Origin of the sequence: Halorubrum tibetense (assembly GCF_042661865.1) — an archaeon.
GTDB classification, from domain to species: Archaea; Halobacteriota; Halobacteria; order Halobacteriales; family Haloferacaceae; genus Halorubrum; species Halorubrum tibetense.
Window position 1 is genome coordinate 1 of sequence record NZ_JBHSWW010000002.1, and the last position, 54,277, is coordinate 54,277.

Annotated in this window: 46 protein-coding genes, 1 tRNA gene and 4 pseudogenes; 21 read left to right on the forward strand and 30 right to left on the reverse strand. The window is 56.2% G+C overall.

Annotated features, from left to right (window positions below; all coding sequences use genetic code 11):
* A partial coding sequence (locus tag ACFQEU_RS00340; protein ID WP_379778125.1) for a hypothetical protein occupies window positions 1–445 on the reverse strand: 445 nt, incomplete at its 3' end.
* A 148-nt stretch (window positions 446–593) separates the two neighbouring features.
* On the opposite strand from ACFQEU_RS00340, the gene ACFQEU_RS00345 reads away from it, so the two are divergent.
* Window positions 594–824 (forward strand): DUF433 domain-containing protein, encoded by a 231-nt coding sequence (locus tag ACFQEU_RS00345; RefSeq protein WP_209486548.1) that lies wholly within the window; start codon window positions 594–596, stop codon window positions 822–824.
* Window positions 821–1,147, forward strand: a complete 327-nt coding sequence (locus ACFQEU_RS00350) for a DUF5615 family PIN-like protein (protein WP_209486547.1) — start codon at window positions 821–823, stop codon at window positions 1,145–1,147. Before ACFQEU_RS00345 ends, ACFQEU_RS00350 begins: the two co-directional genes overlap by 4 nt.
* Window positions 1,148–1,190: 43 nt before the next feature.
* Here the strand turns inward: ACFQEU_RS00350 and ACFQEU_RS00355 are convergent.
* Window positions 1,191–2,012, reverse strand: a pseudogene (locus ACFQEU_RS00355) (IS5 family transposase).
* A gap of 278 nt (window positions 2,013–2,290) precedes the next feature.
* Window positions 2,291–2,617: a DUF8065 family protein gene (locus tag ACFQEU_RS00360; protein WP_209486546.1), complete on the reverse strand. Its 327-nt coding sequence runs from the start codon at window positions 2,615–2,617 to the stop codon at window positions 2,291–2,293.
* A 425-nt stretch (window positions 2,618–3,042) separates the two neighbouring features.
* Between ACFQEU_RS00360 and ACFQEU_RS00365 the strand changes: the two genes are divergently transcribed.
* Together ACFQEU_RS00365 and ACFQEU_RS00370 are read left to right on the forward strand one after the other, a co-directional pair.
* Window positions 3,043–3,666, forward strand: a complete 624-nt coding sequence (locus tag ACFQEU_RS00365) for a peptide-methionine (S)-S-oxide reductase MsrA (RefSeq protein WP_379778128.1) — start codon at window positions 3,043–3,045, stop codon at window positions 3,664–3,666.
* Between the two features lie 193 nt (window positions 3,667–3,859).
* Window positions 3,860–4,081, forward strand: a complete 222-nt coding sequence (locus tag ACFQEU_RS00370; RefSeq protein ID WP_209486542.1) for a hypothetical protein — start codon at window positions 3,860–3,862, stop codon at window positions 4,079–4,081.
* Here ACFQEU_RS00370 and ACFQEU_RS00375 read toward each other — a convergent pair.
* The 3 genes from ACFQEU_RS00375 to ACFQEU_RS00385 are packed head-to-tail and all read right to left on the reverse strand — an operon-like array spanning window position 4,078 to window position 7,221.
* Window positions 4,078–6,294: a type B DNA-directed DNA polymerase gene (locus tag ACFQEU_RS00375; RefSeq protein WP_379778199.1), complete on the reverse strand. Its 2,217-nt coding sequence runs from the start codon at window positions 6,292–6,294 to the stop codon at window positions 4,078–4,080. The genes ACFQEU_RS00370 and ACFQEU_RS00375 overlap by 4 nt on opposite strands.
* Entirely contained in the window at window positions 6,278–6,559 is a 282-nt protein-coding gene (locus ACFQEU_RS00380) for a DUF8156 family protein (protein ID WP_379778130.1), read from the reverse strand. The genes ACFQEU_RS00375 and ACFQEU_RS00380 overlap by 17 nt, the downstream gene beginning before the upstream one ends.
* On the reverse strand, window positions 6,559–7,221 hold the full coding sequence (locus ACFQEU_RS00385) for a P-loop NTPase family protein (protein ID WP_379778132.1): 663 nt from the start codon (window positions 7,219–7,221) through the stop codon (window positions 6,559–6,561). Before ACFQEU_RS00385 ends, ACFQEU_RS00380 begins: the two co-directional genes overlap by 1 nt.
* Before the next feature lie 193 nt (window positions 7,222–7,414).
* Between ACFQEU_RS00385 and ACFQEU_RS00390 the strand changes: the two are divergent.
* From ACFQEU_RS00390 to ACFQEU_RS00410, 5 genes and pseudogenes are all read left to right on the forward strand, one after another.
* A pseudogene (locus ACFQEU_RS00390) lies at window positions 7,415–7,684 on the forward strand (DUF8110 family protein).
* A 43-nt stretch (window positions 7,685–7,727) separates the two neighbouring features.
* A complete protein-coding gene (locus ACFQEU_RS00395; RefSeq protein ID WP_379778134.1) occupies window positions 7,728–8,636 on the forward strand; it encodes an ADP-ribosylglycohydrolase family protein in 909 nt (302 codons plus the stop codon).
* 102 nt (window positions 8,637–8,738) lie between these two features.
* On the forward strand, window positions 8,739–9,227 hold the full coding sequence (locus ACFQEU_RS00400; RefSeq protein WP_379778136.1) for a type II toxin-antitoxin system death-on-curing family toxin: 489 nt from the start codon (window positions 8,739–8,741) through the stop codon (window positions 9,225–9,227).
* Window positions 9,228–9,252: 25 nt separating this feature from the next.
* Window positions 9,253–9,393: a hypothetical protein gene (locus ACFQEU_RS00405; RefSeq protein WP_379778138.1), complete on the forward strand. Its 141-nt coding sequence runs from the start codon at window positions 9,253–9,255 to the stop codon at window positions 9,391–9,393.
* A gap of 301 nt (window positions 9,394–9,694) precedes the next feature.
* Window positions 9,695–11,020, forward strand: a complete 1,326-nt coding sequence (locus ACFQEU_RS00410) for a tyrosine-type recombinase/integrase (RefSeq protein WP_379778140.1) — start codon at window positions 9,695–9,697, stop codon at window positions 11,018–11,020.
* A 23-nt stretch (window positions 11,021–11,043) separates the two neighbouring features.
* Here the strand turns inward: ACFQEU_RS00410 and ACFQEU_RS00415 are convergent, their stop codons facing one another.
* From ACFQEU_RS00415 to ACFQEU_RS00465, 11 genes are all read right to left on the reverse strand, one after another.
* Complete coding sequence (locus tag ACFQEU_RS00415; protein WP_379778142.1) at window positions 11,044–12,171, reverse strand: tyrosine-type recombinase/integrase; 1,128 nt, start codon at window positions 12,169–12,171, stop codon at window positions 11,044–11,046.
* A gap of 581 nt (window positions 12,172–12,752) precedes the next feature.
* Window positions 12,753–13,190, reverse strand: coding sequence for a toxin-antitoxin system TumE family protein (locus tag ACFQEU_RS00420; RefSeq protein ID WP_379778144.1), 438 nt, complete (start codon window positions 13,188–13,190; stop codon window positions 12,753–12,755).
* Entirely contained in the window at window positions 13,183–13,758 is a 576-nt protein-coding gene (locus tag ACFQEU_RS00425; protein ID WP_379778146.1) for a DUF7342 family protein, read from the reverse strand. The genes ACFQEU_RS00420 and ACFQEU_RS00425 overlap by 8 nt, the downstream gene beginning before the upstream one ends.
* A gap of 187 nt (window positions 13,759–13,945) precedes the next feature.
* The gene (locus ACFQEU_RS00430) at window positions 13,946–14,293 is read right to left on the reverse strand and encodes a hypothetical protein (protein WP_209486054.1); all 348 of its coding nucleotides are present in this window, start codon (window positions 14,291–14,293) and stop codon (window positions 13,946–13,948) included.
* 121 nt (window positions 14,294–14,414) lie between these two features.
* Entirely contained in the window at window positions 14,415–14,867 is a 453-nt protein-coding gene (locus tag ACFQEU_RS00435; protein WP_379778148.1) for a helix-turn-helix domain-containing protein, read from the reverse strand.
* Between the two features lie 1,137 nt (window positions 14,868–16,004).
* Window positions 16,005–18,305 (reverse strand): Eco57I restriction-modification methylase domain-containing protein, encoded by a 2,301-nt coding sequence (locus ACFQEU_RS00440; RefSeq protein WP_379778150.1) that lies wholly within the window; start codon window positions 18,303–18,305, stop codon window positions 16,005–16,007.
* 479 nt (window positions 18,306–18,784) lie between these two features.
* Window positions 18,785–19,864, reverse strand: coding sequence for a M20 family metallopeptidase (locus ACFQEU_RS00445; RefSeq protein ID WP_379778152.1), 1,080 nt, complete (start codon window positions 19,862–19,864; stop codon window positions 18,785–18,787).
* Window positions 19,865–19,936: 72 nt separating this feature from the next.
* Window positions 19,937–20,125 carry a ribbon-helix-helix domain-containing protein gene (locus ACFQEU_RS00450; RefSeq protein ID WP_379778154.1) on the reverse strand — a complete coding sequence of 63 codons (189 nt, stop codon included), beginning with the start codon at window positions 20,123–20,125 and terminating at the stop codon, window positions 19,937–19,939.
* A 108-nt stretch (window positions 20,126–20,233) separates the two neighbouring features.
* Window positions 20,234–20,923, reverse strand: coding sequence for a 7-cyano-7-deazaguanine synthase QueC (gene queC / locus ACFQEU_RS00455; RefSeq protein ID WP_379778156.1), 690 nt, complete (start codon window positions 20,921–20,923; stop codon window positions 20,234–20,236).
* Window positions 20,924–21,017: 94 nt separating this feature from the next.
* Complete coding sequence (locus ACFQEU_RS00460) at window positions 21,018–21,794, reverse strand: 7-carboxy-7-deazaguanine synthase QueE (RefSeq protein ID WP_379778158.1); 777 nt, start codon at window positions 21,792–21,794, stop codon at window positions 21,018–21,020.
* On the reverse strand, window positions 21,794–22,255 hold the full coding sequence (locus ACFQEU_RS00465) for a 6-pyruvoyl trahydropterin synthase family protein (RefSeq protein WP_379778160.1): 462 nt from the start codon (window positions 22,253–22,255) through the stop codon (window positions 21,794–21,796). Before ACFQEU_RS00465 ends, ACFQEU_RS00460 begins: the two co-directional genes overlap by 1 nt.
* Before the next feature lie 189 nt (window positions 22,256–22,444).
* On the opposite strand from ACFQEU_RS00465, the gene ACFQEU_RS00470 reads away from it, so the two are divergent.
* Window positions 22,445–23,104 carry a queuosine precursor transporter gene (locus ACFQEU_RS00470; RefSeq protein WP_379778201.1) on the forward strand — a complete coding sequence of 220 codons (660 nt, stop codon included), beginning with the start codon at window positions 22,445–22,447 and terminating at the stop codon, window positions 23,102–23,104.
* Window positions 23,105–23,318: 214 nt separating this feature from the next.
* Here ACFQEU_RS00470 and ACFQEU_RS00475 read toward each other — a convergent pair whose 3' ends face one another.
* The 6 genes from ACFQEU_RS00475 to ACFQEU_RS00500 all read right to left on the reverse strand — a co-directional run bounded on the left by ACFQEU_RS00475 (window position 23,319) and on the right by ACFQEU_RS00500 (window position 34,091).
* The gene (locus ACFQEU_RS00475; RefSeq protein ID WP_379778162.1) at window positions 23,319–23,582 is read right to left on the reverse strand and encodes a hypothetical protein; all 264 of its coding nucleotides are present in this window, start codon (window positions 23,580–23,582) and stop codon (window positions 23,319–23,321) included.
* Window positions 23,583–23,939: 357 nt separating this feature from the next.
* Window positions 23,940–24,629 (reverse strand): hypothetical protein, encoded by a 690-nt coding sequence (locus ACFQEU_RS00480; protein ID WP_379778164.1) that lies wholly within the window; start codon window positions 24,627–24,629, stop codon window positions 23,940–23,942.
* Window positions 24,622–27,684, reverse strand: a complete 3,063-nt coding sequence (locus tag ACFQEU_RS00485) for a P-loop NTPase family protein (RefSeq protein WP_379778166.1) — start codon at window positions 27,682–27,684, stop codon at window positions 24,622–24,624. Before ACFQEU_RS00485 ends, ACFQEU_RS00480 begins: the two co-directional genes overlap by 8 nt.
* A gap of 1 nt (window position 27,685) precedes the next feature.
* Window positions 27,686–28,540: a hypothetical protein gene (locus tag ACFQEU_RS00490; protein ID WP_379778168.1), complete on the reverse strand. Its 855-nt coding sequence runs from the start codon at window positions 28,538–28,540 to the stop codon at window positions 27,686–27,688.
* Window positions 28,537–29,436 (reverse strand): hypothetical protein, encoded by a 900-nt coding sequence (locus tag ACFQEU_RS00495; protein ID WP_379778170.1) that lies wholly within the window; start codon window positions 29,434–29,436, stop codon window positions 28,537–28,539. The genes ACFQEU_RS00490 and ACFQEU_RS00495 overlap by 4 nt, the downstream gene beginning before the upstream one ends.
* Window positions 29,437–29,492: 56 nt before the next feature.
* A complete protein-coding gene (locus tag ACFQEU_RS00500) occupies window positions 29,493–34,091 on the reverse strand; it encodes a DEAD/DEAH box helicase (protein WP_379778172.1) in 4,599 nt (1,532 codons plus the stop codon).
* Between the two features lie 237 nt (window positions 34,092–34,328).
* On the opposite strand from ACFQEU_RS00500, the pseudogene ACFQEU_RS00505 reads away from it, so the two are divergent.
* From ACFQEU_RS00505 to ACFQEU_RS00515, 3 genes and pseudogenes are all read left to right on the forward strand, one after another.
* Window positions 34,329–34,739: pseudogene (locus ACFQEU_RS00505) on the forward strand (hypothetical protein); the annotation flags it as partial.
* A 114-nt stretch (window positions 34,740–34,853) separates the two neighbouring features.
* Window positions 34,854–38,480 (forward strand): helicase-related protein, encoded by a 3,627-nt coding sequence (locus ACFQEU_RS00510; RefSeq protein ID WP_379778203.1) that lies wholly within the window; start codon window positions 34,854–34,856, stop codon window positions 38,478–38,480.
* Window positions 38,470–38,898, forward strand: coding sequence for a phospholipase D-like domain-containing protein (locus ACFQEU_RS00515; protein ID WP_379778174.1), 429 nt, complete (start codon window positions 38,470–38,472; stop codon window positions 38,896–38,898). Before ACFQEU_RS00510 ends, ACFQEU_RS00515 begins: the two co-directional genes overlap by 11 nt.
* A gap of 187 nt (window positions 38,899–39,085) precedes the next feature.
* Here ACFQEU_RS00515 and ACFQEU_RS00520 read toward each other — a convergent pair whose 3' ends face one another.
* From ACFQEU_RS00520 to ACFQEU_RS00535, 4 genes are all read right to left on the reverse strand, one after another.
* On the reverse strand, window positions 39,086–39,316 hold the full coding sequence (locus ACFQEU_RS00520) for a hypothetical protein (protein ID WP_379778176.1): 231 nt from the start codon (window positions 39,314–39,316) through the stop codon (window positions 39,086–39,088).
* A 167-nt stretch (window positions 39,317–39,483) separates the two neighbouring features.
* Complete coding sequence (locus ACFQEU_RS00525; RefSeq protein WP_379778177.1) at window positions 39,484–40,572, reverse strand: outer membrane protein assembly factor BamB family protein; 1,089 nt, start codon at window positions 40,570–40,572, stop codon at window positions 39,484–39,486.
* 136 nt (window positions 40,573–40,708) lie between these two features.
* Window positions 40,709–41,173, reverse strand: a complete 465-nt coding sequence (locus tag ACFQEU_RS00530) for a hypothetical protein (RefSeq protein ID WP_379778179.1) — start codon at window positions 41,171–41,173, stop codon at window positions 40,709–40,711.
* Window positions 41,174–41,355: 182 nt separating this feature from the next.
* The gene (locus ACFQEU_RS00535) at window positions 41,356–42,075 is read right to left on the reverse strand and encodes a hypothetical protein (protein WP_379778181.1); all 720 of its coding nucleotides are present in this window, start codon (window positions 42,073–42,075) and stop codon (window positions 41,356–41,358) included.
* An 881-nt stretch (window positions 42,076–42,956) separates the two neighbouring features.
* Here ACFQEU_RS00535 and ACFQEU_RS00540 point away from each other — a divergent pair.
* The 8 genes and pseudogenes from ACFQEU_RS00540 to ACFQEU_RS00575 all read left to right on the forward strand — a co-directional run bounded on the left by ACFQEU_RS00540 (window position 42,957) and on the right by ACFQEU_RS00575 (window position 52,286).
* Window positions 42,957–43,187 carry a transcriptional regulator gene (locus ACFQEU_RS00540; protein ID WP_379778183.1) on the forward strand — a complete coding sequence of 77 codons (231 nt, stop codon included), beginning with the start codon at window positions 42,957–42,959 and terminating at the stop codon, window positions 43,185–43,187.
* A gap of 73 nt (window positions 43,188–43,260) precedes the next feature.
* Entirely contained in the window at window positions 43,261–43,719 is a 459-nt protein-coding gene (locus tag ACFQEU_RS00545) for a DUF6884 domain-containing protein (protein ID WP_379778185.1), read from the forward strand.
* Entirely contained in the window at window positions 43,719–44,963 is a 1,245-nt protein-coding gene (locus ACFQEU_RS00550; RefSeq protein WP_379778187.1) for a tRNA-guanine transglycosylase, read from the forward strand. Before ACFQEU_RS00545 ends, ACFQEU_RS00550 begins: the two co-directional genes overlap by 1 nt.
* Before the next feature lies 1 nt (window position 44,964).
* A complete protein-coding gene (locus tag ACFQEU_RS00555; RefSeq protein WP_379778189.1) occupies window positions 44,965–46,515 on the forward strand; it encodes an ATP-binding protein in 1,551 nt (516 codons plus the stop codon).
* 84 nt (window positions 46,516–46,599) lie between these two features.
* On the forward strand, window positions 46,600–48,624 hold the full coding sequence (locus ACFQEU_RS00560; RefSeq protein ID WP_379778191.1) for a tRNA-guanine transglycosylase: 2,025 nt from the start codon (window positions 46,600–46,602) through the stop codon (window positions 48,622–48,624).
* A 349-nt stretch (window positions 48,625–48,973) separates the two neighbouring features.
* Window positions 48,974–49,804: pseudogene (locus ACFQEU_RS00565) on the forward strand (IS5 family transposase).
* A gap of 191 nt (window positions 49,805–49,995) precedes the next feature.
* A complete protein-coding gene (locus ACFQEU_RS00570; protein WP_379778193.1) occupies window positions 49,996–50,433 on the forward strand; it encodes a hypothetical protein in 438 nt (145 codons plus the stop codon).
* Window positions 50,434–51,173: 740 nt separating this feature from the next.
* Complete coding sequence (locus ACFQEU_RS00575) at window positions 51,174–52,286, forward strand: tyrosine-type recombinase/integrase (protein ID WP_379778195.1); 1,113 nt, start codon at window positions 51,174–51,176, stop codon at window positions 52,284–52,286.
* Window positions 52,287–52,298: 12 nt separating this feature from the next.
* On the opposite strand, the gene ACFQEU_RS00580 is transcribed toward ACFQEU_RS00575, so the two are convergent.
* The 3 genes from ACFQEU_RS00580 to ACFQEU_RS00590 form a co-directional block, all read right to left on the reverse strand.
* A complete protein-coding gene (locus tag ACFQEU_RS00580) occupies window positions 52,299–53,399 on the reverse strand; it encodes a tyrosine-type recombinase/integrase (protein ID WP_379778197.1) in 1,101 nt (366 codons plus the stop codon).
* Window positions 53,400–53,594: 195 nt separating this feature from the next.
* A tRNA-Glu gene (locus tag ACFQEU_RS00585) sits at window positions 53,595–53,669 on the reverse strand.
* 171 nt (window positions 53,670–53,840) lie between these two features.
* Window positions 53,841–54,277, reverse strand: a 437-nt coding sequence (locus tag ACFQEU_RS00590; RefSeq protein WP_465261109.1) for a zinc-binding metallopeptidase family protein, incomplete at its 5' end; no start/stop codon positions are given.

The window sequence follows — 54,277 nt, forward strand, 5'->3', positions numbered from 1 at the left end:
ACTCAGACGAGAACTCTACCGCAAACCCGGACGAAAAGCGCTCAAACACGCCATCAAAGCAACTCTCTGAAATCAACAATGTGCTACACAAGAGCGTATTACCTAACGAGCTTTGAACTGTTTCTGCAGTTACACCTACTTGACAACCAGAATCTGTTTCATCGTTATCTGCAGAATTTACGCAGTCTCCATCACTAGATATAGGTGTATGATCATCGCTCTCTTGATACCATGAACCATCTGCATCTATCTCATCCATTGAAGCATCATGATTTAAACCAGAGTTACATTCTCTTGTACGTCCATAATCCGAATTAATTTCATTGTCCGGCCCAACCCACTGAGCTTCTTCATTATCACAACGGAATAGTTCTGCTTCACCAGGCTCATTTCCTGGATTAGTATTAACAACTTGAGGTACTTCTTGGCCATACCCATTGTTCATTACTGCATTTTGGCTCTGTTGAAATCCTATTCTTCAGATAGGTTCTCACCTGAAACAGCCGGTCACTGAAGAGTGCGTGTTGAGCGGAGCGAATCGGTGTGGCGGTCTCAACCACGTATTTCAAGTTAGTGTATAGTCAATCTGTGGTATGGGAATCGTCCGGGACTCCGAACACAGTGACGGTGCGCCGACAATCGAGGAGACGGGAATCCGTGTCAAAGATATCGCCTCGGCGTACGAACACAGCGGCTACGACCCCGACGAGATTACACAACTGTATCCTGATCTCAGTCTCAGTGATGTCCATCGGGCGCTCGCGTACTACTACGATCATATCGACGACTTCCGATCGGCGTCGTCTGAACCGGCATCCGTATGACACGGCCGCTATATTGTGACGAGAGTATATGGCTTCCTGTTGCTGACGGACTCAGCAGACGCGGGTGGACAGTTCACACTGCTCGAAATGAAGGCACCCTTGGTGATTCAGACCGCGAGCAGCTGAGATACGCGGTCGCAAACGACTGGCTTCTCCTGACGTTCGACGATGATTTCCTCTCACTCGCTGAAGGTCAAGAACTCGAACATCGAGGGCTGATCTACGTACAGCAGGCGGGACGGCAAATCGGCGATGTCGTGAAAGTCGTTGATGAGCACCTACAGAACCGATCCGAAGACGATCAGTCGATTCAGTACTTGTGATCTGTCAGCCCAAACTGTTCCATAGACCCTCTGTATTGACCGCTCAGAGTGATCGGTCGATATTGTGACTGAGACAGGCGATGGTGAGTTCACGGAACTGCTTCCACCAGCGTCTCGATCGGACGAACGTACCGTACTTCCGCTTGAGCGTTGAGTTACCCGTCGCTGATTGACTCCGTTGCCCGTAGAGATCTGTGTCCAAGCGCACATTCCATGCCCGGTGGAGTGGCGTGAACCCACGATGCTTAATCAATGGCCGAACCTCATGTTGTCGGGCAAGTCGCCTGGTTTTCTGGTCGTCGTAGCCCTTGTCACCGAGCAGAATCTCAATATCACCGGGATTGCGCTTGATCAACGATGGAGCGATCTGGCTATCGTGTTTTCGTGTCGTCGTCACGTGTAAATCAAGGATTGCGTTCACCTTCACACCGACCAGTAACGTCACCTTCAGCTGCTGAATCGTGAGTTCAGCGCGTTTCGTGTAGTGTTTCGAAGCGTGACTGCGGTCAAACCCTGATGCATCAACTCCAATAACGCCGCTCGTCGGAAGTAGCGTCGTTGAGAGAGTCAATATAACACGCTACACAGCCATATCAAGCCGGTTGAACGCCTTACAGAGCGTTGAAGGCGCAGGAAGTTCGGATAAGCCAAGGGTTCGACGGATGCGTGGCATCTCGATCAGTTCGTCAAGCAGACCACGATCGGTCATGTTCTTCCGCACTTTGAGACAGATCAGAACAGCGTGCTGAGGGAGTGTATAGCAGTGTTTAGAGAATTTCGAGGAGTATCGAGAAACCGCTCGGCGTGCCAGATGAATCGCCTTCTCAGTAAACCGGAGAATCTGCGACTTCGGGAGGGCCTTCATCTCGTGGAATTACAGGACGAACATGTAACTCTCTGAAGATTTCAACAGAGCCACTGGTATGTAATCTCAACCTCAACTCCATTCGATGACACCCGTTTTTAACTGGTGCTCATCTCCTTTGGCGTGTCTGAGCCGCTTTCTCTTGGTTGGGACACTCAACGGGTTGCTACCGCTGGCGAACGCTGTTCTTCTTGGCTACAAGCCGATCCCGGAGCAAACAGGAGCCGGCCATGCCCGCGATCAAGGAACTCGTATCAGCCAGTATCCGATAGCGAGCCTCATTCGCCATCGCTGCCCGTCAGGAATTCAGACGTGTCTCGTTCCATAGCCGACTCGAACGACTCTTTCTCTTCTTCCGTCCTATCGAGTTTCTCGCCGAGAAGGACACGGGCCACGTCCTCACCGATCTCACCACGACTGTATCGTTCGTACACGGTAATCTTGCCTTGTTCATCTAATGACTGTCGGAGCATTTCGACCAAGCCGACGCGGGCGAGTTCGCTCACGTTGACGCCACCGATGTGTATCTCATCGAGGAGTTCCGCGGCCTCTTTTTCGGCTCCGGCACGGAACTGAATCGTCTTGTCATAGCTTGATCCGCCCATACATTGACGTTCGACATGGAGAGGCGTATATGTTATGACGCGTACTTACTTGTCATTACAAGTGGCCAAGAACGTAGCACTACCAGACAGGTCACCCTCTCTCAAGGGGTGCGATATGAGTTAGGGCCCGTGTAGAACCAGTATGATCTACTGAAGTGAGCGAAAGCTAGTGAACTCGTCAGCATGCTTCCAGTAGGAGTTCGAACTGGTAGTCAGTAAGGACATCTTCGTGAGTATGTCGGATCGTGAGTGCTTGCCGATGCCGGTCAGCCCATTCAGTTCCGGGTTGCTTGTAATGAGACACTCGTAGTGGTTCTCATGCTGGGAGACCGACACGCAGTATTTACGACTGCGAGCCTGACTGGTGGTAGATGCGGTGGGATCTACGACCCGCGCTTCGGCGACTCTTTAGGCTGGTGACTCCAATGACGCTCACACAAACACAGATACGCGAGTACGATCGTCGTGCGATGGATAGTGCGGAGACTGCCACGGCGACGTTCGGGATCGGTTGTTTCTGGGGGCCTGATGCCCAGTTCGGTGCGATGGACGGCGTTGTTCGGACTCGCGTCGGGTACGCCGGCGGGACAAAACTCGATCCGACGTATCACGCGTTAGGCGACCACACGGAAGTGGTTCAACTCGATTTCGACCCTGACACGATACCGTATCGAGCCCTCTTGGAGCGGGTGTTCAACTCTCATAACCCACAGCACCAGACGAGAAAGACACAGTATCAAAATATTGTGCTCGCTGCGTCGGAGGATCAACGAGCAGTCCTTGATGAGCTTCTCACGACACGGGGACTCACTACCGATGGGATCGGGACACGTATCGAACAGCTCTCACGCTTCTACCCCGCTGAAGACTATCACCAGAAGTACAAGCTCCGGTCCGTCTCCTCGTTCATGGACACGTTTGAGGCGGCCGGATACGACGACGACGAGTTACGGGAATCGCCGATCGCTGCAAAGCTGAACGGGTACGCCGCCGGGCATGATGTTGGTATTGCTGAGGAGCTCCCGGTACCTGATCGGGGGACAGTATAGACTTCACGAATTGGGTGATGACGGACAGTATCGCCGATGAGGCCGGTTAAACAGAGGCTGCAGCTCTCTGATGGCGACGGGTTCGAGTTTGTTACTTTCTGGGGACTTCAACAGAGCCTCAGCAATACTTTACGAAAGACCAGCTCACGGCGATCCTTTATTGCTACCCGAGGGCTAGTTTAGATCAGAATCCATGGCACGGAATGACGCACGCACGAAAACGACGGAGGTTCATGCGCATGAATTAGATGGCGAAATGATTGTCGGGAGCTCTGATGGTGATTTACCGCTCGAAGGTTACGATGCCGTGCGTGAAGCCGCTGATGAACTTGAGGAGTATGACGACGAGGAACTCATTGCGACTGTCACGCACACGAGCACCGACGTGATTTCGGTGACCCTGGAAGAAGATTAGGAGTCAGTGCGTTCACTGTATGCGGTTAGTGTCTGATCCGTTGTGCCGGTGAGGTAGTCTCGAATCTCTCCCTCTCGCCACCCGATCGGTGCCAGGACGCTTTCGACAGCTCGTATAGCGGCGTTGGCGTACCAGTCAGTGTCGTATCGGGTGATGTCCTCGTACGATAGCCGTACTCGTTCGGTACCGTGTGCGTTGTTGTTGACGACGACGTACTGGATGGTCTGTCCGGGTGACAGCCCGGTCCCGTTCAGTGTGGCTCGCTTGAGTGCGGCAACGGTAAGCGTTTCGTGCGTGTAATCGGCGATGTGTTTTGACATGCGATTGTCGATGACGAGTCGCTCTGGATCAACATCGTCGTTGCGTAATGACGTGAGTGTACGGCGTAACACGTCACACACCGCTTCTGGTGATCGTGTTTTATCGAACACGCGAAGGGCTTCCGCCTGTACGTCTTCAACCCATGTGGGCGTTGAGCGTTGACGATCTTCGATCCCGCGGGTTTTGATCGCATCACCGAGCGTGGCCTCCGACACGGGTAACACCTCGTCACGTCGCTTTCCAAAATACCGTGTGAGTGCGCCAGACTCGCTGTTACGCATCGGGCAGAACGCAGCCCAGTCGAACGCGCATTCGTATTCAAGTTCGATACCCGTGTCGGTGCTGATCTCGGCGGTGACCGTTTCGAGATTGCGTTGTTCACGATCCTTGGCTGGTGTCACCCAGATCGAGTCGACGATGCCGTGGACGACTCGCCACCCGGCGTCTTCGAGTGCGGTTTTCGCATTGAGGAGAATGTCGCGGGCGAACGCGTTGATCGCTTCATGGCACTCGATCCGACCGAACTTCGCGTTTGAGAAGCCTTGGTACCCGAAGCAGGAGACGAGGATCCATTTGATCGCTGACGACGCTGAGTCGAGTCGGTCGCGTTCGGCGTCGTCGGTCGTTTCCTCGATCTGGTCTTTGATGCGGCTGCGCGCGTCGATGAGCGGGCCGAGCACCGTCGGGAGGTACCCGTCGGCCTCACAGATCGAGTATCCGAGACCGGGGACGTCGTTAGTGTCGCAGCACCCGCAACGAACGGTTTCCGGGGAAATATTTCGGGTTCGAATGATGTTCGGGTACAGCGACGCGAAGTCCAGTTCGTGGACGTTCTCGTGAACGCCGACTGCGGGGGCGAACGTGGTGCCGCCGCGGTCGGCGGCGTCCAGCGTGGCTGCGGATTTGAAGAGTTCCGGTCGCCAGGCTTGCCACGGGACGAGGACGTCACGGTCGCGGGCGGCACGGATCTGCATGGCGGTGAGCACGCGCCCGATCGACGCCCAGCTGAGTTCTTCGAGCGGGAGTCCGGCGCGGTTCACGAGATCGAGGCAGCCGGACAGCCCGGCTTCGTGGTAGAAGAACGTGTTCGACTCGTCGATCACGACGCGGCCGGGGATCGTGTACCGGGCCGGGGAGTGCCCGACTTGCCCGTAACTCGTGTACGTGGATTCCTCGGCGAGTTTCGTGTACCCGGGGGCGCGGCCGAGTTCGAAGTTCGGTACGTCGTGCGTGTCGGCGGCGTCGAACAGGACCGGGACGAGCTTCGCCGTGGACACGACGATGACGTCAGGGTCGCGTTCGCGGACGGCGCGGTCAACGGCGGTGACGGTGGCTTCGGGTGTGGGCCCGGCGGCGTCACCGTCGATCGTGAGGTGTGACAGGGCGTCGGGTCCTGCTTTGTGCGGTGGGATCGAGAGCGTGAGTGTACGGAGTGACCGGACGGACCGGTCTGGGCTCGCCGGTGTGGTGGTTTCGAGGCAGTACCGGAACTGCGGCGTCAGATCAACGTTGTAACACGTGTACTCGGCCGGGCCGTTGAACTGCTGGACGCGCTGTGCGATGCGTCGCACGGCGTCTACGCTGGCCGCGTCGATCCGGAGAAGCGGCCGCGGGTCCGTTCGAAACGTCTGCCGGTGGGCTTCACACTGTATGTCGACAACTGCGTCTTGCCCGGTGAGGAACGCTTGAAGCTCGGTGAGCGACTCCGACAGTCCGTCACGGTCCGGTGGTGTTGGGGTCGGGCCGCCGCGCCGCCCGTACAAGTCACGGACTGCGTCACCGACGAATAGCGTCGGCGTGTACTCGCCGTGGACCGTGCGGGTGACGCCGTCGTCTGTAAGTTCCCAGTGAGCGACGTCACCAGAGGAGTGGAAGTCAACGGTCAGCACAATCGGGACTGGTGGAGTCTTCGAGTTCGGTGATGCGGGCTTCGAGCTCGTCGATCCGGCGTTCCTGCTCGATGGCGATACTCACGAGCAGAGGGGCGAACCGGTCGTCGTGATTCAACATCCCGGCCGCGTCGGCGTGGGTGCGGGCGTAGACGAATAACTGGTCGAACCGCGGTTGATCGCGGCGGCGCAGCGTCCGGCGGTACGGCCCCCAGCGGTCCTCGATCGCGCGCAGCGTGTCGCGGTATGTCGGGGTGGTTCGCCCCATCAGACGCCCCCAGATGTCGCCTCTTCACCTACGACCGACGCGTCGTGCATCCGTGCTCGATGGGTGAGTACTTCCTGCCAGTACGCGAGCGTCGTCTGCACCCACCCGTCGCCAAGGTGATACACGAGCGTCTCGACGTCGCCGGCCGCGTCGGTGAATCGCGGCCCGAACTGCGTGTCCTCACACTGGAGATATGTCTGCGCTGCATTCACGAGCGGTCGCGTGAACTCGTCGGCACGCGATCGTGTCACGACGACCGGGACGTCATGAACACGCCCGACGCGTGCGAGCGCGGCGATCGCTCGGACCAACAGATCCTGCGCGCGAGTCGTCGGCACGTCGGTGTCTCGATACAACCGGTCGATCCCGGTCGCAACCACGACGCTCGGGGTCGTGACGTGGTCTCCGGTGAGCCGGTCAAGCAGTGACGTTTGTTGATACGCGGTGAACCCGCGAGCGACGTGTACCCGGTGAAGGTACCGCTTGTCGGGGGCGAGTTCACGAAGCCGTGTGGTCTGTGCCGTGCCGGCCGCGTCAACCCAGTACGCGTCGCCGTCCCCGGCGAACACGCGGTCAAGCAGTAACGACTGGACTGGGGTTACGCCGAGATCCGAACCCACGTCCACGAGCGTGAGTCCGGTATCCAGTTCCGGTAACTCCACGGGTGATTGTCGTTGAGATGTGTTCATACTCGTTACCTGCCGCGTGATATTCAAAGGGGTGAGCCATACACGCGGAGTGGAACTGGAAGTGGAACAGTGACAGCCAGAACAACTCGTTCGCCGAATCCCCTGACGCCTGACCCGCACCCATAGACCCACAGAACCACACAACACTACCACCACACGACTCCCAATGACTGAGACACTCGCCGACGAGTACCCGGAAGCTGCCCCGTACATTCAGAAAGCCGTTGACGAACACGGCGAAGACTGGGTGTTAGAGAACTACTACGAGCAACGCTATCCGCTCGGACAGGTGATGGCAATGCCGGAAAAATAGGACCTCCCGCTCTACGATGCGGACGAACACGATACGTTGACGGAAGCGGAACGAGTGGAGATGTATCAAGCGTGGGCCGCGTACCGGGAGACCCTCCGTACCGGATCGAAACCCGACGAGTGACGACCACCCTACACTTTTCTCGGACGTCATCGTTGTGTTGCGTATGAATCCGGATCGTGTCCGTGGAGTCATGCTCGGGTTGGCGTGTGGGGACGCGCTTGGCCGGCCGGTCGAATTTCAGTCCGCGTCCGATATCCAGCGTGAACACGGGGAGCTCAACGAGATGATCGGGCACGGGACGTGGAATCAGCCCGCCGGGACGATCACGGACGACACCGAGCAGGCGCTGTGTATCGCACGAAGTCTCGCCGAGCAACAAGAGTTCGATCCGGCGGACATTGCCGAGCGGTTCGTTGCGTGGTACGATAGTGGCCCGTTCGACATAGGGGGGATGACGAGGCGGTCGCTCAGCCGCCTCCAACGCGGCGATTCGTGGGACGAGGCAGGCCAGCAGGTCTGGGAGAGCAGTCCTGAAGGTCAGAACGCAGGGAATGGGAGTGTAATGCGGTGTCCACCGCTCACCATCCCGTACACGACGGACTGGGACCGACTCACCGAAGTGAGTCGGCAGTCTTCCCAGATCACGCACGCTGACCCGCGGTGTACCGAGGGCTGCGCGATTCTGAACCTCACGATAGCTGGCCTACTCGAAGACGCGGCCACGCCGTTACAGGATGCCCTCGACTACGTCAGTTCAGATGCGCCTGAGGAGCTCGTGACGGCGCTCGAACCACTCGCTCGTGGTGACTCACCCGGCACGCTGGAAACGTCAGGGTACGTCGTCCATTCGCTGCAGACGGCACTCCACGATGGCCTCGTCGCGGACAGTGCTGAGGAAGCGATCGTGACGGCGGTCAATCGCGGCGGAGATACCGATACGATTGGAGCGATTGCTGGCGCAGTCGCCGGTGCGCGGTTCGGAGCGTCACAGCTTCCGGACCGGTGGGTGTCCGCTGTCAGGGAAGCTGAGGAAATCGAGGAGTTGACAGACCGGCTCGTTGCGGGGATGTAGCTCTCTCTAGTTGGGGGAGTGGATTGATCAGGAAACACAGACGCATGCTCTGACCTAGTCGATAGTAAGGATTACACTGGGATAGCATCAACGTCTGGGTGAATGGCTGATTCGTTCTGGTATCCGTCAGTGAAGGATGTTCTCGCCATTCACGACGACATCGTCTCGGAGTATTCTGACACGCCGTCTGGCGTGCAGAACCGTGGTGATATCGAGTTCGTCCTGAATTACATCGAAGACGGTAGTTTTGGAGCCGCTCCGGAGACGATTCACGAGAAAGCATTTCATCTTCTTCGACTCCTCGTAGCAAATCATCCGTTCGTCGACGCGAACAAGCGTACAGCTCTCAACACGACGACCGTATTTTATTTTCTCAACGGATACCGGTTCGCGTACGATGACGAAATACGGTCGGTTCTCAAGCAGTTCGGCACCGACGAAACGTCAGTTGACGATACGGAGACTATCGAATATCTTCGTACTCACACCGAAGTCATTGACCTCGAAGGAGAGATCGAAGCGTGGCGCGAGGATCTTATCCAGTACGGTGTCGACGAACTGACCGGTGGCTCGTCGGACCCGAACGATTAACAGCGCTCAGAACGAGAACGTACATATGGCGACTGAGGAGGGTACAGAGCCTCGATCTCCGCTTGACGAAGTGATGGAAGATATCCGAGGCGAGCTTGTCCGGCAGGTTGCGGCAGCTGATAGGGATGCAAATCGGGAGATCTACGACGCGCTTGAGAACGAGTAACGCGTCTAGATTTCAGCGGTAGGGTTCTGTGGTGACTATTGTATCGAGATGAGCAGAAGTGGATCTGGACTCGATTTAGATTCTGTGTGTGCTGAGCGGTCCACGCGACAATGTTGAGTGAATGAACTCTCAATAACCCATTGTAACGCATCCATTGGCACGTATCATTCGCACCAAAATCACGATCATCGCGTATTTTGACAGAAACACGCTGTACCGGTCACGTAGCCCGTTCAGGATTTCCAAAAATTGCTGAGGGCTAGGGTTCTTAAGTAGCTGGATAATTCACTTGTTTGCTTCAATGACAGACAAGAACCGAAAATCGATTACGAACGAGCTTGCGGCGGCGCTCGGTGACGAAGCGAACGCCGTTGAGAATGAGCTCAATGCATTCCACAACTGGATGCGTACGAAGGGAAAGAACCCGGATCGACAGAAGCCGCTGTCCAACTCCATTTCGACCAATTACTATCGACGGATCGACCAGATATTCAGGTTCGTCATCGGCCGAATCGAACCTGCAGATGCGACGGTGATCACTCACGACCAAGCGGACCTGATCGTGAAGTGGTTAGACCAGAACGATATCTGCCAGCGGAACGGTGACCCGTACCAGGAGACCAGCAAGCGAAAGTTCTCGAACGCTCTCATCAAGTACTTCACGTGGCAGCACGACCAGCGAGGCGACGCCGAGCAGTGGCGGCCGCGGATCAGCTTCTCGGACGGCGAACACGAGAATGCGGACCGCCTGAATTTCGAAGAGCGGTGGAAAGTGCTGCAAGCCGCCAACGAGTACGGGTCGTTGCCGTCCTACTACGAGACGACCGAGACAGAGCGCGAGAAGATCAGCAGCCTCGTCGCGCAACGACTCGGCAAACCGAAGACCGAGGTGACGCGGAAGGACTGGGAGCGCGCCGACACCAGTACCAAGGTCGGGTCGCTCATTGCCGTGACCCTTGAGACGGGCATCATCCCGATTGAAGTCGGGCGGGCGCGAACCGACTGGTACAAGTCGAACCGGAACATTCTCAAGATCACAAAGGACGACGCGGGGAAAGATCGGCCAACGTCGGAACTCCCGCTCACGGACGCGACGGGAGATCTCCTGAGCGAATGGATCCAAGAGAGACGGCACTACGAGAAGTACGACGGTACGAACCACCTGTGGCTCAACCGCGAAGGGAACCCGTACAACTCGAAGAACCTGTGCTACCTGCTTCGACGACTCTGCGAGGAAGCCGGGATCGACCACGAAGACCGGAAGATCGTGTGGTACAGCCTCCGGCACAACCTCGGGCAGTCGATCGAGGAAACAGAAGACATCTCGCAGGCCCGCGATCAACTGCGTCACAAGTACATCGAGACGACGAAGCAGACCTACGGCGAATCCACCATCGAGAGTCGTCGGCATACACTTGAACAAATAACTGATGTCTCGCAGCGCGCTGCGGAGGATCCAGAATTCAACCCGTACGCGGATGACCCGGTACAGCCGGATCCAACCCCCCGTAATGAGTCGAGTCACTCGTCAGAACACGCTCACGGAGATCACATCGACGTGTTCATCGATGACACACAGGATGACCGGGTTGAAATCGCTCGGAAAATACTGTCTGAAGAACTTTGAGTATCGCAGGCGGTCGCTACCGATCACCCCATCCGATCTAACGCGTTCTGCCTGTCTTCGACGGGAGCTTGGTCGTATTTCATGGTCGTTTCGGGACTCTTGTGTCTGAGCTGCGCCTGCGCTGCGGCGAGGTCCTCCTCCCGAGTCATATACGTGCCAGTTGAGTGCCGTATCGAATACCAGCTCATCTGCCGGTTTCCGTAGGGGATCTCCGCCTGATCACAGAGACGACGAAGGACTTTCCGCAGTGCGGCCGACCCGTACGTGTTCCCACGGCGGGTCAACCAGATCGTGTCCGTGTCGTCGTATTTCGGATCGGTTTTGCGTTGTTCGAGCCACCTGTCGAGCGTCTCTGCGGTCCGGTCTTGGAGTCCGACAACCCAGTGGCCAGTGTTTTTCGATGACTGCTCTTTTGGAATGCGTAGGACGGCGTTTTCGATGTCAACCCAACTCGTCACGGCGCGTTCCACTTCGATCGGGCGGAGTCCAGCATCGAGACTTACGGTGACGAGACTCGGGATTTTCCACCCGTTGGCCTTCTCCCAGTCGGCTGGAACCACCGCCGATTTCGGTTTTTCGAATCGCTGAGCGAGATAGGCTTTCCACCGGTCGCGCTCTTCAGCGTTGAGGCTCCCATACGACGGAACACTCCCGTGTTCGAGTGCCGCCCTGCGGATCAGACCACGTTCTTCACGGGTCAGGTAGTCGCGCGGCGCGGTCGTCTTATGCCCGGTACTGAACGAGAGTTCCGGCTCCCACTCGTCAAGACCGTGTTCGTGCTCACGCCACTTGTACAGCATCTGGAGTGCTTTCCGACAGTTGTCTTTGTGAGCGTTGCTGTGTTCTTGCTTGGCGAGCCACAACAGGTACGTATCTGCGTGGTCGTGCGTGACGTTCGTCGTGTACCCACCTTCGTTATCCCATACCCACCGGTAGAACTGATCCATACGGTAGGCGCGATTACTGACGGTTGTCCGTGCGTACCCCTCAGCTTTCTTCGGGTCTTTACCGAACACGAGAAGCCATTCTAAACACTGTTCACGCTGGTTGCGGTAGTCGATCTGTTGCCGCTCGTTGAGCAGGTCAGCAACAGGTTCGGTGATGACTGTGACCCCTTCAAGAGGCGTCGTTGCCTCGTCGGCGTTCTTCATTGCCGGCCACCTCGCAGGGGACCCAGGTTCTTGCCCGTCGATTCCCCCCGATCGCAAGACGGCGTCGGGTTTAGTGTACTGAACTTCATTGCCCTCGCGCTCCTGCTAATCGCAGGACGGCAGCGGGGTGAGTTGGTCCATCGAACGTGATTGCCCGTAATCATAGGTTTGTTTCACTCTAGTTCACGGGCGAAAACTGCAAGACGGCGAAAGGAAAGAAGTGCTCCGGCTGGGATTCGAACCCAGGTCATTGCCGTGAGAGGCCTACATGCCCCGCCGGAATGACTCTGGAAACACTCTGTCAGATCGCCGCCGAAACGATGGTTTGACCTGCTACAGTACCCCTGTTTCTCGGCGTTGCTTATAAAATATCCAGCTGATTGTCTCCTCGGCAAGTCGGATTCAGAGGATTCAACTGACACACTAGATCTATTTTCAACAGTAGGCGGCTCTGTTGAAACCCTCTGCTTGACAACAGTGCCTAAAATCTCTAACACTCAGGATTCTCCTCCATTTACGCGGAGGAGGATGTCAACGCTGTGGATTGGTGCTACGAACCAGTTTTCTCCTTCGTCAGATAATCACTCGTCCCAGAAGGCTTCGATCCGGTCATCAAGATTGGTGAGGACGGTTGCGAGTACGTCACGCCAGTCTTTGGAATAGGCGGCATCCTCACCGGAAGTCGACGCATCTGGGGGCGGATGGAAGTGATCGCGGGTGTTATGATCATTCGGGTGCCGATCCCATCGGCATTCCCACGAGTTCCCGGTTTGGTATTGCTCCGAATAGTGGATGCTGAAGTCGTCGGTCTCGAACCAGCGGATCCGCAGGTACGCACGCGTGATCCCGCCTGGGAAGTATCCGAGGTCGTAGTTGGCGATGACAGCGTTCGGGGCATACGGCGGTTGCGTCTCGATGTTATCGAATCGATCGCTCTGGGCAAGGTGGGCAGCGATCCGGTCGAGGATTTCTGTATCGATGGGACCGCGACTGGGCGGGTCAGCCGTGTCCTCAGGCATCGACTGGACCGGGCTTGCTACCAGTGACTGGATTGTTTCGGCGTGCTGCGTCGAGGAGTGCGGCTCGTTGTTCGAGTGTCTCCCACTCGGAGAGCGCTTCCCATGCTGCTTCGGTGGACAGATTTTGCGCTTGGGTTGCGTCGACGAGTGAGACTTCGTCCGGGTGTTCTGCCTCGAACTGTGTTCTGTAGTCCTCGATCTGTTTGAGCGCATCACCGAGTGCGTTGACAATCTCCTGCTCGGAGTGTTCTTCGCGGATCCGGTCGATGCGTCGCCACTGAAAGTACGCGTCCTTGCGTTCGTACCGGACTGGACGGCCATCGTGCCGCTGAACCATCCCCATCTCGTCGAACCACTCCAAGTAATCCCGAGCTGTTTCGGTGTCACAGTCGGCGCGCTCAGCGATCGTCGATACCTTCGTCGGCGTGCGAAGCCCGACGACAATATCCAGAAGTCGCTCTCGGATCGGCCCGCGCTTGAGGAGCGAGTCGGGGGATTCCTGCTCGTTGAGAGCAGGCGGTGACTCCCCGCCGTCGTATGCGTCGTCGGGGATGTCTGTGAGGTCCATGTGTGAGAGGCTCCGTACGGTGGTCTACCGGTTGTAGCGATATATATCTATGGTGCGCTGAATTATTTCTGTTTTAGTCCTGCTGGTATTGATTCTGTACGGGTGCGTATACGTCGACGAAAGGGTCGCGTAGTGCGTTGAGGTGGTCGTGGATCGTCCCTGCTGTGGTGAGTGGAATGGCATGAGGTCATGAATCACTTCCCGACTCTCGCTGTTCGTGAAGATCTCGTAGGTAGGCGATCGCTGCGACACCAACGTCAATCCCCCAAGCATAGTCATCCTCACCGAAGGCAGCAGTACCCGCCATGCGATGAGTATAGCCGTCGACGAGGGTGAAACGGATACAGTTCACTACGTCGTCTTCCCCGAATTGCTCGACAGCGTCGCTGATATACTGGTCGAAATGACCATCTGGATGTTCGGTGGATCGCGGATCAGCGGCGCGTTCCAATGCCAGATCAATAACCGCATCGACTGACGGAGCCGATGGATCTCCCGTGTTTTCTCGAATCCGGTACCCCTCGTCGGAATACATATTGCCGCGTACGAATTCCAAATGCTAAAACCCCAACCAGTCCTTGGTCAGAGAGTAGGCACCATACTCGACACGTCAAACCTGAAGCGTGGCGCGCTACTGTAACACCACGCCTGCCGAGCTACTCGCCCGCAGACGCTGCTGGGAGCCGGTACAACTCCCGCCGCTTAGTGTCCTCCAAGATGCGCGTGACCGTGCGCGGCGAACACCCAATCCGATCCGCTGCCTGCCGCCGCGACAACCCGTCATCAGCGATGACTTCGAGGAGCGTCTCACGCACCTCACCGTAGTCGCCACTGGGGACGAGGTCACCGCCAACGACCTCACACCCGGTCGGGACGCGACCCGACCAGTCGCGCCGGAGGTAATCGGGCGGAGTTGCATCTTGGGTGTTGAGCGACGCGGTCGAGATTTCACCCAGCAGGGTAGTGACGGCGGCGGAGTCGATCGATTCACCAGGAGTGAGCACGACGTCAGACTGGAGGGCAGTCACGGCCGCCCCGGCGTCAAGGAGCGCATCGAGCCACGACGACAACGACGCGACAGTATCGCAGCAGGCGAGCCAGTCTGTCATCACGACCTTTTTTCGCCCGTTCAAATCTTGTACCTTCTGGAGCAACGTAGAGCGTATCTCATCGGGATTAGTCCCACACACGATCCAATATGGAGGATCTCGCAGTACCTGCGATCCAGTCGGAAGGAATTTTTTCACAACGCTGGTGTCTCCTGAGCCATCATAATCGACTCCAGCTAACTCAGTCGCACGTCCGAGCGCGTCGATGAGGGAGGCGGGGTCGTCGGTCCCCACAGCTATACAGTCCGTCCCGTCCGATCCCGAACCACCACTGCCACCGCAGAAGTTGTCAATCGTTACGTGATCAGCAGCCACCTCGTCTGGGTTTCTGGAGGGCATGTGTCATGTTATTGACTGTGGTAGCATAAGCTTTTGCGGGGGATTGCGGGGGGCGCAGAAACCCCCGCAAAACTCACATCCTACCCCCGCAGAAGGCCCCTGAAAAGGCTGCCGACGGGGCGCAGAAACCACCGCAAAAGGAGTCGGCCGCGGGTCGAGTCGGACGAGACAGTATCCCAAGCTGCTAAGCGACTATAAAGCTCGGGGGAGCAATCTGCGGGCGTAATCTGTCTCTCCCCGAGTTCTATTGTCCCCTCGAATTTCCGCAGATGTGTGTTACTATAGATTGGTGAGAGGGATTTACCCCGCGGGAGTGAGTGGGTGGCTGGGAAGGCGGATGATGGCTCATGCGCCGCTCGGCTTTTTATGTCTTCCTCTTGTCATAGGCATACTGGTGTTCACACCACGCCCGGGGCGACGCCGCCCGCGGGCGGCTGGGGAGGCGGGCAGGTCAGGACTCGTCCCCACCTCTCTTTAAGCCGACGCGGCAGCGCGGGGCAGACACGGGCGTTGCGCTCACACGCCGGGCAGGCTCAAGGAAGCTGGTGTGAACGTACACACCAACCCCAGTGGCAACGCTCGGCAGGCAAGCAGACCAACTGGACAATCGACCACGGGAACATCAAGAAACGAAGAAGCAACCAGCTGCCCTCAACGGGCGCGCCCCACCGACCACCACGGCGGGCGGCGCGTCGAGAAGGTGAGAACCAGGGGCTGGCGGTACAGAGAAATCGTTTCATACACAGCACGGGTCACAGCACTGGCGCGCACCGGGGTATTGAAATCGAGGCGGTTCTCTCAGACAACGTGACTAATGATGTGGCCGATCCGAGTGATCACATCAGTAATCTCATTTCCTTGGCGTGCTCTTTGCCGTAGTTCATCGAACGCGTTTGAGAGAATCGTAACGGTCTCATCAGGAAGGTCAGTTGGGTCTATGACTGGCACGCGTTCGAGGTTACGGGGTTCGATTTTTTCGAAGCCGCCGTCGAGGGTCCGTTGGTGTTGGCGGACCAACTCGTGGAAGACATCACTGTTGAGGTAGGCGAGTAGTGCTTTGAGTTCGCGGCTAGAGAGGGCGATGTCGTAGAAGCCGTAGCAAGCGTTCGTGTTGCGGACGGAAGCCTCGTTCAGCATAAATCTGAACCCGTCCCGACCTGCGCTTTGGACCAGTACCTCCGCCGGTGGCTTCCAACGGGGACGGTACCAGTACTGTCGTGTTTGGAGTGTTTTGATCTCGGCGAGGCCGTGTTCGGTGACTCCTTCATGGAGGTAGTTTATCAGGTCGGTGTTAGGTTCGTCGACGTCGACAGGAACGGTCGCGCAGTCGACGCGTGTTTGTTCGGCGAATTCGGTGACTGTGTCGGGGATGGCTTCGATCTCGTCCGGGTCTAATAACCAGACGTCCTTCCCGTCGGCCCGGGCAGCCTGCCAGTCGGTTTCTTTGTAGTCGTACCCATGGATGTGGCTTGGGCGGCGGACGATTTTCGTTAAGTGTCTTTCGCTGAGGCCGGTAGCTGCTACGTCCGGTTCACTGAGGCAGAAAAATTCGACGTTACCGGTCGTCGGTCCGCGGGAGACCGTAAGGAGATCGCCAAGCGGTGAAAGATCACTCTTGTCGATGTCGACGGGGTTGAATTGAGCTTCCCAGTTCTCACTCGGTTCGAGATTTTCTTGCTTGACGGTGGTGGCGAAACCCCAGTCACCGGCGCTCGTCTCGGCACCACTGATGAGGTTCCGAACGGGTTGCCAGTCACGGTCACCGGACGTGGTTTCGAGTTTGGACAGGTCGTCAACGCGGATGAACCGGACGTTGGTGTCTGGATCTGGGTCACTAGACGCTTCGAGGAACGTAATCAGGCCGGTAGTTGCTGGGCCGTCGAAGGCGCTGATCGTTTCTGGGTTGAGCTGGATCAGCGCTTTGATTTCGAATTCGTTGAGGAGGAACTGCTTGAGCGTGCGGCCGTAGGTAGTGGCGAGCCAAGCTTGAGGAGTGATCGTCGCCATTCGGCCCCCCTCTGTGAGGAACCGTCGAGAACGGTAGAGGAAGTACGCGTACAGTGGTGTTTTCGCGGGGATGTCGTAGCCGGTCTCTTGTTCTGCTATTCTACGGTACGAGTGTTTGTCAGGCGTCTCAAGCGTTTGGCTGTCGGTGTAGGGGGGGTTTGCGATGACGGCGTCAGCATCACGAGGGAGTTCATCGGATGGTAGGTGGAGGAAGTCGGTTGCGCGTGTATCGTGTGACTGCCCGGAGATGGTGAGCGCAGTCGCCCCCATTATTCGAGCAAGTGGGCTTCGATCAATCCCAACCGCATGGTCAGGGTCAGTTGTGAGCGACCAATCCGGGTGGTATGGTGTGGAAAGCGCGCCTGCCCCGATTCCCGGGTCGAGAACAGTTTCAGCCCCGCAACTCGCCCATGAACGCATGAGATCGCTGATCGCGGGGAGTGTTCGGTACTGGCCGAGTGAGCGCCGGTGAGGACTCGAAACGAGTGTTTCGTAGATGTGCGCGATCGTTTCCGCAGGCTGTGTGGTTGCGAGTAAGTCGTGGCGATGGACAGAGATATCGTCGGCGACATCTGCGTCTGCTCGCCCGACAATTTCATCGAGGACAGTTTTTGTGAACGCAGCGTCTCCGGTCTCTTCTCGTGCGCGCCGAAGTGCTGTTGGGATGTCGTCTGGGAGAGCTGGGAGTCTGCCTCGTTGGTGATAGTACTCGTAGAGCGTGGTTTTCAATAAGAGTTGGAACGCGGACTGTTTCCCGATTAGGTGACGAGTCTCGTCGTTGATCCGGTCGATGCCGTGTAGATCGAGCCAATGAGAGATCTGTTCGGGGAGTGGTTCAGCCATGAGGGTCCGCGCTGCTGGTTCGATCTTTTCAGCGGCGTTTTCGAGTGTCTCAGCGATTTGGTCCGTATCGATGGATTGCTCACGGAGTTCGTCCAGGCTAGAACGGTTGTTCGAGTGTTTCTCAGGGATTGGAGACCGTATCGGTGTTCCAGCAGCAGTGTCCTGAGTGGTTGGGTGTTCTGCGGTATCTCGTGTGGGAGGGTAGATGGTATCGTTCCTGCTTCCATGTTTGAGATTCATTTCGGGCATCGGAGTGTCCCGGCATCATGACCCGGTTAAATAAGAACCCTCGGCGTCTGGAGGGCGGGACAAGCGCATCGAGCCCAGTAGACACGAGGCGCGGACAGACAAGACGGGACGTCGATTCACAGCACGACTATATCGCGGTGTACCGCGGGGTCCGCTTCGACGGCTGTTCGATCGAAGAGGTTCTTCCTCGCGTCAGTACAACGAATCGTTTGGAATCGGTAGCGGGAACGCCGACAGCTCGTTCGGGCGTATCGCGTCGGGACGATCAATTCGGGGGTGATTGAATTCAGGGTTGAGATCGACCAGATGCGTCTAGGGATCGGCAGCAAATAAAATAGTATCAGTTGTGTCTCTGCTTTTCAGGAAATCGTTGTATCTCACATTCTCGACGCCTAGTGTTTTCTGACCTCTACACAATCTAGTATCTATGTGTCTTTCAACTTGTCTCGCTTCACTCCACAGAATGCTGTATAGCCGCACTAATTCAGTAACTTCTCGATGCTTTCCGTGACCGTGGTTGCGGCGGCCCCAACGTCTGAAACCCGGACGTACTCTCTGTCACTATGCGCGACCGGTCCGTCTGTATCGCTCAACTCGCCCGGCCCGAACACAACTGTCGGTGCATGCGGCGCAAAGTAGGACGCTTCCGTCGCCGCCCCGAACGCACGAACTTCCCCACCACTCATCTCCACCAGCGTCCGAACAAGCTCTGTATCCTGGTTCGCTAAGAACGCTTCCGGGTCCGGACTTTCCGGATACGCCGGTTCCACCGCAACCTCGTACCCGTCAGGAATCTCTCGTTGCAAGTACCGCCTCAGCGCGGCGAAAAACCCGTCACTGGTTTCTGGCGGCACACTTCGTCTGTCGAAACTCACTGTACATTCCGCCGGAATTTGATTCAACGGCCCGCCCCCATCGATCCGCGTCGGCGACAACACTGGCGCACCAAGCAGTTGGTGGTCATCCGGGCTACATTCTTCGTCAAATCGTGCTAACGCCTCAACCAGCGGTCCGACCGCGTTGATACTATTCTGCCCGCTCTCCGGGTCGCTTGCGTGCGCACTTTGCCCGATTAGCGTGACATGCCCGCCGAACGACCCACGAGCAGCAACACATACATCCAACCCAGTCGGTTCACCCACAATCACACCATCAGGTGAGAGTGTCTCCGCAAGGTGTTCCCCGCCAAACTGCGATGTCTCCTCATCCGGCGACACCGCCAGCGTCAGTTTCCCCCGATCTAGTGACGCCGCACAAAACGCATCTATGAAGGCAGCCATCGGTCCTTTCGCATCACAACTCCCCCGCCCCCGAACCACGTTACCATCCCGCTCGTACGGAATGTGCGGCGGCACCGTATCTAAATGCGTATTCAGTACCAAATGTGGGCCAGCAGACTCACCGCTGCGCGTCACAACAACACATCCAACCGTATCCACCTCGGGTTCGTATCCCGCGTCGGACAACGTATCCACCAGTAACGACCGCATCTCACCGACGTCCTGATGCGATGGCGTCGCAATCGCCTCTCGATGAAACCGTTCTAAATCTACCATCACGTTGTGTTCACACCTGTTGAGTCCACATTACGTGTTCAAGAATCGCTGATTCACGCAGCACATTGATTGCGATTAGTGAGATTCAGTTTCGTCCGTCTCAAGTCGTCCATGTCGTGCATCAATCTCATCGAGCATATCCAGCGTTTTGCGGATCGACGTGCGGATCGCATCGCTTCGATTGACGAACTTCCCCTCGTCACCAACATGCGCGTCGAGATCGTCGAGCAGTTCCTGTGGAATTTCCACGCTCACTTTCGGCATACGCTCGTATTCTCACAGGAATATCATTAGCGTGTCGCCCACTCACACCACGGGTAGCACCTCATTAGAAACCCGATGTTATTGTACACGTCGCGCTGTGGGCACTACTTAGGAGAACTGTGGGCGTTTAGCGTACGCAATCGGATCGCGTGACCCGGCATTCCGGAATGCTTCGAGCCGAAACGCACAGGCATCACACGTTCCGCACGCCGGCTCCTCGTCACGGTAACACGACCACGTGATATTGTACGGCACGTCGAGTTCCAACCCGCGCTCCGCAATCTCCGTTTTCGACCACTCGACGAACGGCGCTTTCAATTCAATCGTGGTCTCCGGTTTTGTCCCGACATCGATCACTTGCTGAAACGCCTCAAAGAGCGCCGGGCGACAGTCAGGATATCCGGAGAAGTCTTCTGAGTGCGCGCCGATGAATAGCGCCTCTGAGTCAGTCGCTTCTGCGTACGACGTTGCCATCGACAGCAGATTCGAATTCCGGAACGGGACGTATGATGTCGGGATCTCGTCGCTCTCTAAGTCCGCATCGGCCACGTCCATTTCTTCGTCCGTCAGGCTCGACGCCCCAATCTGTGCGAGATGCCCAGTTTCGATATGGAGGAAGTCAGCCGCGTCAACCTCCTCAGCAAGCGCTTTCGCGCACTCGTACTCTTTGTCTTCGGTGCGTTGCCCGTACGACGTGTGAAGCAGGTACGGCTCGTACCCGCGTTCCATCGCCTCGTACACTGCCGTCGCACTATCCATTCCACCTGACGCCAAAATCACCGCGCTTTCAGTACTCATGTTTGCTCAGTTACGTCGAATTGATTGCTGCTCTGTTGACCACGCCGTACTTGCGGAACCACACGATCTCGATTGGGCTGTCTCAGTACAATGCTCATGTTCCTGGGGCGTCATTCCACAGGTCTACGTGGAGTCGAGGGGTGTACCGATAGCCGTACTCCATCGCTAACTCGGCGACCTCGCTTCGCGTCCCATCAAGTTGCTCTCGCGTCATCCCCTCCGGCATCAACAACACGTCATCATCCGCCACTGTCGTCGCCGACGCTTCTCGTACCCGATCAACCAGGTCCGTGATCTCCGGGAGATCCGACTCGTCGGTCACGACAAACTTCAGCTGCGTCTCGTACTCGTCAACCATCCGGGAGAGCGCGTCCATGTCGATCCGATTCTGCTCGTGTTTCTCTTCCCACTCCCCGTCGCCTTTCGGGTCACGCTCCGGCGTTGGTGTGCTACTCGCCAGCTTCGGGCTGATACTCGCCAGGTCGATCGGTGCATCCCGGTAAATCGTCCCGTTCGTCTCCACCGTCGTATGATACCCCTCAGCAGCCAGTCGCTCTAAGAGCTCAACGGACTCCTCGTGAATCATCGGTTCCCCACCCGTGAGTACAACATGATTGGCCTGCTCGTGCGACCGAATTTCTTCGACAAGCGAATCGACATCGCGCCACGCCCCGGTCGGCTCCCACGACGTATGATACGAATCACAGAACCAACACCGCAGATTACACCCAGAGGTCCGCACAAACACCGAGGGCACGCCAGCAAGCGTTCCCTCACCCTGCAACGAGTAGAACACCTCGTTAATCGGGAGGCCCTCACCAGCCGCGTCAGCATCCGGTGTAGGCTCTTCGATGTCGCTAGCAACCGGCATCAGTACGACGCACAGAGCTCCCCAGTTTCACGCACTGACACCGACACGTCCGATACAGTGTCCGGGAACACATCGAGCATCCGTTCTTCAAGTAAGACACTCATCACCTCCGCTGTTGGTGGATGATCAAGAACGACGAGCGCGTCACCATCACCAGATTCCTCGAACGCGTCAACGAGCGGATCGCCCTCTTCGACAAGGAACATGTGATCCCACGCATCAATAATATCCGTCACAACACCTTTATCAACGACCCACCCCTCATCAGTGAGTTCCCCAGTCACTTCGACCGAGATCTCGTAGTTGTGCCCGTGCGGCCGCGAACACTTCCCATCATGATGTAAAATTCGATGCCCCGAGCTAATTCGGATAGGGTTATCTGCTCCAATCTGAAGTGTGCGTTGGCCTGTTTTCTCAAGCACATCCGCTTCAGATTTTTCAGTCGGTATACTCCGGGCCATATCTAGAGAATATTCGGAGAATATATAAAGATTGACTCTTGTTACTACATCGATGGAACGCCAGCACCATGCCCACTCACGGCCAACGCAAAACCACCGGAACACCAGCGGGTCAACAGTAGCCACCCAGAGCAATCCACTGCCATCCCTCACACACGTCTGTATAATCACGAGCGGTGGTGATCAGTGGTGAAAAGTGAGGATACTCGCGCGATCTTCACAGCCATCTTCGCCGGATCGGTCGTCCTCGCAAACATCCTCGCAGCCAAACTCACCTGGGTCGAACTCCCCGGCATCGGCGGCGTAGCAGTCCCCGCCGGCTTCGTCGCCTTCGGCCTCGCCTACCTCGCCTCAGACCTCCTCGTCGAATACCATGGCAAAGACTACGCCGCAACCGTCATCAATGGCACCGTCCTCACACTCGTCCTCGCATACGCACTCATCTTCCTCGCCATCTGGATGCCAACCGCCCCATTCTACGAAGGACAAGAAGCATTCGTTACAACGCTTGGCGACTCCGCATCCATCATCCTCGCCTCCGTCGTCGCCCTCGCACTCGCCCAACACCTCGACGTACGACTCTTCGCCAACCTCAAAGACCGCACCGGTGGTCGCTACCGGTGGCTCCGAAACTGCGGATCAACCGCCGTCAGCCAAGGCGCAGACACGGTCGTTTTTATTACGCTCGGCTTCGCCATCTTCCCCGCACTCGGCCTCGGTGGCGACCCTACGTGGGGGTGGGCGCTTGTGTCCATCGTCGCAGGACAGTACATTGTGAAACTGGTTGTAGCACTGATCGATACGCTCCCCTTCTACGCCGTCACAGAATTCGTCGAGCGACCCGCGTAGCTATAACCTAACCGGATATCTGAGCATTTGGTCTTGTTGAAGTCCCTTCTTCGGACAAGTTTTTACCTGAAACAGCCGATGGACGAGAGCTGCTTATGGACCGATGAAAATTCAAACAGCTCCAACAGATGTTCCAAGAATCATCAAACTATAGGGCACAAACAAGGTACCTCACAAATATGATTTAGAGCGCATTGTCAGCTCAATATGGATTTCAACCGCCTCCCCTATGTAGGCCAGTATCTTTGAGTCTTTCCGGGTCTGCAAAGGGGTTTTTACCTGATTTCCGTTCACCTCGCCCATCATTTTTGACCTCTTTCCCGATCGAGGCGGTGATACCAGACGATTCCCGGTTTTCCTGATTCTCAGTTTTTTCCTCCTTGTCGCAATTCTTTATATGATTCTCGTAATGCCGTTTGGTTGGCAACACTTCACCACAGTCATCACACTCATAATCTGTATCATCTTCAGGACACATGACGACATGTGTGTCTAATTTCGCTTGGTTCTCAAAGTTCTCCCCACAATGTTTACATTTGTGCTGACTCCGATCTCTCTTCGGACCTTGCTCCTCTTTGCCTTCCCCAGGTGGCCACTCACCATTGCATTCACTGCGATGGCTTTGGAACTTGGAGTCAGATTGGAATATCGTTTCGCAGTGTGGGCATATATTCATTATACTCAGACAACATGTGCGCACTAACTAATAATTTTACACGCCTTTGTTGAGATCCCTCGTTGTGACTGTCCTCAGTGTTTCTGTTGAATAGAGAGCGTGGACTGAGCGATTGAAGGTGTGATACTACCATCTGCTGAGGATTTCAACAAAACCTGCTCATCCTAACGTGATTGTAAGGTAATCCCCGAGGTCCGATTCGGCCAATTTCTCACGTTCTTCGGCGGAAAGCGAGGCGAGGTGAACGCTTTCGGATCCAAGTATCGACTCGACCACGTCTTCGATACCCTCGTCAGCGAGCGGTTCGATGATGGCGGACCTGGCGTCTTCGTATATACCTCTCATATCGATTCCGAACGAGCGACACTCTTCGAGTTGAGCTCCGAAATCAGAGGTTTCCTCGACGCTCACCGCCTCTCGCCAGTTCCATTCTGCTAAGAGAGAGTGTAATCCCTCAAGCGAATCGTGGTTATACACATCTATTCTCTCGTTGATTTTCACCATCGCGTTTACCTGGTTCTCGTACGAAACGAGCATCTTGTTCAAGGTCTGTTCAACGGCGCTCCGGGCCGATTTAGCTTTTTGTTCTAACTGATCGATTCCATCCTCCAGCGCATCGTATTCGTTTTCTCCGGCATGTCTCCGGGCTTCTCTCACCTTTTGAACCAACTCCGGATCTACCTCCACTTCTTGTTCAAACAACTCTTCCATAATCGCAGCTTGTAGTTTGATATCCCGGAGGTCATCGGCGACGTCTTCTAACCGTGATTCCAGGGATCGGCGTCGATACCGTTCCTGAACTCGCTTGAGATTGGCCGTGAGCGTTTGCTCCGTTGTTTCGTTACTCATAGTACTGGCTCACCTCTTGAAACGTCGGTGCGAAACGCTCTTGTCCGCTCTCGGAACTATCGGTCATCAGCTCGTCCAGATAGTCGGTCACCGAGTGGTTGTCCAATTTGAACTCCGCAAACCTTCGGTGAACTCGGTCTTGATCAGAGTGATCGAACGCTCCGATCAGACGGGCTCCTGCGACGACATCTTCTAGATCTTCCTGGCTGACCGCGTCTACGAATCCATCGAGCGTTTCTCTCAGTGCGCTTGGTATCTCGTCCCCATAGGACTGCACAAGTGTTCCGTGAATATCCTCGACTTCCGACATCGAGACGTTCTGTAACTGTGAAAGAACGCGCGCCTCATCGACGTCAACGCGACGGTTGACAACGTCGTCTTCCATCGTATTATGTAGCTTGTACATCCTGAGAGCAATCTCATAGAGTTTCGATTCATCAGCCGTGGAGAACCGAACACGGTTGTCGATGTTTTCAATGTAGGGTCTCCTGGCTAAGTTGGCCAGAACATCGTAGGGGGAATGGCGGTTCAGATGTCGTCTCACAGCAGGTACGTCGAGCGCGTTTTGCGTGACTCCTAGACGTGATCCGAGGATATTTTCCACATACTCCGCGGTTTCCATCGCGTCGGTGAATCGTCTTCGGGTGTCGTCTGGATAGATGGACAACGCCTGATTCAGGGTTTGGTCTATCTCGAAGTTTTCGGAGCTTCGATACCGTTCGTTCAGCGTCTCGGCCGTTATCTCTCTCCAAGGGTCGTCCAACACGACCAACCACGCGTAGGTCGCAACGACGAAATCATCGAACTCGAAGTTCCGTTTCTGTGCTGCCTTGCGATAGAGCACCTCGTCGCTGGAGACGAACTCGGCGACGAGTTTCGAGCGCCACTCTTCGGCGAGGCCGGCAAAGTGTGTCGCGTGCCCTTCCTGTCTCAGAAACTCTTTGGCACTGCGGGGTGAAGACTCCTCCACCTGTTGGATACCAAATCGGAACAGGTTCCGGAGTGTCGAGGCGCGGAATTCATCGAGGTCGAGCACGATCTGATACGGTTCCGGCGCGGCGCTGCTCTTACGATACACGAACGGTCGCCTCTTCCCGACGTAGTAATTGAGACCCGTGCCCGTCCAGAGGGTGTACCCGTCGGTGAGGAATTCCAGTAGCGACTTGATCCCCGATTCCATGTACTTCCGGACCTCTGCGTAATCGCCGCTTTCCGGTTCTTTGCGCCAGTCCTCAATCTGGCGTCGATGCTCGCCGTATATCTCTTCCACCACCGACACCGGCTCTCTTTCAGGTTCGTTGGGTCCATCGGAATCGTCGGAATCATCGCTCTCATCGGAATCGTCTTCCACCGGCTTCGTAACAGGGCGTGAGACGTCTCCCGCTGCGGGTACGTAGACGGACATTTCATCGTACCAAACGCCATCGGAGGCGACTCCTTCAGTCTCCTCGCTTAACTTCGGTATTCCCTCCATGTCGAACGCTTCGGCGAACGCCCTCGGTGCCCGGTAGTACTCCCGCCCATCGCGTTCAACTTCTTGGCCATACCACTGAGCGAACCGCGCGAGCGTCTCGCTGCGTTCGAGAACATCGTCCGCAACGAGTGTATCCGGAGAGTTAACTTCGTTCCGGAGGGCCTGAGCATCGGACGGTACGGACGTCGGCCCGTATGTGAACTCTTCGAGGATGTCACTCACGATGGTCACAATCGACCTTGGACGACGGTCATCCTCGTTCAGCCCCGGATTGTAGAGTCGTTCGATGAACGTCTCGTTGAACGGAAAGAAGTCGCGGAAATCGTTCGAGCACACCCTGCATTCACCACAGACAGATCCCTCAGGCGGATCGATCAGTTCCTTCTTGTCCCCCTTTGAGTTCCGGTATCGAATACTGTCGTCTCGGGATTTCGGATATGCCAAGTATGGACGGACGAAGTCCGCGACGCTGTCCTCCGTGAGAAACTCCACCTGCTTCGATCCGGGCCTGTTGGTCTGATAGAACTTGAAACGGTCCTGAGACGTCTGTCGCTTGAGTTCGCGGGTGTAGTCGGTCGTGCCCGCGATGATGAAGTCCCAGTTGTCCTTATCGTTGTCTCGCTCCATGTAATTCCGCAGCTTCTCGGCCTGGACGGCCGCGATGGAGAAGTCCTCGAAAACACAGACCGGCCGCGTATCGAACGCCTGGCCGACCTGCTTCAACAGGCTGTTCAGTGGGGGAGAGTCGTAGTTGTCGAGGAGTGCGGACCAGAACTTGTCGTTCAAGAGCTCGTACGGTTCCTTCTCTGGGTCGGGCTCAGCCTCCGCGAAGACCTCAAGATGTTCTTCGTGACCGCTCGTATAGTCCTGTTTCGTGACGAACCGGAATCCCTCTCGCTCGTCCTCGACGTCACCGTCGTCTTGGTGTCGTCGCTCGACGAGTTCGTTTAATTTCTCAAGGATGAAGTCCTCGACTGCGTTCTTCTGTTCCTTGTCGAGTTCGATGAGGTCGTAGTCGGCTTCGAGCAGTTTCAGTCCGTTGCTGACGACGACGCCCGCCGCGATCTCCGGGTTCGATTCGAGTTCGCGCGCCAGCTCCTCCAAGTTCCCGGATACTTCCAGCGGCTCACCGATTTCGCGCTCGTAGAACTCTGGGACGGTCTCCGTGAGCATCGTCAGGAGGTCGGAGTCCTTGTCGACGCGGAGGACTGGACGGTCGTGATCGGTCCGTAGCGCGTGAGTGAGATACGCGCAGAGCTCGGATTTCCCGGTCCCGACGGGGCCCTCTATGACAACGGTGAAGTTGTTGAGAGCATCGGGATCGAACTCGTCGATGATGTCGTCCTCTTGGACGGGCCTCGGATCCGCGGAGTTCTCTCCGAAACTCTGCTCGAACACCGTGATTGGGTGGTGTGTGAACTCGAAGATATCGGGATATTCCCCGCTATCTTCCGCTCCGCTCGCACGCAGTGCCGCGACCCTACTGAACAACCGGTTGAATCGCGTCTTGTCGAGTACACCGAGGTGCGGACAGGATCCCACTTCTGAGTCGTCAATCTCCAAGTTGGATTCGGTGCTCACGTTACCTCACCTCGATACTGTTCGCGGCCTGGTCCATCGTTCTCGGTGTCGGCACGTTCGAGAGTCCGACTGCGCCCGCGTCGCCGGCCTCGACGAGTCTGATCGCGTTCGACCTGCTGAGGAACTCGAACGACCGTGCCAGAATCTCTGGTACGGATCCGTCGTCGGTCAATCCGATTCGAAGGTAATTCTCCCGCATCCACTCGAAGTATTCACGGATCTCGATACGGGGATGATCGCTATCCCCCGGTGCCGGGTCGCTCAGCTCTTTAGTCGCAAGACGCATCGTCGAATGCAGCAGCCATGGATCCGGTGAGGTCGCATAGTCAGTTCCTCGTATCTGTCTCACTAAACCGAGGAGGTCGGCCGTACGCGTCCAGTTCGTCAGCTTGTCCGTGTTCATGTCGTTGCGGTCTCCCTGTCGGTCATCTGGGTGGTAATCCAGCTCACGCTGAAAAGTGTCCATGTCGTCCGCAACGGCCTGATCCTTCCGATTGAAGAATTGAGTGTTCGATTCTACGAGGTACTCGAAATTCACGAGAAGGGCCGACTGTTTCCCCCAGTCGTCTGAAGCCGGCCGAGCCTCCTGAGAGAGGTTATGTAGGACCGATAACTGAAACGCCCTCTTTTGATCGATTCGGTCTTCCACGGGGAGGTCAATCGCGCGATACCGGTCGATTTTCTCGACGAGTCTCAACAATAGTAGTCCGGAGAGGGCGTTGGAGATCTGGTTTTCAGAGAGGCATGTGTCTTCTTCAATCTCCTCGACGGTCCCGTTGCCGCTCTGCACGGAACGGTACACGACCGGCAACGGTGTTGCGGTCTGAACCGCGTTGAGGATATAGCCCTCAGTCATCGTCCCACTTCATCTAACCAGCGGTACAGCCGGCGTTCCAGTGTATGCGACCGGGATTCGAGGCGTGATCTCGTCTCTCTCGCATCCGTCGCAGTCGTGTGATCGATTCTCGTGGCGTGCGCAAACACGTTCGAGTCTTCGAGTACCTGTTTATTCAACATTTCCGTGATCCGCCCCGCCGTTTTGTTGTCCCACTCAACCCGACGCCGTACCCACTTGGCGAACTCGCTCACCTCGTCCGCCGTGAGGGGCGACGAGCCGAAACTCTGGTCCCGGTTGAAGATCCGGCACAGCGCTTCATACAGTGGCAGGTACGGTGCCTCGTTCAAAACCTCGAAAAGCCCTTCGCTGCTGTTTACAGTCGATCCGCTGACTTGCTGATACAGGATCGCATTGTCTTGGAGGAACAGGTTTCGCGTGTCCGAGAGGGGCATCGTATAGCCAGCCTCCGTGTAATGCTCCTCAAAGGTGTCGTAAATCTCCTGATAGCTACGCGTGATCACGTTGTGTTGATCCCGTAAGGGCCGCTTCGCGCCTTGTATTTGGAACTTCCTCTGGTCTGCGCAGATTGCGAGGCGGCCGTCACCGGTCCGTGGGACGGTCCTCAGCATCGCTATCGAATCCGGGGTGTGCTCCTCGTAGTTCTGGTTAGTTATCACGCAGGTCGGTGCGTCAAGTGTGTCCATGTTCTCGATGTGAGTGTGAGAGTGCCCGAATAGTGTGTACGTGTCCGTTCCCGCCAGCTGGCTCCATGATTTGGGATAGGTGAATACTTCGTAACCGAGATACGACATGGCAGGCAGCGCTCGGAGCTGCCGGTGTGACCGGGTCGCAGAAGAGTCGTAAATAAAGACGTGGTCTTGTTGAAGCCAGTACCGCAGCGCGTCAAGACCCATGGTTCCCTCCAATCGTCACCTCATTAATATGTGCTGGTACAGGACCCATTATCAGCTCAGTCATCAACGAAGTCACGAACCAGCTGTTTGTCCAGTAGGTCGTTTTCTAGATAGAAGGCCGGCGTCCGCGGGAGAAGGAGACACTCCTCGCAGTACGAATAACAGTTTTCACACGCCAGCACCTCCTTGACTTCCGGGAGTATCTGAGATCGGAGAGTCTCTGCCACCTCCCAGGCGACGCCGTTTCCGCCCGAGCGACCGTCGACGACCGTCACAGTCAACGATTCGTCGTCGATACTCGACCTGACTTCGAAGTCGTCGAGTTCGACGTTGACCGATACCGCTATCGCCCGCTGTAGCGCCTGTTCGAGGCTCACCATCAACACGGCCCACGGTACGTCTTCGCCGGACAGGTCCAATCGTTCAGCGACTTCCGACTTGTCGAAGTCGAACTGGATTCCCGTCGATTGATACCGCCGACCGATCGGTGCGTACTCAGTGTCGTCACGGCCGAGAGACGCTTCTGAGCGACGGACATCCACCCCGCTACCGCTCGCGTGGCGGCGTTCGTACGCGTACACGAACTCCGTGAGGTTGAACGCGCCCTCCGTGATCTCCGCGGGTAGTTTGAAGACGGGTTCCGACTCGATGGTCGTGTCCGGAGTGGGAGTCAATTCCGTGTGTTTCGTCTGTAGGCCCCTCGTGTTCCAGTACTGTTCCCCTTTATACGCCGGTCGGCAGTGTACCGACGAGACCTCGTGGATCGGGGTCCCCGTCAACTCGCTCCCGCAGTGCGGACAGTCCCCCAAATCTGTGGCGTAGCTCTGATAGGGCCATTCGCAGTCGTCGTCAGTACAGATCCGGAGTTCGGTGAGCCGCCGCCCCGCCCGAACGTCCTCAACCAAGTAATCCCGGCCACCCATCGAGAAGACGGCACCACGGCCGTTCTTTTGTCCCGGAAACATGTCGTAGAGACGTCCGGTACTCTCGAACCGAATACTCCTATCGTAACCCGTGAACGTCACGGGGAACTGATGGCCGAAGTCGCGGTAATTTGCGAGGTAACCCAGCTGTCTGAGCCACGCGTCGAGTCGGCCGTACTCTTCCGTGAGGTCCTCCACCGTAACCGAATCCCCGTCTGTGTTCCGAAGCGGTTCGAAGACCTCGTCCACGCGGTGAGAGAGGCTTACCGTCCCCTCCGAGTGGAAGACGTCGTCGAACACTCTGACACCGTCTTCACCGAAGACGTCCCTGATGTGGTCCCGCAGTACCGATTCCCTGTCTCCGGTGATCACCGATTCGAGTTCCGCCAGTTGTCCCTTGACCCTGTCGACGAATTCGTCGACATCGATATCGTCGTTCTGGACGCTGTAGGTCCGCTCGTAGACGTTCGAACTGTGGGGGTTCCGTGCCATGTGCCCCATGACCTCCGTCACTACGTGGCCGGCGACCAGCTGTTCGAACTCGTAGGCGGGAGGCACGCGGACCGGTTGGAATTCGCTGAAGAACCGAGTGAGGTCTTGGTAGAAGTGGTTATCGACCGGGTGTCGGCCGCGGATCGCCGTGAGCACGAGCGACGAACTCCCTCGTGACCGGCCGGTTCGACCGCTGCGCTGTACGTAGTTCGTCAGCGTGGGAGGCATTCCGACTTGAGCGACCGTGTCCAGCGTCCCGATGTCGACGCCGAGCTCCATAGTCGGAGTGGAACTGACGACGTTGATCTCGGGGTCGTCCTTCCGGAACCCTTCCTCGATGATCCCGCGGACCGTCGCCGGGATGTTCCCCTTGTGTATACCGACAGTGACGAAGTCGATTTCGTCGCTTCGAAGCGGGCGTGTGATATCGTGTGCCCAGTGATCGAGTGCCCAAGGACTCTCGTCATCGACCTCGGCGTATCCGTCTCCTTCGTAGTCGCCGTCTTCGACTTCGTACCTTCGGAACGTCTCCAGGTCGTCACCGCATTCGAAACAGGTGTCTCCCGGACCCTCCCCCTCCAAAGCCGGGAACGCTGCGTGACAGTTCGTACAGAACGCGACGTGTGTCAGCAGCCGAAGGTCCGTCCTGTCTTGTTTATGCCGTCGGACGAACACACCGGACCGAACGGAGAAATCGTTCGGCAGCGCGTCGGAGGAAGATATCTCTTCTCGCTGTGCGTTGATGTAGTCGATGGCGGCTCGCCGGTCTTCGTCCGAACCTGCACCGTTTTCGATTTCGAGCTGGAGTGACTCGTAGTCCTTTTCGTGAATGACGCCCGCGTCGAGAAACTCGAAGAGAAATTCGTCGACGATACCACTGATTTCCCGAGTGCAGTGCGGGAGTTTGTTCCGGACCTTCTGGTGTACCTTCTCCCGGGGAAGCGCTCCGATCTCGACTCCGCTCTTTGTGAAGCCGACTGACTCCGACGAGGCAAGTACCTCCCAGAGCGTGTGACCGACGAGCAGTTCAAACGCATCGCCCGCCGACTCGTATAGTACGTCTGAAGTCACCAGCGTGCTATCGAACAGGTAGCGACAGTTGTAGAGGTCGGCTTTTTTGCTCACATCGTCCTGTAGCTGTTCGATCATGTTGTACGCAGACCCGGTCGAGGAGAGGGATCGGTCGAAAAAGGGCTCCCAGTACTCCTCTCGGAGCCGTTTCGACACCGATCTGTATGCCCCTAATCGCCCTCCAACCCCGCCTCGCCGCTTCAAGAAGTCGACGTACAGGGTGGCAGCCATGAGTCCGTACTCCGTCTGCTGGATCTGCTTTGCGACGCTCTCAGCCGACGAGTGGGAGTCCGAGAAGACGAGGACCTTCTCCGAGGGGGCGACCCGGCACATTTCGGACAACATGAATGAAAGCAGGGTGCTAGTCGGCACCTCGACGTCGGTGACGCTGACAGTGTCGTCACAACCGGGACACCGCTCGACCGGTCCGGCCCCGCCGAAAGGAACGAGCTCTGCCGCGGTCTCGGAGTCCTCGGAATCGGGTTCTTCGCCCTCGTCCTGACGGACAAGGAACGGATGGTCGCAGGTCTCACAGAAACGGAGTTCCTCGATCCGTGATCCACACTCCTTACAGACGTCTGTGCGGGAGAGAGAACGACACGAGGGACAGTGATACACCTTCAGCGGCGGCTTGAGGAACGAGTGGTACTTCTCGGTGACGACGCCGGCCAACCGGCCGAATCCCAAGACAGTGGCGATGTACTCCTCGGGGTCTCCTGTCGTCCGCCCGTCGAGGAAATTCACGAGATCGTCGTAGTGTTTGAACTCGACGTTACCCATCGTGTCCGAGTCGAACCAGTCGGCGACTTCGATAACCTCCGGAACGTGTTCTACTACGAACTCGTACCAGTCGGTCTCAAGCCCCGCGTCGCCCAAGACCGACTCATGGAGATCGGCTCTCGTTTCCTCGTCACTGAGTAGCTCACCAGGTCGGCTGTGTGACGAATTCATTAGCCCTTCTCCCACGGCGTCTTCCAGCGCGGATGTCAGCCATAGCTCATCGCTGGAGAGGGTCAACGGATCTTCCTGTGAGATCAATCCGACCTCCCGTGCCGTGGCTAAGGCGGACCGAAGCTCCGGATGGGCGTTTCTTAGCTCGGACGCCGAGGGTGATTCCACATGGACATACAGGAGCGTGTCCAGGAGCTCCTCCAGCGTCGTTGGAGTCAAGCGGTCGAATTCACCGCCTTCCGCCGCCGGTCGCTCCCGGGCCGTGAAGTCGATAACGTTGATATCGTCTTCGGGTTCGCCAGTGAGCGTGGACGCGAGCTCGCCGGGGTTCCTGATCGTCGCCGAGACGAGGGAGACCTGTGGGTCTGACGGCCCGTAGAAGTGGGAAAGACGGTCAACGAGGAGGCGAACTGCCGCGCCCTTGATACCGCGCCAGACGTGAGCCTCGTCGAACACGATGTGTTTGACCGGATGGTCTCCGACTCCATCTCCGAACACCCCGCGCACCTCCTCGCTTCGGTTCACGAAGGCATGATCGATCGCCTCGGGATTTGTCAGCAGGATATCCGCACCATCCTCAACTCGGTCCCGCGTGACCTTCACCCACGGATAGCGCCGGCCGTCGGCCTCAACGACACCGTCTGCCCCGATTGTCAGCTTTCGTCCCGTCTGTGGGCATTCTAGGCCTCTGACGTAGGAGCCCGGCTCGATTTCCCGCTCTCTGTCGCCTACCGTTCTCGCCGTGTCACCGTCCCATATTCCGACCGTGACGCGGTCCGAGTGGTCCTTCGAACGATTGATGACGTGGAGATACCGGAGGAGTCGGTTGAGTTGATCCACGGCGAGGGTCTTCATCGGGTAGACGACAATCGCCTTCGTTCCTTGACGATCCCCTTGAATACAGTCATTGAGAACGGGAAGCAGGAACGCTTCCGTTTTCCCAGCCGCCGTCGGAACGGTGAGGATGTTGGCGTTAGAGTCCCGATCGATGGCTTCGATCATTTCAGACTGATGTCGGTAGAGATGTCCCGTTTCGTCGCCGCCGAACAACTCCTCGACGACAGCCTCGACGACTTCGTCAGCGTAGCTGTATCCTTCCAAGAGTTCTGTCGCCGGAACCTCCGCAGGAGCGGGTGGATCGACGAACTCGACGTACGGTCCCTTCGTCTCGATCAGATCGTTCCGAAGAAACCCGTCCGCGTCGTCGACTCCGTCCATACGGGTTACCTTGGTGAGGCTCCGATTCCACCAAGTGATCTCCGACGCGCGATCGAGGGCCGAAGAGAGAGTGTCCTGAGGGGTTTGCATCGCGGGTTACGTCAAGATCTGTCGACGTGTACATAAACCTGTAGTCCGATTCCTGACGGACACCGATAGACTGCGGCGGGGGAAGATACTTACACCTGACCGATCCAATCAGACTCAGACACTCGATAAGTGGGACGGACTATCGGAATGAAATTTTATGATCGCAACTCAAACCCGGACCGAATCGACGACGAAGTTGAGCCCCTGATCAGCGCTCTCCTTCGGAACAAACAGCTCTTCGGCGAAGACGCGTCCGGTTCCCCGCACGTCACCGAGTCGCTGAAGTACAAGTCGGAGCCACAGAAGCGACGGCAGACCAGCGAATACGCTGGGGGAAACGAATTCGTCGAGGACATCAAGCAGATATTCGGGTTCGAACCACTGGATTTCCAGGTCAAATCCTGGGAGCTGATCGACGAACTCTCCTCGCGCCGCCAGCGACAGAATCACTCTCAGGCCGCGATTCTCTCCGCACCGACCGGATTCGGAAAGACGGAGGCTTTCCTTGGCCCGATTTACCAAATGCAGCAGGAGAGTCGCTCGGGCACGACAATCATCGTTTACCCGCGCCGCGCGCTGCTTCAGAACCAGTTCGAGCGGATACTCGAACACCTCCACCAGATCAGAGACGGCGGACGTTCCCCCCTTTCTGTTGGGCTGTACATGGGAGATATGCCGTACGGAATCGACGAAGTTCGAAGCAAGGGTAGCTTCTTCGAGGAGGAGAACGGCCGTCCCCGTTTCAAGCTCGCAAATTGCTGGTGTAGCACCGACGACGAGACTCACTCGTTCGAGTACTTCGGCACGTCCCGTGACTACCGGATCCGGTGTGAAAACGATCCGGATCACGAGTTCGACCTCGGTGAGATAGTTCTCCACCGCGAGGAGATCAAGGACCACACGCCGGACATCCTCTTGACTACGCTCGAATCGCTCGAACTCTTCGCCCTGAAACCGAATTACAACATCATCGACGACGCGGACACAATAGTCTTCGACGAGGTTCACCTCTACACCGGACTACGCGGGGCTCACGCCGCTCAGATTGTCGATAACATCGATCGAATCACAGACCAGAACCTTCTGTACCTCGGTGCCAGTGCGACGATTGACAACCCGGAGCGGTTCGGAAAGAAGCTGTTCGACGTCGGGCCGAACTTAGAAACCGTCGACGTCCCCGAATCGGATATAAACCGGAACCACGACGACAGGGAACACTACCACTTCCTGATCTCGTCCGAAGACGGACCGGGCGCTTCCTCGATGATGATCCAGCAGCTCATGATGTTGGGGCACGGAATGCTGGAACGTGGCAACTGGCGCGGGAAGGTCCTCTCGTTCATCGACAGCACCAGTCAGATCAATCAGAAGGCGGCACAGTTCGATAACGCCGATTCGACTCGCCGACTCTGGCAATACCATCGCTCCGGTGACGGATTCGAAAACTGGGACAACCTCTCCGAGTCGATGGGATACGACTTCGTCGACGAACCGCTGGAACTGATGAGAGTCTTCGCCGACAGGGGTTTCGATGTCGACGAGGCCGCCGCCAGCGACCTCCTCTTTTCCACGTCGTTCCTGGAGGTTGGAATCGACGTCGGCGAGATATCGATGGTGACCCAGTATCGGACCCCTCAGGACCTCTCGTCGTTCACCCAACGGATCGGGCGTGCCGCCAGGGAGGAAGGGATGGACTCGCACATCTTCGTGTTCCTCTCTAGCCTAACCGGCGACGCGAATATGTTCTACAGAGCTGATCGGTTCCTGGAATCGAGTCTTCGAACACCCCTCAAGCCCGACAACGAAGTTGTCGAATGGATACACGAACAGCTGTACTCGTACTACGCGGTCGTCAGCGACATCCGGGACGGAGGAATGATGGATCTCCGCGAGACGCACACCGAGTTCTTCGACCGGTTGATACGGCAGGAACTCGGCTTCGAAGAGTTCCACCGGTTCCTCGATAACCCGGATAGCTTCCTCGACGACTACGTGGAACTCTCTGACGCTCCCAGGATGCCGTTAATCGCGGAAGGACCCGTCTCTCAGTTGGAGTCCGCGTTGACCGACCGAGAAGACGCCTTAGACGAGGAGCTGTCCGAACTCGGCGAACTCGTCGACATCGACGGAGATACGATCGTCAGAGGTGGTGACGCGTTCGAACAGTACATCGGGGAGATTGAATCGCGGATCCTCACCGCGATATCGGACTACCGTGACACGCTGACTGAAGTCGAAGAGGGGTTCGAGTCCGCCGAGATCACGACGCCGACTTCGAGGATCGAAGAGGTCAGGGATGAACTGGAGGACGTCCGATCGACGATCGAACACGGGGAGTGGTCCACTGACGAAGAGCGCGTGGCGGGATACAACCAGTTACTCGCGTCGCTCGCCGGAACCGGCGGGCAGCTGATGGGTCTTCGCGGTCAGGTTTCCCCACACGTGGACGGTGAAGTGTCGGGAGTCGGTCTGAGCGAAATCGAGGACCTACAGAAGGCGATGGACCTCCTGAGCGGTGTGGCGGGGGACGAACGCCTCGAACGTATTCGGACTGAGCTCAAGCAGATCTACTACCTCCAGCAGACCCTATCGAAATTCAAAGAATACGCCGACCTGGATTCGGACCCAGATTCCAGATACAAGACACCGTGGCTCAGCCTCTGGTACGTCAAGGATCTGTTCCGCGCCGCGTACTACTTCGCTCGGTTCCTGAGCGTTACGGACGACGATCCCCGCGAGAAGGTCTGGTACGTTCCGGAGAACTACTTCGATAGCAGCGGGCAGTACTTCACTGTGTTCTACGGTGGAGACGATCATAGCGGCTCCGAGGAGTCGGTGGACGGGATCGTTTCCTCTCACGCGCCCTACAACGCTGAGTATCAGGGTACGCCCGGGTTCCTTCAAGTCTTCATGCCCAGGACGAAGATTCCAGAGGGAGAGGACTTGGACGGCGAAGACCCGCCGCGTGTCGTTTTCGACTACGAGAAGACGGAGGGATTGGAAGTCGACAAACAGGATCGGATGTGGATCCCCGAGTCCATTCAGCTTCGTACCGTTCCCGACCTCACCGATGACTCGGCACAAAACATCGTCCGGTACTGCCCAGACTGTCTGCAGATCATGGACGATAGGGAGAGCTGTCTGTATCACGGAAACAGCGATGTGGGCAAGATCCACGGTAGTGCCCGCGTAAAGACCGTCACGAGGGAGCGAGAGGTAGACGAAGCCGTCGGCGAACTCAGTCTGTGCGACGTGGTGGGAGACGTGACCCTGGAAGGCGTCTCGCTTTCGATCACGCCGGCGAAGTGGAGCGGATCGGACATCGGTTTCACGTGGGCGGACGAGCCGCGGAAGAAGCGCGAGATAGAGAGCCCGGACCCGCCGCTCGGGTTCACGCTCGACACTAGGGGGCTCGTCTTCGACATCTCCGGGTTCGTCAAGTCGCTCGGGGACGACATCCGAGAGGAGGTGTCTCGGTACAAGGACTTGGAAGAGGTAGACCTCGAATACATCGCCCATCACACGGCGGCGCACTATCTCATGCAAATCGTCTCAGACGTGAGCGGCGTCAACACGACGATGCTCTTCTACGGGATGGACCCGTCGACACGGGAGGTGTTCATCTTCGAGCGAACCGAAGGCGGACAGGGGATAGTGGACTTGGTCTTCGACGAGGTCACCACGGATCCAGGATCGGTCTTGGAGGCGATGAACCGTACGGGCTACAACTCGCAGGTGATCAACGAGCGACTTTGGGCCGACGCCGACGTGATCGATTCGCTCCCGACCGACAGCCAGCTAACCGAAGACCGGGCGCGCGAAATCGTCGAAGAGTTCGGTGAAGACATCCCCTACGGTAGTGTTCGGGACCGAGTCGCCGAGGAGTTCATCTCCACTGCTGACCGTGCCGCTCAGCTCAGAGGGAACGTCGAAACAACTGATCTCGAAGACGCGTACCATCTCAAGAACGCTATCGCAAAGGCCCAGATCGAGGGGACCGACAGCTTCCCCGAACAGGAGATCCGCACGTCGGGTGTCGAAGCGAGTGATGCCGCGCTCCAGACCGCGAAATCGCTGTTCTACTCGCCAGATATTGACGGATGCGTCGAGAATCTCCACCTGAGCGGTTGTATCTCTGGTCACGAACAAAGCGACTCGCTGAGTTACGTTGTGCTCGAAGAGCTTAGAGACTTCCTGCTCACGGAGGTTAATGAATCCGACGCGACAGAACACATGTTCGACACCGAACGACTCCCGGCCGCCACAATAGATGACACGCACATTTTCCTTGACTTCTGACGGGCTCAGCACCTACATCGGGTACGCCCTCTACAGTAGCGATGAGGTCGCGCTCGTCTCGCCTTGGATAAGCGACATCACCGTCAAACTCCCCGTGAACGATGAGTTCGACGACCGCCGGATGCTCCTGTCTGAGGCCATCCGAAAGCTGGAGGGAGACACGCGTGTAACCGTGTTGATTAGGTCTGGAGAAGAGCACAATAACTACATTCGGGGCGAGTTGTCCGAGACTGTCCAAGTGCATTCCATCCACGACCTTCACGCGAAGTGCGTTGTCGCTCCCGAACACGTCTACACGGGTTCAGCGAACATCACTCGCGGGGGGCTACACATCAACCGAGAACTCTGTCAAATCAATGAAAACCCTTACGACTCCGTCTCGGGATATCTCCGCGAGGAGTTGGAGCTATACTACTGAGTTGCACGGCTCTGTTGAAGCCCTATTCTTCAGACATATTATCGTCTGAAACAGCTGTTCCCTGAAGAGTGCTTATTGAACGCTGCTAGATCTGCCGATTCTGATCCGCTTTCTAAGAACCGTGCAAGATGGAGTCCGCGTATCTCGAACAGCTAAATAGCTTGAAAGTGGTATTATTTGGACACACTCATCGACGAATACGATATTCGTTAGATACGCTCTCGTCTTCGTGTCTAATTACTTCATACTCAATATCATCAAACTCTATCACACCGAATGTAAGTTGCATCCCCAATTTGGAGCTATCATCAATACCGGCGGTTTCAGCTATCTCCCCGGCACGAACCGGATTCTTCCCTTCTTGAACTAACTCTTTACAGGCCAATTCGACCTCCTGTGCATATTCATCATTGATCATAATGTCTTGTCGTATTTATTGTTTTAATAGTATTTATTTTTTCCAACACCCCTGTATTGACCGCAGAGGATTTAACCAATTCAGCAGGAGGTTTCGATAGCCGTGTGAGATATAGCGGGGTATCCACACGGACAGTTACTCAAGTTTTGTCTGTTAATTCATAATTTTCAGAAATCAATTGTATATGCATGGAGTGATCGATTGTCATCTGGTATTAATATATGATCAGAGGCCACGGCGTGGCCGACGTTAGTAGGTAGTTCTGCATCTAATAACTCCGATACCTCTCCTGAATCTCGGTCCACATGTACAACACCACCTAATGATGCGGCAACGATTAATTCACCATTCGCGTATTGGTTAGGAAGATTACCTCTGCCTGCCGGACGTTCCGTTGTCGTCCACAAATCCTCATCAATTGAATAGTCGTATAGATGAAGTCCATTCCCATCTTGATAATACAGATCTCCATCAATTACTGAAACTTCTGCTCTCCCATCTGTTGATATCTGCCTTTCAACGTCCCCAGTTTCAATATCTAATAGATGAATTCTTTCATCATCAGCAGAGAAGACAGCAAAGTCATCAAGAATATTTAAACTCTCGGAACTGATATCGCCAGGAGGCTGATGGTTCCACTGCTCTCCACCATCTGCCTGATCGACTGCATATATTTCAGTACTCCCGACACCAATTACGTAATTATTGTCTGCCACTGGTGGACTTCCATAAAAAGAAGCCTCATATTCCCATTCAATTTCCCCAGACTCTGGATCAATTGATTTTATCCCCCCGTAAGATGTGAATAGGCCGTTTTCAGTGAAGACGTGGGCTCTTCTTAGGTCATCCTGTTCCCAAATTATTGAGCCATCGGATTTATCCAATGCATACACGGAGCGACTACCACTGTCGTAAGTTGTGAACACATGATCATCGCCTACTGTAGGTGTGTATGTACTCACCGGGAGATCATCAAACTGAAAATTCCATAATTCATCACCTGATGAAAGGTCAATGCAATATATTCTGTTATCGTCACTATAAGCAAAAACAGAGTCACCATCACTCGCAGGTACCGAACTGATTGTATTTTCTGATTCAAACGTCCAACTTTCCACCAGCTCAATTGGTTGGTGTTCTTCCTCTTCCTCAGGACTTTCCTCTTCCTCTTCCTCAGACTCAGGATCTGAAGATGCACATCCTGCGAGACCAGCTAAACCGCCAACAGCGATTAAATAATTTCTTCGTTCTTTCATGGAATGAGGTTCGATTTTCATGTATTTAAAATATGCGCAATACCGTGCAATTGTCCTGATCAAGTCGGCCCATCTGTGAGATGGCGAGTCCCCTGTGACACATACGTGCGTTGTATTGACCGTGACCGGCAAAAATTCATCCGACAATGGATGCCAACTCCATGGTCATGGCGTCGGTCTTCTCTTTCCATCCAGGTGGTCTTTCTTCTCCGGATTTCGGAGGATCTATGCCAAATCCTATTGGGCAGTAATTCAGTTCGTCCAAAGACTCTGCTGCTACTCTACCGACGAACTCAGCGTTTTTGCGTTTTGAAGAGATACCTCCCGATACCAGATCGTAATGATGGGTGAATAGTTGCACTACGGTCACGTTTTTCATCGATTCAGAGTCGCTGAGGTGGCGAAATATCTTCGCCGTGTTGTCTGCCGGGTCCGCGCGCCGCCATTCCAGCTCGATCAGAACCGTGCTGTCAGCGCTTACTCCGGCTAGATCAACAGGAGTACCAGAGATTCCGTATTCAGATTTCCAATTGTAGGCGCTCTTCTCTCGTACGAGCCCGTTTTTCAGACGAGCAACCACGTCATCAGCGAATTCACCCATTGTGTAGGATCTGAGAGTCTTGAATCATCAATCCTGTTTCGATTCCATGTGTGGTTTCTGGTCTTTGACCCTCCCGAGTACTGAGTGTTCAGCACCGACGCCGTGTCAAGATTCATATCTTCTCCCAGATTTGGTTGTGGATTAGGTGGTACGGTAAGAGCGACATTCACGAAAGAGACTTCCTACCCAACAGGCCCAATACGCGTCACCTTTCCAGCTTCAACGAGCCGTTCAATCCCATCTACCGACGGAAACCCCCAGGGAGTACCTTCTGAGGCTTCCCCTACAGGAACGGAACGGAACAATTCACCATCACGACCGAGCACCTCTAACCGACACTGATACCCTCCCAAGTCGAATACACCGATCTCGAACCCCACTCCGTCAATGGTTTTGATTCCGGCTGAGCCAGAGCGGTAACCGAGTATCTCGTCGACACGGAACTCGTCCATGCTCTCGACAGCGAAGTCGAAGTTACGATACGTAATCGGGTCACCCAGGTCGAGCATACCTCCCGCCTCGTCGAACGATCCGAACGTGAACGGCCCGCGTAGCTCCTCGTCGAGGGCTCGACGCGCCTCAGCTCGCTGCTCACCGCGATTGATGTGGAAGACCCAGTGGATCACGAACCCGAGACGAAGCGCCTCCCTGGTCTTGGCTCTGTACTCCTGATCGGATCCGTCGACGAACTCGATCCATCGATTCACGGTCGGACTGAGGACGTGGACATCGGGGACTCTATCAGCGACCTTTTTCTCAAATCTATATTCCCCGTCGAACTCAGGGTCCTCCCGATGTTGTCGACGACGGTCGAACTCGGCCTTGGCCCACAAGTGCCGGTCTGATTCCATCCCTGCCGTCCGGTACTCGTTGATGTCCAGCGGGTACTTGTCAACATTCATCGCTCCGTACCTCGGCGTGATTTTGGGTCATCTCTCATGTATCGTGAATGATTGTCGTCAGTGACTTCAGCCGAACATGAGCCATATTTCAGCCCCTTTCGACGACCTGTGCTACCTCGCGCGAGTTCGGAGATTGCCTCTTGCGCTTTACTGGATTAATTCACGGTGCAATCGTCCCTATACGTATTTTCTGTTTCGGCGCTGTCTCCGAACTGACCACGTCGTTCGGCCGGTCCACGACGAGCGTACCTTGCGAACTCGACGCGACTACAACGCTACGACTCCCGCACCCGTGTGTGACTTCGGAGAGTGTGAAATACTCCGAGCAACGAGTCTTCGCGTATTGTCCGCACTCTGTATGTTTCCTGAAAAGGGAAGACACGGACGATGCCCCACCACGGACATCGTCCGCACATGCGATGGAACCTCCACTCCTACCACACCACTGACCGAGCGGCGGCGACAGTCCACCACGACCGTCACCGTATCTCGGGGGCGAGACCGCATCAAGCGGTACACGTTCCCGATGCCGACGTGGTGATGTAGGCAGCTCTCTACCGCTGGGGGTACGCCCACCCACCGTTCTGTTCACCCCCGTCCACCCAGTGTCCAATTGAGGACGATCATATCGTTCGTTTTGATTCATATTAGTTGGCATCGTACTCGACCTCGTCGATTTCTGTCTTTTTTATCATCGTTTGTCGTTCTCCGTCCAATCGTGGTTGGGTCGGTCAATGATTCGTTCTCGTATTTGAATTCTCGGCGGGTGTCTCTGCCCGCCACATCCATTAGTCAAGCATCTATTGGTATAAGCCTTTGGCTATTCGTCTAATGGATAGTGACCCAATAACGATTTGTGACATCCCTTCGGAACACACGACATGGCGAACAGAGAGCGTAACGAGGACGACGGAAAGTTTACTGAGGAGTATCCTCTGGAGGACTTCCTCGACGCTCTCGATGAACTCGGACCGTCTGGAACAACCGACGTTTCGGATTACGTCGGCTGTGACAGGCGTACGGCTTACTTGAAACTACAGGCCTTGGAGGACGACGGTGAAATAACCAGTCGAAAGGTGGGAAATGCTCTTCTCTGGGAGCTTGATGAGTAAATGTGCTTCTCGGGCCGGGCGTTAGCCCAGTCGGTGGGAAGTTTTTAGGTCTCCCGCGTAGGATAGACCTTCAATGCCAACTCTGCTGGTACAGTCCTGTTCGGCCACAAAGAACCAAGTGACGGAGCCGACACGAGCACTAGATGTCTACGACGGGTACTTTTTCAGAATACTCAAAAAAGCGATACGAGAGGAGTCGTTGAGACGCGACGTCGACATCTGTATTCTATCCGCGAAATACGGCCTCATCGACGCTGAGGAAGCCATAACTACGTATGATCGACGTATGACCACCGCGCGCGCTAAGGAGCTCCGTGAATCGGTAACAGACGAGATTCACAAACGTGTCGAGAAAGAAGGATATGGCCAGATCGTTCTGAACCTCGGGAAAGAGTACTTACGAGCAATAGGGAACCTATCCGAGCAGAACGATGTCGACGTGTCGACAATCGAAGGGAGGGGAATCGGGTCGAAGGGGAAAAAGCTGAAGCAGTTCGTGCGGTCGGACGCCGTCCCGACGGTGATAAGCTGATGTCGCGGACCGGATCACAGCGCTTCGACGACGGACAGTTCGAGATCACTGACGAGGCCGGAGACGCTCGAAGCGGCGTGATCCGGATCAACGGCACTCAGTTGGAAACCCCGAACTTGCTTCCAGTAGTGAACTTCTACGCCGGGGGCACTGATTCCAGCCTCTACGGCGGCGGCATCCACCGGACGATCAAGGAATTCATTAACGGAGACCAAGCGGTGAACGGCGGAGATTACGGCCAATACTTCGACGGAGTGATGACTTCGGTCGCCTCGCTGACCGACTACGGAATCTCCCGTGAGCGGTACGAGGACTACGTTGAGGCACCAATAAAGCAACGAGACGTCTTCGACTTCGACGGAACGCTGTTCGTCGATTCAGGGGGATTCAAATTTCTCGGCGATCGGAAGCTCGACGGGAGTGACTTCGAGGTGGAGGTTGATCAGGAAGCGATTTTCGACATCCAACGGAAGCTCGGCGGGGACTTAGTCGTCAACCTTGACCGCCCGATCTCTCCGGACGACTCCTACCAAGAACGCGTGGAGAAGGCCCGACTGACCGCAGAGAACGTCGCGGAGTTTCTCGACCTGACCGACGGAGGTCGGCACACGCGCTACCTGACCCTCCACGGGTACAATTACTCGATGCTCGACACGTTCCTCGAAGAGGTCGACTCAATCATCGGCCGAGATCGAGTCCACCGAGAGTTCGACGGAGTGGCGCTCGGCAGTCTGGTCCCACTCAAAGACAACAAGGGAAAACTCATCACTGCCGTCAGCGATTGTCGTGACGTGCTGAACGACTGGGGATTCGACGATCTCCCGCTTCACGTGCTGGGTATCTCGTCTAGTGCGATTCCCCTCCTCGCGGCCGTAGGTGCGGACACCTTCGACTCTTCGTCGTACATCCACTCGGCGATCAACGGCAAGTACTGTACGTCGTTATACAGTTCCGAGCCAGTCGATGACGCAAACTTCTCGCGCTGTGATTGCCCGGTGTGTAGCGATCCTGAGTTAGTACGCCGCATGGAGGGGGACGCAGAGTACCAGAAGGACAAGCTCGGTGCCGTGGCCATGCACAATCTGATCATCCAGAAGCGCGAGGTTGAGAAGATCAGAACGGCGATTCAGGAGCCTGGAACAGACGGCTTGATCAAGTACATCGAACAGTCTCTCGGCCGACAGCAGTCGATGCAACAGCACGCTCACCGTGTGGTGAACGAGTCACTCGGAGGATACTTTTAACATGACGACGACAAGAACGCCGAAAGTCAATGAAGTGAACGAGTTTCTGGAAATTGCGAGCGACTTCGAGGACCCGCTCGAAGTGATCCGGGAATCGCTATCGAACAGTTACGATGCGGGCGCGACTGAAGTCGAGATTACGATCCGAGACCGACCTATCGGCTCCGAAATCATCATCGATGACAACGGAGAGGGGATGGATCACCAGGACTTGGAGTCGTTCTTCGACCTTGGAAATTCCACGAAGCGGGGGAGAGACGACGGGTCCATCGGGTACAAGGGACACGGAACGAAAATCTTCTACAAGAGCGAACGAGTGCTGGTCAATACCGCCAAGGGTGGGACCAACCTCCGCGCGCAGATGGATCGGCCTTGGGAGAAACTCAACGACCGGACCATGCCTGAATACGAGGTGAGCGAGCGATCGGTCAAGGAAGGGAACTCAGGGACTCGGATCCAGATAACGGGATTTAAATCTGGACGTGGGTTCTCTCCGACGTCGCTCACTTACAACAAGATCGAGCACTACCTCAAATGGAAGACGCTCGCGGGCTCGACGGCGCACTTCTTCGTAGATGACTTCCACGAAATGGAGATCACCGTCCGGCTCGGTGACAAAATCGACGATACTAGGGACGAACTCGTCACGAACAACAAGCTGGAGTTCCCCCCAGAACAGCTCGAACCGGGCGATGGGAAGTTCCCCGAGTCGCGGATGTGCAAACACTACCCACCGCGTGAGTTCTCGGTGGAGATGGAGGAAGGCGGCGAGACGACGGTTCAAGTGGTCGGAATGGTCGGGGGAAAGGATGCTCGGAACGAGCTGCCGACGTACGGTAAGCACTCCGCGCAGTTCGGCGTTTGGCTGGCGAAGAACCATATCAAGGTCGAACGACTCAACGAGGCCATCTCCCACGACAACGAGTTCCTCCACTTCTTCTTCATCGCCAACTGTCTGGACATCGAACTATCTGCGAACCGCGAGAAGGTCCGGAACAAGTCGAGCCCGGTGTACCAAGCGATCGAGGAAGAGCTGAGTCACTATCTCTCGAAGGTCGCCTCGGATCCCTGGTTCAAAGATTACTTGGAGCAACGACGCAGGGCGAAGCTCAGCCGGAGAGCCGAATCACAGCGGTCATCCGTAGAGGAACGCGAAGAGCGGATTGGCGAACGAGAGCGGTTCTCCCCATCGAACGAGTTTGAAGTCGTCTTAGGTCTCGAACGGTCCAACCGTGAGGGAGCGAGCCCAGAGATCGTCGTCGAGGATTACGATCCCGAGTCGGAGGTAGATGCGCTCGTCAGGCAAGGAGACGCAATCTACGCGAGTTCCATCCATCACCGGCTCACCGACCACTTCAACGCGGACAAGCCGTTAGAGAGTGTCGACAAGATCGTCTGCTGGTCTTACGGCGATCGGGACCAGCTCAGTGAGCTCGAACGCCACGGATACCACGGTGGTGACGTTTCGTTTGATCTCGACACCGGCCGGCTCACCTACGAGAACGGTCATCAACAGAATATACACGTGGTTCGGGTCAGAGATCGGTTCTAGCTCGTCAACCCCCTGTGAACGATTCTGATACGGCCACGTAACGGCCGAGTTTATCACCACCCATCGCAAAAGCTGGAGCAGAGAATGGCATCGTTCGAGACCGGTTTTTCCGATGACGCCGGGAACGCTCGTCGCGGGACGATCCATACCTCCCGCGGCGACGTCGAGACTCCCGCGTTCTTCCCCGTTGTCAACTTCATCGGCGGCCCTACGGTGAGGTCGGGCGGTATCTGGAGCAGATTGCGGAACCATCTCTTCGGTGAACCGGAGTTCCAGGGAGCGATGTTCCAGGCGATGAGTTTCCTCGATTTCAATCTCACACCAGAGACCCTGGAATTCTGGCGTGAGCAGTCTCTTCACGAGCACTTCACTGATCACGAACCGGTCAAGCCACATCACGACCGTCCGGACGACTTCACTAAACCCCTGTTCGTCGACTCGGGTGGTTTCAAGCTCCTCAACTCCGACACATTCGGAGCTCTCCCAGAGGAGGGGGGAGACCAGAACAACTGGTCGATCTATACGAACCCGGAGAGCATCCTCGACCTTCAGCTCGATTACGGTGCCGACATCATCGCAACTCTCGACTACCCTATTCCACCGAACCTGAACGAGGAGGAGAAGACCCAGCGAATGGAGGACAGCATCGACAGTGCGATACGCTGTCTGGAACTGCTGGAGGACGAAGAGGATCCGCCGGCCGTGTACGTAGCCATCCACGGTCACGATTACGAGACGATCAACTGGTATGTCGGGACGTTTCTTGATCGAGCGGAACACCTCGACAAGTCCTTCGAAGGGTTCGCTATCGGATCGCTGGTTCCACTACGGACCAACGTTGAGATGCTCGTCGACATCGTTCAAGGGGCAAAAGACGCGATTCCAGAGGACAGGATTGACGACCTTGGGCTCCATTTATTCGGAATAAGCGGAAAATTCACCGCGCTACTGGCACTGCTCGGAGCGGACTCGTTCGATTCGTCTAGCTATGTCCGAGCCGCACAATTCCAGAAATTCATCAATCGGGAACTCGATGTCTCCGAGGACGCAATCGTCCGAGACCCGAACTCAGACGACCACGACTTAGGAGAGTTCGGTTTCGATATCGACAAACGCAATACACGGTGGGATGCAGACTGGTCGAAATTCACCGCCGATGAGCTACCCGATGACTGGGGATGTTGCTGTTCCGCCTGTGAGATTTTGCGCGATAAGGGCTTCGATGAGATGCGTTCAACGTTGTTCAACAGTGAATCGTACAAACAAGGAGATGATGAGGCCCCTATGAAAAGCGATTTTTACGCATTGATCGGGTACCACAATTTCCACGTCTATCAAGACGAGATGGACCACGTCCGGGAGCTAATCGAACGTGGCGACGGCGAACTCCTAGACTACGTCGCCCGGATGGCTCGAAACGGTGTGAGTGACATTGACAACGCTTTGAAGCGTGCCACAGTCCGGGACGATGATCTCGCCAGGGAGTTACAGGAACGAGGGTACAATCGACTGGTCGCGGAAAGAGAAGATCGGGATCAACAACGGCTCGACGTGGGGGTTCCCATCGATGGCAGAAAGATATCGCTCGAACACACACCAGACGACTTCAGCGTCCTCAAACGAGATGACTACGAGATCGGCGGTGAGCGTGTCCTGTTGTTCGTTCCTTGCAGTCAGACGAAGCCATACTCGAACTCTCGAACGCACCGTGCGGTCGCCGACGCTGTAGCGGAGTGGAATGACGATGTCCACAAAGTCACGGTATCGGGGATGTATGGTCCGGTCCCTCGTGAATTCGAGAGAGAATCCCCGGTCATGTCCTACGAATACGTCCTGACCGGTGTTGAGAAAGAGCGTCAGCAACTGGTAGTCGAACGCCTCGTCGACTATCTCGAACGGTACGGGTCCGAGTTCGACGCGATTGCTGGTTACGCGACCAGCAAGACGTATCGGCACGTCATCGAGCGAGCATTTGAGGAGTACGGGAAGGGCACGGTTCTCCCGCGTGACCCCGAGATGCGAGCACTGACTGAGCACTTCCGCGGCACAAACTTACAAGAGTTAACAGACTTCTTGGAACAGGAGCTGTCTTCAGTGTCACGTCAGTAGATTGTAATTCTGAGAACACGACGACTGAGTACTGTGTATTGCCGGTAACCTACCTCAAGATATCTTCCTCAGTAGAAGACAAGGGTGCAGTACTATACAAGCCACTGATGTGGGGACACCAGTCCGATTTTCACTCGGGACACCACACCCTCGTTGTGGCGCGTTGTATCCGCGCGCGAGCTACTACCGACAGAGGGATCTTGCAACGATTCGTTTGTAACTCGGCGACCAGAGTGAGATATCACAATCTGTGAATTCACTACGGTTTGAACGGCTGTGTTGAATCGCCATACAGCAGCGAGGTAGGCCGCTAAATCAAAGGAGTTGAAGCGGGAGGATGTGGTTGTCTATGACCCAAATCTCCCGCTTCATCGGGGAGGTTGTACCGGTTGCTCAAAGAGTTACTGGCGATGGAGGCGAATCCGCCGCCCCGGAAGGTGGCGGCGGATTCGCCGACTATGCACTCGTTTCCCTTCACTGTCTGCGGATTTACCTCGATTCATCGTACCGCATGACGATCGACCTGCTCAAAGAGATGCCACAAATAACCGGGGAGATCGGCCTCAACGCGGCCGATCTCCCCGCGCCGTCCACGTTGTGTAAGGCGTTCGACCGGATCAGCATGAGCATCTGTCGAGTGCTGCTGCGCCAGTCGGCGCAGCTGCACGAACTCTCTGAACACGCCGCGATCGATGCCACGTTCTACGACCGCTCACCAGCCAGCCGCCACTACTGCCAGCGAATCAGCTACCGCGTTCAGAAGCTGAAAGTCACGAAACTCGTCGATACAGCGTCTCAGGCTGTCCTTGACGTTCACTGCTCAACGAACCGAGAAGGAAGCGACGCAGACCTCGCTGAGCAGATCGCCCGCCGGAACGCGGGCGATCTGCGGTCTCTTGCAGCCGATAAAGGCTATGACAAGCAATCGCTTCGTGAAGGATTACGCGACCTCGGGATCAGACCGCTGATCAAGCACCGCATCTTCGCTCCGTACGACCACGCACACAACGCCAGAATCGACGATAACCGCTACAATCAGCGCTCTATGACCGAAACCGTGAACTCGGCTGTGAAGCGCTAGCTCGGCTTCGCCGTGCGAGCGCGGTCGTGGTTCCGTGAGTTCCGCGAAATCGCGCTGATGTGTGTCGTCTATAACATCAAGCGCTTCGTCAAACAGTGAATCTCTACGCCTTACAGCGATTCAACACAGCCGTTTGAACGGAATGAGGTCGTAAATCGCGGAACTGCCTGTGACAGTCGGGTTTTCAGCGTACCTTCTTCGACCGGGACCCGCCTGAAGCCAGAATTTTAAACGTGACTGCTGGTTGTGCCCGTTTGCTCACGCGAGGGTAGACCTCGCGGGCACGACTAATGAGCTCACAAGATGCGAACGAACAGATCGAGACTGTCGAACCGCGAAACGAACACCCGATCGATACGGACATCGTCTGTGCCGCTGCGGACGACTGTACCGTAGATCCGACCGTATTGAACCGCGTACTCGCCGCGTGTAGTCGCTTGTGGGACCCACATAGAGACAAGCTTCGACCCGTCCTCAATGCGTTCCACCGATACGACGAACACTTTGTGTTCATCGAAGCGACCCCTGATCCAGACTGCATCATCGTGGTCGGGACTAGCCTTACCCCGAGCCATGTCGTCCAACGTATCGATCTCGAAGCGATGCTCGAAACAGAGGCCGTTACGCCCGTCGGGATGGGGATAGCCGTGAAAGTCGCACACGCCATACAGGCGGAGCAACTCGTTGGATACGCACCAGAGAATGCTCTCGTGATCCAGGACTGCTAACGTGCTTCTTCGACGGAGAATTCTCGGATGGACGTCCGGATTCAGACAGAATACGGTATCCTCGCTGACTTTCAAACTACGAATTCTCCACTTTCAATCTGTTGAGAGCCATTAATATGGTTTGGGCTGGCTTGAGAGAATTGAGCATGGAAAATATCCGGTTTTTCCTACGGGAGTCGTCACTGACCGCGGTTTTGGATGTTTTGTAACGGTGCTGCCGACCATCTTGCTTGAGTCTCCATCGAGACAGCAACTGCCCGTTCCCACCGCTCTCGGAGGCTCACGAGTCGTCGTTCGCTGTGGACTCCTGTTTGGACCTATGTAGTCATATCGTCCAATACGGATAGACGAAATTGGCCGTATACTGGTGGTTCTGGAACTCTCATTACAAAAGATTCCAGCGATAGGCGACTATGGCGGCATTTCCGTTTGTGAATCTCTCAGCGCCACCGACCACAAAATTCGCAATAAAACTCATCTAGTGGCCGTAAAGCACGTTTAGTGGCTTTTATGGACGTTTCTTCGTTTCTTGTCTCGGCGGTCGCGCAGTCGCTCAGATCTCTCAGAAGGCAGAGTTTTATTTTAAATAGGGTCATATGCCGGTTCAGTTCGATCGATGAACAACCGAAGTCGTCCTGTAGAAACGTGGAGACGTGGGCCTAATGTATCCGTATCCTGTGCCCCGTCGGAAGAACAGCGCTTGCCGGCCCGAGCCATGGTCGCACCCACAGAGGTGAACGATGAGTAGCCGGGGGGACGACGAACAGCCGATCAAGTCAGCAGCGCAATACGAGCCGCTGAACAGTCGTCAACGAGAGATTTACAGCAGCATTCTCGCGGAGTTCGCAGAGTACCTGCGCGAAAAGGGTAAAAATCCGAAGAAAAAGAGGGGATACAGCGACGTTAACGAGCGTATCTCTCGTTTCCATCGCGTCGTTAAATGGGCCTGGAACAACGAAGAATTGACCACTGAATTCACGGCTGATCATGGGGATGCCGCCATTGAAGGCCTTGCTGACGACTCGCTATGCCAGCTGAAGGGTGAACCGTACAGCGAAGGTAGTAAGCGGAAGATCAGCAACGTGCTGGAAAACTGGTTTGAGTTCCGGGACGTTGAGTGGAGTCCCGAGATCAACTTTACTGACAACCGGGCGAAGAACAACGCTGACCCGTACCGGAAAGACGAGCTCCGACAACTCTGGGAAACGTCGCTCAGGTACAAGGAGATCCCGAAGTACAACAATCTCTCTCCTGAAGATCGTGACCGGTGGAAAGCACACATCGCACAGGAACTTGGGAAACCGAAAGAAGATGTGCGTCCTGCTGACTGGGATGCGATCAATAACGACTGGAAGGTGCCGTCGCTGATTCGGACGGCCCGGGAGGCAGGCTGGCGGCCGGACATCGTTGGGCGAATGGCGGTTGAGTGGTACGACCCTGACGCACAAACGATCTACATTCCCGAAGGTAAAGCGCCAAAGAACGACTCATCGTGGGATCAAGAATTATCGGCAGAGGGGGCTCTCGCGCTCGATAAGTGGCTCGAACAGCGTGCGAACCAAGAACTGTACGATGGGCGAAAAGAGATTTGGCTCACCCGCGAGGGGAATCCCTACAGCTCAGGGACACTTAATGATCTTCTTGACAACCTGATGGATGATGCAGGAATAAATCAGCGCGGCCGCAAATTAGTGTGGTACTCGTTCCGTCATAGCATCGGGACCTACGTGTACCATGAATACCACGACCTGCGGGTTGTCGCCGAGGCGCTCCGCCAGAACAGCACCGCGTCGGCGGACCGCTACGTCCATCCACTTCCAGAATTGAAGCAGGAAGTGGCAGATCTCATGTAGGGTATTTCCAGTCTACCCCATTTTGTCCAACGCGTCACGTCGGTCCTCGACCGGCGTCTGATCGTACTTCATTGTCGTCTCAGGCGATTTATGACGGAGTTGTGCTTGTGCCGCAGCCAAGTCCTCTTCTCTCGTCATGTACGTTCCAACTGAGTGTCGAATCGTATACCAACTCATTTGCCGGTTTTCAGTTTCGATATCGGCGACATCACACAGTCGGTGTAACAGTCCTCGAAGCGCCGACACGCCCCACGGGTTCTGTTCTCTCGTCAGCCAGATCGCATCAGTGTCGTCGTACTCAGGATACGCCTGCCGCTCTTCACACCAGTTCTGAAGAATGTCTGCGGTTCGGTCCCTGAGACCGACGATCCAGTGGTCGGTGTTCTTGGCACTGTCCTCTTTCGGGATCCTGAGCACACTGTTATCCGTATCGATCCACGACATCGTTGACCGTTTGACCTCAGTCGGTCTGAGTCCCGTGTCGAGACTCACCCACACGAGCGATGCGATCTTCCACCCGTTTGCTCGGTCCCAATCATCAGGAACCACCTCCGATTTCGGCTTCTCGAACCGCTGGGCGAGATACCGCTTCCATCGCTCACGCTCCGCTGGCGTGAGGTTGTTATATGCCGGCACCGACCCGTATTCGAGAGCTGCGTCACGGATCGCACTTCGTTCCTCCCGAGTCAGATAGTCTCGCGGGTTCGAGCTGCTGTCGGCCGAGAACGTGATGGCTGGCGACCATTCCCCGATGCCCCGCTCGTGACGGAGCCACTTGTAGAGCATTTTCACCGACTTCTGGCAGTTGACTTTGTGTACCGCGCTCACGTCTCGGTGGGCGAGGTGGTCCATCCACGCGTCGGCATGGTCGTGGGTGAGGTTTGCGGTGTACCCCTCTTCTTGCTCCCAAACGAAGCGGTAGAATTGATCCATTCGATACGCTCGGGGTTTGATCGTCCCTTTCGCGTACCCTTTCGCTTTGTCCGGGTCTTTTCCGTACGCGAGAAGCCAGCGTAAGCACTCTTCACGTTCGGCGCGGTAATCGAGAAGCTGACGTTGGTTCAGGTACGATTCCGAATTCTCGGTGACGACGGGATACTCGTTGAGGTTCATCGCCACATCGCCTCCGGAGTACCGTTCGCTGTGCTGTCCCCGTTTGAATCCTTCGAGTCTAATTGGTCCGGCAAATCCGGAAATCGCAAGAAAGCGTCGGGGTGTGTGAATCCTTCGAATTTGTTTGGTCTGCGCATTGAGTCATTCGACCTCGTTCACACAGGCCAAAATCGCAAGACGGCGGAAGGAAAGAAATGCTCCGGCTGGGATTCGAACCCAGGTCATTGCCGTGAGAGGGCAATATGATTGGCCGGACTACACCACCAGAGCGTGCCTCTCGTTGTACGCAATCAGGGGTATGACAGTCGAAAGTAAAACAGTTCCGTTTCGACCCCGCTGTGTCTCGGTTTACCGTGCTCCCGCTGCCGAATAGCGTCGCGTTCGGGACGCCGAAACGCCGTCGTTTTCCGGGCGGTTGAGCCGGAAGGCCGCGCCGAACGGTCAGAGGCTCACGCCGAACGTCTCCACGTCGCCGGCCGCGTCGGCGATCGCGGCGAGGAGGTCGGCGACGGCGTCCAGGTCCCCCGTGTCGACGACCTCGACCGGCGTGTGCATGTATCGGTTTGGGATCGAGACGTTGAGCGATGGGACGCCGCCACGGGCGGTGTAGAACGCGTCCGCATCGGTACCGGTTCGCGAGCCGGCCGCCTGAAGCTGGACGTCGATCCCGGCGTCGGCCGCGGCCCCCCGCGCGACGTCGACCAGCACGGGATGGTTCGCGCTTCCGCGCGTGATCACCGGTCCCGCACCGAGATCGACGGGGCCTTGATGTTCTGTGTCGACATCGGGGTTGTCGGTCGCGTGCGTGACGTCGACGGCGACGAACGCGTCGACCTCGTCCAAGTCGAACCCGACCATCCGCGCGCCGCGCAGGCCGA

Excerpts from the sequence above, each read along its gene's own strand:
- ACFQEU_RS00525 (WP_379778177.1), bottom strand. The coding sequence starts at position 40,572 with ATGAAAGAACGAAGAAATTATTTAATCGCTGTTGGCGGTTTAGCTGGT.
- ACFQEU_RS00570 (WP_379778193.1), top strand. The coding sequence starts at position 49,996 with ATGAGCTCACAAGATGCGAACGAACAGATCGAGACTGTCGAACCGCGA.
- ACFQEU_RS00450 (WP_379778154.1), bottom strand. The coding sequence starts at position 20,125 with ATGCCGAAAGTGAGCGTGGAAATTCCACAGGAACTGCTCGACGATCTC.
- ACFQEU_RS00555 (WP_379778189.1), top strand. The coding sequence starts at position 44,965 with ATGACGACGACAAGAACGCCGAAAGTCAATGAAGTGAACGAGTTTCTG.
- ACFQEU_RS00360 (WP_209486546.1), bottom strand. The coding sequence starts at position 2,617 with ATGGGCGGATCAAGCTATGACAAGACGATTCAGTTCCGTGCCGGAGCC.
- ACFQEU_RS00395 (WP_379778134.1), top strand. The coding sequence starts at position 7,728 with ATGAATCCGGATCGTGTCCGTGGAGTCATGCTCGGGTTGGCGTGTGGG.
- ACFQEU_RS00560 (WP_379778191.1), top strand. The coding sequence starts at position 46,600 with ATGGCATCGTTCGAGACCGGTTTTTCCGATGACGCCGGGAACGCTCGT.
- ACFQEU_RS00490 (WP_379778168.1), bottom strand. The coding sequence starts at position 28,540 with ATGACTGAGGGCTATATCCTCAACGCGGTTCAGACCGCAACACCGTTG.
- ACFQEU_RS00500 (WP_379778172.1), bottom strand. The coding sequence starts at position 34,091 with ATGGACGGAGTCGACGACGCGGACGGGTTTCTTCGGAACGATCTGATC.
- ACFQEU_RS00350 (WP_209486547.1), top strand. The coding sequence starts at position 821 with ATGACACGGCCGCTATATTGTGACGAGAGTATATGGCTTCCTGTTGCT.
- ACFQEU_RS00430 (WP_209486054.1), bottom strand. The coding sequence starts at position 14,293 with ATGTATTCCGACGAGGGGTACCGGATTCGAGAAAACACGGGAGATCCA.
- ACFQEU_RS00345 (WP_209486548.1), top strand. The coding sequence starts at position 594 with ATGGGAATCGTCCGGGACTCCGAACACAGTGACGGTGCGCCGACAATC.
- ACFQEU_RS00550 (WP_379778187.1), top strand. The coding sequence starts at position 43,719 with ATGTCGCGGACCGGATCACAGCGCTTCGACGACGGACAGTTCGAGATC.
- ACFQEU_RS00420 (WP_379778144.1), bottom strand. The coding sequence starts at position 13,190 with ATGCCTGAGGACACGGCTGACCCGCCCAGTCGCGGTCCCATCGATACA.
- ACFQEU_RS00380 (WP_379778130.1), bottom strand. The coding sequence starts at position 6,559 with ATGGGGCGAACCACCCCGACATACCGCGACACGCTGCGCGCGATCGAG.
- ACFQEU_RS00575 (WP_379778195.1), top strand. The coding sequence starts at position 51,174 with ATGAGTAGCCGGGGGGACGACGAACAGCCGATCAAGTCAGCAGCGCAA.
- ACFQEU_RS00475 (WP_379778162.1), bottom strand. The coding sequence starts at position 23,582 with ATGTGTCCTGAAGATGATACAGATTATGAGTGTGATGACTGTGGTGAA.
- ACFQEU_RS00580 (WP_379778197.1), bottom strand. The coding sequence starts at position 53,399 with ATGAACCTCAACGAGTATCCCGTCGTCACCGAGAATTCGGAATCGTAC.
- ACFQEU_RS00480 (WP_379778164.1), bottom strand. The coding sequence starts at position 24,629 with ATGAGTAACGAAACAACGGAGCAAACGCTCACGGCCAATCTCAAGCGA.
- ACFQEU_RS00545 (WP_379778185.1), top strand. The coding sequence starts at position 43,261 with ATGCCAACTCTGCTGGTACAGTCCTGTTCGGCCACAAAGAACCAAGTG.
- ACFQEU_RS00410 (WP_379778140.1), top strand. The coding sequence starts at position 9,695 with ATGACAGACAAGAACCGAAAATCGATTACGAACGAGCTTGCGGCGGCG.
- ACFQEU_RS00520 (WP_379778176.1), bottom strand. The coding sequence starts at position 39,316 with ATGATCAATGATGAATATGCACAGGAGGTCGAATTGGCCTGTAAAGAG.
- ACFQEU_RS00440 (WP_379778150.1), bottom strand. The coding sequence starts at position 18,305 with ATGCCCGAAATGAATCTCAAACATGGAAGCAGGAACGATACCATCTAC.
- ACFQEU_RS00405 (WP_379778138.1), top strand. The coding sequence starts at position 9,253 with ATGGCGACTGAGGAGGGTACAGAGCCTCGATCTCCGCTTGACGAAGTG.
- ACFQEU_RS00510 (WP_379778203.1), top strand. The coding sequence starts at position 34,854 with ATGCCGTACGGAATCGACGAAGTTCGAAGCAAGGGTAGCTTCTTCGAG.
- ACFQEU_RS00400 (WP_379778136.1), top strand. The coding sequence starts at position 8,739 with ATGGCTGATTCGTTCTGGTATCCGTCAGTGAAGGATGTTCTCGCCATT.
- ACFQEU_RS00465 (WP_379778160.1), bottom strand. The coding sequence starts at position 22,255 with ATGGCCCGGAGTATACCGACTGAAAAATCTGAAGCGGATGTGCTTGAG.
- ACFQEU_RS00435 (WP_379778148.1), bottom strand. The coding sequence starts at position 14,867 with ATGACAGACTGGCTCGCCTGCTGCGATACTGTCGCGTCGTTGTCGTCG.
- ACFQEU_RS00540 (WP_379778183.1), top strand. The coding sequence starts at position 42,957 with ATGGCGAACAGAGAGCGTAACGAGGACGACGGAAAGTTTACTGAGGAG.
- ACFQEU_RS00365 (WP_379778128.1), top strand. The coding sequence starts at position 3,043 with ATGACGCTCACACAAACACAGATACGCGAGTACGATCGTCGTGCGATG.
- ACFQEU_RS00425 (WP_379778146.1), bottom strand. The coding sequence starts at position 13,758 with ATGGACCTCACAGACATCCCCGACGACGCATACGACGGCGGGGAGTCA.
- ACFQEU_RS00530 (WP_379778179.1), bottom strand. The coding sequence starts at position 41,173 with ATGGGTGAATTCGCTGATGACGTGGTTGCTCGTCTGAAAAACGGGCTC.
- ACFQEU_RS00495 (WP_379778170.1), bottom strand. The coding sequence starts at position 29,436 with ATGGGTCTTGACGCGCTGCGGTACTGGCTTCAACAAGACCACGTCTTT.
- ACFQEU_RS00370 (WP_209486542.1), top strand. The coding sequence starts at position 3,860 with ATGGCACGGAATGACGCACGCACGAAAACGACGGAGGTTCATGCGCAT.
- queC (WP_379778156.1), bottom strand. The coding sequence starts at position 20,923 with ATGAGTACTGAAAGCGCGGTGATTTTGGCGTCAGGTGGAATGGATAGT.
- ACFQEU_RS00415 (WP_379778142.1), bottom strand. The coding sequence starts at position 12,171 with ATGAAGAACGCCGACGAGGCAACGACGCCTCTTGAAGGGGTCACAGTC.
- ACFQEU_RS00460 (WP_379778158.1), bottom strand. The coding sequence starts at position 21,794 with ATGCCGGTTGCTAGCGACATCGAAGAGCCTACACCGGATGCTGACGCG.
- ACFQEU_RS00535 (WP_379778181.1), bottom strand. The coding sequence starts at position 42,075 with ATGAATGTTGACAAGTACCCGCTGGACATCAACGAGTACCGGACGGCA.